Source organism: Sivoneniella epilithica UHCC 1019, assembly GCF_040830845.1.
In the GTDB taxonomy this organism is placed as follows: Bacteria; Cyanobacteriota; Cyanobacteriia; order Leptolyngbyales; family Leptolyngbyaceae; genus ULC077BIN1.
In genome coordinates this window covers 1-44,302 of record NZ_JBFPDP010000045.1, presented here as the reverse complement: position 1 = coordinate 44,302, position 44,302 = coordinate 1, and the positions used below count along the sequence as shown (strand labels likewise).

The following is a 44,302-nucleotide window of genomic DNA, read 5'->3' as shown; positions in this document are numbered from 1 at the left end:
AATTTACGACTCAAGATGCCCGCATCAAACTCAAGCGTCTCTATCCATCAATTCTTTCTTGACAGACTACTAGGTTTTTAAGATGAATGATAATTGAGGTAGAACTCCTCACGGTGGCTCAAAGTAGGTTCTCAACAAAAGCTGTTTTTTGTATGTCGATTGTATATACAAAAGATTTTAATTGAAAGTATATGTAGATACAAAAAACAGTTATTTTGTGGTGCAAGCGAAAACTTTTGTAGCCACAGCTTGTTTTGAATGATTGCGTGATTAGGTCGATGGGTTGTGCCATAAAACTATTTGGCATCTGCGATCGCGTAATCCTAAAACACTATTGAACCTCTTGCAAATCCTTTCTAACTGTAAAAAGACTATATGAAATTGTATATCTTGAACTATTTAGTTTGCCTAGATTGATATACGATTGATAGGCGTGTGAGAGGAATCTCAACTAAATGCAGTGCAGTAAGAAAAATAAAGCCGACATGGATAGAAAATTAGTAAGTTTTCGGCTGCCTGAAGACTTAATGCAAGAGCTAAGGGAACGGGCAGGAGTAGATGGAATTGCAGTCACCGAACTAGTTTGTAGGCTGCTGCGTCAAGGATTGCGAACTAGCACCGATGATCGAGTTGCAGCCCTTGAAGACGAGATTCGAGAACTAAGACAGTTACAGCAAATTAATCTGAGCAGTGTCGCCTCAGTCCCCCCTCCTGCTCTGGCTTATATGTTTTCTCAACCTGTCGCCACCCGTGAGAGCGACAGTGAGATTAAACAGAGAATGGCTGATTTAGAAGTTTTGATGAAAGAAGTGATCACCAGTTGTGCCAACATTCCCAAACTAGAAAGTTTAGTAGAAGAAATCCAAGCGACTCAAGTGGCAGTCTGTGCAGAAAAGGAGCGTGAACGGCAAAAGTAGAGAACTAGACGAGTGTGGTGCAGAAAAGCCCCCTTCTGCTCCCGCTGAGTAACTGTCCTGTGCCCCTGGTGTGTGGTGAGTATATGCCTCAACTCGATCGCATCTATAGGTAAGAAATATGCTTCCAAGCAAGCTCCCGACGATATGCACTGCTCTATTGACTGCCAATGTTTTCCAAAATGTTTTAGCAAGACATGACCCCCGCTGCGAATACTATACAAATCTATTGCAGCGTCTCGCATCGCGCCCGGTTCAGTGGTACATAACTGCCCTTGATTGGAATCTTGCCCAGACTTCTTGGGAAGTATTTGGCAGAGAGGTAGGAGTGGATGAAACTTGCTGGGATGCTTATTGGGGATTATTCAATCAAGTGAAAGTTGCTCCGTTTGGAAAATCGATTTGGGAACTGTCAGGAGAATTACAAATTGGCAATTTCTATGATGCTTTGCGGTTAGCAACGGCGAGTGATCAAAATGTGAGCGTGATTGTAACTCAAGAGCCGCAACAATTTGCGCGATCGATAGTAGATGCTTACCGAGCGCAGGTAGATGGCTATTTTTATATTGCCCTGCCGACGATCTGTCCCGATACGGGCAATGAAATAGAGCAGTATATTGGCGTATTTTCGGTGGGTGCTTTTTTATTGAATTTGGATAATCTTGGAAATGATCCGCTAACAATGCAGTTGCCGCGATCTCAAATTTTCCAGTTAGAAAGCCTACAAATGACCGTTGGCGATGAGAGTGAAGTGACGATTCTGTTGCGAGGCTGTGCTGATCAACGAGCCGTGACCGTCGGAGGGACAACCCCGTTTGAGGCGATTCAACGAGCGATCGACCAAGTAGTAGATGAATGGTACGACATGCCCATTCGCCAGCTAGTCCGGTTTTGGAGCAGACCCTCCACGCTAACGGGTGCCGATTCTCCAGTAGAAATTGTGGTGGGTGTAGAGTGTGGCGATTTGAACTTTGAAAGTAGTGCTTGTAGCGGCAACTTCATTCGGGCAGCGGCAGATGCTTATGTGAAAGTGATTAACTTGATTTGTGAGCATTTAAAGCTGCAAGTTAGAGACAAGGAAATAGAAATCTAAATGATTTTTCTTAACTAAAACTTAGAATTTGCTCAATCATTCGATTTGCTCGAGCAGCATAGCTACCGCCGAACAGGTTGAAGTGATTGAGGATGTGATACAGGTTGTAGAGGGTTTTGCGCTGGGAGTAGCCAGAATCTAGCGGAAATGCTGCGGTGTAGCCGCGATAGAAGTCAGCCGGGAAGCCGCCAAACAATTCAGTCATGGCAAGATCCACTTCGCGATCGCCGTAGTAAGTTGCTGGATCAAAAATCACGGGTTCACCCGTTTGAGTCACTGCGGCATTGCCCGACCACAAGTCGCCATGCACCAAAGCAGGCTGTGGATTATGTCCCGCCAACAATTGACGAACTGCATTGAGTAAACGGGTTTGATCTGGAAAAACGCCGCCCCGCTGAGCCGCCAACCGAAACTGATAGCCTAGTCGGTGTTCCGTCCAAAATTCCGTCCAGTTCATTGTCCAATCATTGATTTGAACGGTTGAGCCAATCGTATTGTTGATTTGCCAACCAAACCCTTTGCGGCTAGTCGTTTGATGCAGTGCCGCCAACTGATGACCCATGGCTTCCCAACCCGATTTGCTGGAATGCCCCAATTCCAGCCATTCCAAAACTAGATAGGCAGAACCCGCTGCCGTTCCCCAGCAAATGGGCTTAGGGACTCGAATGGTTTGGCTGGTCAGGATTTCATCGAGTCCTACTGCCTCAGCCTCAAACATGGCAAGTTGCGCTGCCTGATTTACCTTGACAAAGTAGGTTTGCTGACTGCCAGAAATTGCATAGCCAGAATTGATGCACCCTCCACTCACCGATCGCCGATTTTCTAGGTGAAAGGGTTGATCAAGTCTCTGGCTAATGTGTGTGGCGATCTCATCCCACATAAAACGGCTCAAAAAATAATTACCACAGGCCTCGAATCAGTCCAGCAACCGCAACACAGTTTGTAAATTGTGGCGTACCGCCCACCTCTACCGTTGCTTCATCTCCCTTCGTCAAAATAGTCACGCTGCCATTACTGTATTGTGCGCCAGAAGCAGATTCCACTTGAGGTATCACGATGACTTTGCTGCCAAAGGTTGCCTGAACTGTTTGATTATCAAAAAACTTTGCCGAGAAGCCTTTTGCGTCATCACACTGATAGGCAGCAGTCGTAATGATCTTGGGCGTAGGGTTTGCCTGTTGAGCGATCGCGGGCATTGTCAACAGAGGAGTCATCGCCCATACCGCTAAGATGATTCTAGAAGGAATCATAAACTGGATTGTCATCCGAAAAAGTCCTTAAACTGATTTTGTTGCTAGGGTAACAGCAATTCAAGTGATTGCATCTTAGTGAATAAAAAATATCAATTGAGTTCAGCGGCAGTGAACAACGTCGGCATCCTAAGCAACTTCATCTTTATTCCATCGCCGCAACGATTTGTTAAGTTTCGATCAACGTGCGTAAGGCTGAGCGGTCAAAAGGTTGGGGACGACTCGGTAATGTTTAACATTAAATGTACATAGTGTTAGACCGCGCCCCACAGCACATGCAGCAATTAAAGCATCCAGTAGTCCGAGACTGTTTGACAAATGATAGGTTGTAAAATCTGACAGGGCGCGGGCACAATCGGCTTCAATTGCCCATATCAGAGGTAATGGTGCAACTAGTTGCAGCGTTTTACGAACTTGCTGCACATTCTGAGAGCCTTGAACCAACTCCATGACAACGAAGCCAGGAACACTGGGTATCTCTGCAAGACTGGAAAACCAGTCTATTGCAGGTGTATATCCTCGTTGAATATCAATTAAAACATCAGTATCTAACAAATACATCAAGATTTCCTATGCCCGCGTTCGTGCTTCAGCCTCTTGGCGCAGATGTCTAGCATGAACTTGGCTATCGATAATATCCGGTCGTGAGTTAATGACCCCTTCAGCTTGCCAATAAGCAACAAGATCTGCACCAGTTTGAGGTGAATTGCTCAGAACTGTTCTGACTGATAAAATCCGGAGGATATACTCAGATAGAGGCAGGTTTAGCCGTAAAGCTTCAGTGGACAATTCATTCTCCAGATCCAATGGCAAGTCTAAGCGGATACTCATTTCCACGTTCCTCGTTGACGGATACTTTACATCGATAATAACTGTTGTCCTTAAAATTAGGTGCATCGCCGAATCGGCAAGCGTACATCTAAGTTGATGCCATTAGCAATGCAGATAGTTCTAACATCATTCGTTGCATCGATCGCCCAATGCACACGCTCAGTAGCATACTCCGTGCCGCAAGAAGTCGCTCCATGAACCAATCGATGGCGCAGTCGAAAGGCTCTAGCCAGTCCATCCCAGTTCTTCACCACTTCAGGAAGACGTAACTGAACCTTTGTGAAAACTTCGTCTCTCCAAACATCCTTATACCTATTGAGTCCATGACAGCTTTTCAGCTTCGTTCGTACTACCACATTTGGAGAAATACCGAGTGCAATAATCGCACGTCGAACAGTCCATTCAAAGTGAATAACTGCAAGAAGGGCTGACAATGAAGGATCTTCAGCCAAAAATTGCTTGATGCGCTCTTCACGAGACAGGCTTGAATCTTGAACTAGAAACACTACATCATCTCCTAAAACTTGAATCCCAACAGATGATCTCAAAAGGCTTCTCCGCCTAAAGCCTCAGTAGGCTAACAAATAATTAAAGGGCAGGATAACCTTTTTGCGCTATCTCTCACTCCGCGCCAGGTCGAATCGTCACAATTCCATAGGCGTTGGGCGAGAGATAGCGCTGAACGGCAACGCGCACAGCTTCAGCGTCGATCGCCTGAATGTAGTCGGGATAGTGAATCGCAGGTTCTAGATCTCGTAGCAGCGTATGGTAATAGCCATACAGCCCAGAGCGATCGCTGGGCGTTTCATTGCCAAACACAAAGTTATTGGTGGTGCGAGTCCGAATTTTGGCAATTTCAAATTCCGTAATCAAGTCTGTTTGGAGCGTTTGGAGATGCTGGGCGATCGCCGCTTCCACCACTGCCAAATTTTCGGTCGGCAACTGCGCTGAGATATAAAACGCGCCTTGGTGCAGATAGCTCATATTGCTGGCTGAGATATTAGAGACTAGACCGCGTTCTTCACGTAACTCCCGCACAAGCCGCGAGGTGCGCCCCCGGCTTAGCACCGATGCCAACACATCTAATGCGTAGGTTTCTGGAAGATCGTTCAATCCAGGAACTCGCCAAATCATTATTAAGCGGGCTTGCTGCAAGCTATCATCGGTAACTTCCCAGCGAACGATTTCGGTAAATGGAGTTTCGGGAACTAAAGATTGAGGAGTCGGAAAATCAAGATTTACTGGCTTCGTTGCGGCTTGCTGAAAGCTATCTTCCACAATTTGGATCAGGTCTTCAACGGGCAGGTTCCCCACGACGCAAGCCGTGATGGATTGGGGCTGATACCAATTTGTGTGAAAGTCGCGCATTTGCTGGGCGGTCAAGTTTTCCACGACTTCGGCAGGTCCTAGCACATGGCGGCGGTAGGGCAGGCGATCGAAGGTCAGTTCTGTGGCATGGTGAAAGGTACGGCGACGAGGATTATCCTGCGATCGCCGAATCTCTTCTAAAACCACTTGTCGCTCTCGCTCAAACCCCGCATCAGGAATCGTCGCATTCATCACCACATCCACTTGCAGGGGTGCCAATGCCGCAAAGTCTTTTGGAGCCGTTGTGATGTAGTAATGCGTGTAATCTTGGCTGGTGGCAGCATTGGTTACGGCTCCCCGCTGCTCGATCAGCCGCTCAAACTCGCCACTTTCTAACTTTGCCGTGCCCTTAAATATCATGTGTTCTAAAAAGTGTGCCATGCCATTGATATCATCAGATTCCATGGTAGAGCCAACATTCAGCCAAATATTTAGGCTAACGGCTTCCGTAGGCATCTGTTCGGCAATAATAGTCAGCCCGTTGGCTAAGCGATGAATCCTGGGTGCGTTGAGTGGTGAGGTCGAAGACTTGAGCAGAGTAGCCGTCATGCAGTGCCCTTGATGTGGGTGATATCTGACTATTTTAGACGGTTCAGATTCGAGATATAGCAATGGATGAATAAGTTAGGACACAAATATCCTTGAGAGATAAGGAATAACGGACGGTCGTTGTCTTTACCTTTCTCGTGTTGCTATCAGCGAAAATCAGGCGATCGCTGTCAAATTGACGCTTACATTGAATAACCCGCAACCGCGATCGCTTCGAGTGCATCAACAAGATAAAAGTACTTCTCTATTTATCTTGGCTGGGCTAGGGATATTAGATGCCATATCTCTATGAGTAAAACAGAGCTTGAAGAATTTTGCTCCTGAAACCTGAATCAGGGCACAATCAGCACAGGGCAAGGAGACAGGTTGATGACTCGATTGGTAACGCTGTCTGCTGCACCTTCTTCCGTGAGTCCAATACCACGACAGCCCATGACAATTAGATCCGCTTCAATTTCATCCGCTACATCGCAAATGGTAAAAGCAGGTTTTCCTTGCCGTTCCAGCAGTTCCGATTGAATGCCTTGCTGAGAGAACATGGTTTTTGCGCTTTCTAGCAGTTCCGCGATCGCTTCTGGCGAAGACATTACTTCTGAAGCCCCTTCCTCTATTTCCTCCACAACCGACAAAATAATCAAGCGGCTTTTGTGAAAATTCACAACGTTTGCCACAGTTTCGGCTGCTTGCCGAGATTCACGACTCTGATCAATCGGAAAAAGTACGGTCTTAAACATTTCTGTGATCTCCAAAAAAGTAGAAAGGTAAAAGTTATAAAGATCGATGCAAGTAGCGAGTAGGATGCCCAATTCCTGACACCCAATCTCTAATTCCTGATCTCCAATCCCTGCCCTGACATCCGCCCTTTAAACTCTAATCCCTTACTTCCTCCGCTGAGTGTCCCAAATCATGAAAAAATATGGGTTGAGCAGAAGACTCATTCAGGAGGTTGGTTCGGTGTCCAAAAAGACTTTAGCAAACTTATCGTCCGCTGATTTATCTGGCAAGCGCGTTTTAGTTCGGGTAGACTTTAACGTGCCGGTTGATGATCACGGCAAAATTACAGATGACACCCGCATTCGTGCGGCTCTGCCGACGATTCAATATCTCACCTCAAACGGTGCAAAGGTCATTCTAGCTAGCCATTTTGGTCGTCCTAAAGGTGATGATTTTACGGCGCGTGTCACTGACAAATTTCGACTGACTCCTGTGGGCGATCGCCTGTCTGAAGTGTTGGGTAAACCCGTCGTCAAAACCGATGATTGCATTGGCGATGATGTGGCGGCAAAAGTGGCAGCAATGAATAATGGCGATGTGTTGCTATTAGAAAACGTTCGCTTCCATCCTGAAGAAGAGAAAAATACACCCGAATTTGCTAAACAGCTTGCGGCGATCGCGGATTTATACGTCAACGATGCGTTTGGGACGGCTCACCGTGCCCATGCTTCGACTGAAGGCGTAACTCATTACTTGAAGCCGTCGGTGGCTGGGTTCTTAATTGAAAAAGAACTGAAGTATTTGCAAGCGGCAGTGGATGCTCCGGTTCGCCCCTTAGCGGCAATTATTGGTGGCTCCAAAGTTTCTAGCAAAATTACAGTGATTGAGGCGCTGCTGGATAAGGTCGATAAGCTATTTATCGGCGGCGGTATGATTTTCACCTTCTATAAAGCTCGCGGCTTAAGCGTGGGTAAATCTTTAGTTGAAGAAGAGTTTTTGGAATTAGCCAGAACGCTAGAAGCCAAAGCAAAGGAAAAGGGAGTAGAACTCTTGCTGCCTACCGATGTAGTGATTGCTGATAAGTTTGCACCCGATGCAGAGTCTCAAACTGTGAGCGTGGAAAGCATTCCCGATGGCTGGATGGGGTTGGATATTGGTCCCGATTCGGTGAAGGTGTTCCAAGCGGCTTTGGGAGATGTGAAAACGGTGATTTGGAATGGTCCGATGGGGGTGTTTGAGTTTGCTAAGTTTGCTGTGGGAACAGACGCGATCGCGCACACATTGGCAGGTTTAACTAAAACCGGAACTACCACCATTATTGGCGGCGGCGATTCAGTTGCAGCCGTTGAAAAAGCCGGATTAGCCGATCAAATGAGTCACATTTCTACAGGCGGTGGAGCCAGTTTAGAACTGCTAGAAGGGAAGGAATTACCTGGAATCGCAGCCTTAGATGATGCTTAGCTGAGCGAATGCTGTCTTTGTTTAATAAGGCAATTATTTAATGGGGGTAATTCTTGTGGATGCCCCCATTTTTGGTTTGCCGGGTCTTTTGAAGCAGCATAACGTTTGGTTCAGCCACGGTTTGTAAGACAAAATTTTGTGGGGAATTTTTGTGGAGCAAAACCATAAAAGGGCGATTTACAGACTATCAAGCGTAGGCATCAAGCGCCGGAGGAGTGCTGCAACCCTTTGTTAGTCATTTAATGAATCAATTCCTTGTTCTTTAAGCTGAGCTAATCCATCTTTCATTGTTTTGACTTGCTCTGATGAATGTCCTTGCCAAACTGTAACCTCACCGACAACCTTAAATGGATGGAATGAACGGTAAGATTTTGTTGGATTACCTTGGAATTTTCTGTCAGTCAAATCAGGATCGTCTTCAATGGCTCCTGTTGGTTCTACTAAATAAATTCTTTCACTCCCTTCGCCAAAGGAAAGCTCAGCACCCCAAATAGCGGCATCCAAAGTTGCTGTCAAGAAAATATATTTAGATCTTTTTCTTTGTCCAAAATTTGAATTAAAACCAACTTCGATTAAGTCTCCAATTTTTAGATCCGCCTTTGTTCCATGAAAGAATGTCTGAGCAAAAGGAGTTGCTTTAGATTCATTTGATTTGTTCATGCTTTCCTCCTCATTGTGAAAGTTATCTGTGATTGTTCTTCAGGATGTCATCTTTTGGTTTTGCCTCGTAGCAGCCCACTCTTCAAGGACAGCGCGGACTTCAAAGTCATGCGTGGCAGAGGGTTTCATCGTTTTATCTCCAAAGGGCGTAGTTGACAGAAGTATACCTAGTTAATCAAAAGGGGGATATTGTCTGAACAACATCCCCCTTTTGATTGAAATGATTGAGTTGTAAAGCCTAGTCGAGATAGCCCATTAGGGTTTCGGGTTCAGGATCGACGTTTTGGTTGGAAGCAATGGGGCGACCACCCGGCAGCAGAGAGCCTTGCATCAAATCGGGACTGCTTGCCATGACGGGGCGGTTCATGAGCATCAGCCCTTCTACCATTTTGATTTCACTATTAAACACTGGGCGATCGCCTGGAAGCATGTCATATACGGTTAGGCTGCTCGTGGCAATGGGGCGACCGTTCATGAAAGAGCCTGCCAAATCTAGATGACTCGCGGCAATGGGGCGAATGCCAGCAGAAGAGATTGTTTCAGTAATCTCAAACTCACTAGACATGAGAGGACCATCCGCAGCAACGTGAGCATGTTGGTGGAGCGCGATCGCCGATTGACTGCTTGCCTTATCTTGAGCGGAAGGAGTTTGCAACTTGACCATATCATCAGCACTCATAACATCTTCACCAGTTACTTTAAGGGGATCCGTCTCAATTGCCTGCTCATTAGTTTCGGTTGAGTCAGTTGTTACAGCTTTTGGAGAACGAGAAGAACGCGCCTTCTGAGTCGTTGCTTTCGTTCCACCATCATTTGCTCCAGCCGTATTGTCAATAGCCATAACCAGTAATTCCTAATGAGCAGTCAACACCAAACAAGTTACTAAAACGTGTTCAACTCTAAAATTCATCTAAAAGTCTTAAGAAAATAGTATCGGAAATTGGGGGATCAGCTGACTCACACATCAACCAGAATTTCTTCTGAGAACGATTGAATTTACTAATGGGTCGCTTGCTTCACCTTCAGAAGTAGATCAGGGATGCAGAAGAAAGCTTTTATTGACTCTTCTCTGCATCCGTCCCTCTTCCTAAACTTGAGCCGCGATCTTCGCTTGACCCGCAGTCAGACGCTCATAGGTTGCCCGCATCTTCAAACCGGTCAACACTTGAAATAAGCCAGTTCCATTAGTAGAACCGGGGTAGTCACGGTGTTTTAACAGTAACTCTGTAAGCTCACCATTGTATTTAGCCGAAGTGTTACTTAAGTGCTGCTCAATGTAGATCACCTCTTCTAGGCGATCGAACTGACCATCGACTTCCAACACCGAAACGCTATGTCCATAGTAAGCATCAGGACCATAGTGCATCCGAATACCGGGATAAGAACAAGTCAGCTTGCGTCCACAGGGTATCCAATCAATCGTAGATCCTTCATCAAACAGATAAGATGGCTCAAATCCATCCACTTCATCTCGCTGAATCATTTGCACCCTAAGGACTTTCCGCTCTTGATCATCTTTAATCAACTGAGTAGGCAAGACCTGAATAACTACATCTGCAAACTCTTTCTGAGGGTCAATGTAAGCAGTGAAATCAGGACGACGCGAGTTGATTGCTGCTAATACATCCTCATAGGTATGCCCTCTCTCAGACATATCGCGCTGAATCTTCCAGGCAATTTTTACCTCATCGCTGATGTCCAAGTAAACACTGAAATCTAACAAACCCCGCACCCGTTCGTCATATAAAGGGTGAAGCCCTTCAATCACCACGATATGGTTAGGTTCGACCACTTCGGGCGCATCAAGGCATCCCGTTTCATGATTATAAATAGGCTTGTTAATAGATTTGCCGTTTTTCAGATCTCTAATTTGCTCATACATCAAATCAAAGTTGTTGGCTTTGGGGTTCAAAGCAGTGATACCAGTCTGCTTGCGCTGCACCCGATCCAGACTGTGGTAATCGTCTAAGCAGATCACCGTGATGAACTCTTCCCCAAACAGATCTGCCAATCGGCGCAGAAAAGTAGACTTTCCGCATCCTGAATCTCCGGCAACGCCAATCATTACCACGCGGTCTGGCTTACTGGTCATAGTTTCCTCTAATCAAAAGGGTTATCTACTAAAGATTCGTCTAATGCAAAATTTGCAAGCTAGAGCGATTCTTGTTATCTAATAAAATGCGATCGCTCATTATGAAGATCTAACAGCCAGCCAGATGCGAATCTTTTAGGCAAGTCTTTTTGACGATTAAGACGATTAAGTATTTAATACTACCGTTAAGTTTATCTTACCAAAATGGGATCACCCCCACAACACTACTTATTAGAAAATTTATTGCTAAGTCTTAATTTTCTTATAAGAGGAGTAGCTCAATGAATTCTGGCGAATTTTGAAACTCATCTAGAATTCAGCAATACTCTTAAAAGACCCATGGTACGGTAAAAGGGAACGTTTTTAAGATTAAAGTTCATTGGTTGATAATCCAGGTTTTGACTGAAATGTTTTTAGGGTGGAGCGCTCAAAGTTCGGGGGCATTTCCCTAAACTTTTCGGAGCGCGATCGCCAGCATTAGTTAAAAACGGCATGTTGCAGCACAATGATAGGTTAGGTGAATCGGAGATCCAGGCAAAATGCAAAATCCAAGCGCAGTAGGCGCAGCGTCAAATACTCAATCTGGAAGTCGCATGTATCGATATGAAATAGCGGGTCTGCGCCAGAATCAAGAATCTGACAAAGCAAACTACGCAATTCGTCAAAGTGGCAATACATTCATCACTGTTCCCTACAGCCGAATGAATGAAGTAATGCAGCGAGTCACCCGTATGGGCGGCAAAATCATCAGCATCCAACCTGTTAATGGGTTGAATGGAGGTAACGGAAACGTTACTCTAGAACAGAAAAAAGGGGAGGCAAGCATCCAAACTGGACAGAGCAATCCTACATCTGTAAGTGAGAGTAAGCCCATGACTCAAGCGAAAGCTGCGAAAAAGGACGTTCCGGTTAACATTTATCGTCCTAATGCTCCTTTTATTGGTAAGTGTATTTCCAATGAGCCGTTGGTTTCAGAAGGCGGCATTGGCATCTGTCAGCACGTTAAGTTTGATATTTCTGGCGGTGATCTCCAGTATCTTGAAGGGCAAAGCATCGGGATTATTCCTCCTGGTACTGATAAAAATGGCAAACCTGAGAAACTGCGGCTCTATTCAATTGGATCAACCCGTCATGGCGACGATCTTGATAGGAAGACAGTTTCTCTGTGTGTTCGTCAGCTTGAATATAAGCATCCTGAAACGAACGAAATGGTGTATGGAGTTTGCTCCACTCACATTTGCAACATGAAGCCGGGGGATGAGGTTAAGATTACTGGGCCGACCGGAAAGGAAATGCTGCTGCCCGATGAGCCTGATACTAATATCATCATGTTGGCAACAGGCACCGGAATTGCGCCTTTCCGCGCTTATTTATGGCGCATGTTTAAAAAGGGTGAGCGTTCTCTCAATCCTGAGTATCAGTTTAAAGGGCTTGCCTGGTTAATTTTTGGGGTGGCTACTACTCCGAATGTGCTTTACAAGCAAGAGCTTGAAGAGATGCAGGAGCAGTATCCTGAGAATTTCCGCCTGACTTATGCCATTAGCCGAGAGCAGAAAAATCCTGAAGGCGGCAGAATGTATATTCAGCATCGTGTGGCAGAACACGCTGAGGAGATTTGGGAAAAGCTAAAAAGCGCCAAAACCCATGTTTATATGTGTGGCTTGAAGGGGATGGAAGATGGTATTGATGAGGCTCTTGGAGCAGTCGCTTCTAAAAATGGAATTGAATGGAAGGAGTATCAGCGTCAACTGAAAAAAGAGGGTCGCTGGCATGTAGAAACCTACTAGGTTTTCTACTTCTTTAGGTTTAGTCATTTGCAATGCCTTGATGGATGAGTCTATCAAGGCATTTGTTTTAAAGTTGTAATTGAGCAGTTAATTGGGCAATCGCTAGCTGTTTTTCTATTTCTCACTGACCAATACTCCGAGTTCCCGTTGAATCGGCACCACGGTTGAAGTATCAGTTTGAGCGCAATAGTTAAGATCGTCGTGGCATTCTAGACGCAGCAGACGTTGCCCGTGACTGGCATGATGCAGCAGATCGAGTAGCGAATCTTGCCACTGACGATAGAGGCTAACGGCTCCAATCACTTCGTCATTGCCAGCCAGTTTGTCTAGGGAGCAATTGAGCGCGGCTTGTAGGCTATGGGCGATCGCGCCGGCACAAACGGTATCTTCCAGTGAAAAACTGCCTTCCCAACCGGATGCTACGATCCACACGGTTTCTGGCTGATGATCTAAAAGATGTTGGACGATCGCTTGGCGATTAATTAGGGCGGCTGCCAACACTATCGGCGCAGATTCCACTTGCTGCAAAGCGCGGGTGCCATTCGTCGTACTGATAAACAACCGACGACCTGCCACTCGTTCGGGAGTGCAAGCAAGCGGAGAGTTGCCAAAATCAAAGCCTTCCACCATCGCGCCGCCTCGTTCTCCTGCCCGAATTCGCTTTTCGGGTGCCCAGCGATCGCTCGTTTCCAAAAGCTTATCCAGATCGCTGAACACTTGAACAGCTTCTGCGCCTGCGCCTAAAGCAGTAACCATGGTGCTAGTGGCGCGTAATACATCAACCGCGATCGCGCAATCCGCATCCGTTTTAGTCGGAACCAGTTCAGGTGTATGAAAAATTGATAGCTTCATAGATAGGAAGGTAGTTGAACGGATCAGCAATAAAAAGCTCTCAGGGCACAAGCTGTAAATACTTAGAATACAGCACCGATGAGAGCCAAAACGAAAGCTTAACCCTAGCGACCTATATAAACTGTAATGGCAAAAACTGCAATGTATTCAATGGTTCAACTCACTGTTATCGCTCAGCGATCGCCCAATCGCTTCTATAGTTCAATCTTCACCGCTTTCTGACGCTGACGTTGCTGCAACGCTTTCAAGCTCACAAAAGCACCTGCAATAAACAAGCCTGCCACGGCTGAGGGTTCTGGTATTGCCTGAGAATTGCTGACGGTTTCAAAGGCAAGCTCGCCAATAAATGCATGAGTCGCTGTGGTGGGGTGAATATCATCCCAAAATACATATTCCCTAGGATTAGAACAGACCGTAGGAACCACACCAGGATTGAGTAATGGTGGCGGGGAAATACAGCTTTCAGTCGTGTTGGTAAACCCATACTTAGCTGGATTGGTTAAAGCATCGTTGAATAAAGCATTAACGTCTAGCGGAATTAAATTCACCCCGCTAGGGCTTAAGGATGGACTCAACAGACTGAGAGTTTGCGCTAAGAAGGAATTGTGCGCTCCGCTAAGGGCAGTTAGACCCGCAGAGGCTTGAGGATTGGCGATCGTTCCCGGCAATTTACCCAAGTCTGGCAGATTCGCCACCACAATATTTTTCGCACCTACGCCTGCCAACGATTGGATTGCCGTGGATAAATTGCTGACTGGAATGGCTGGGTTCTGCTGCTTGCCGCCAAGATAATCGTTTGCGCCTGACCAAACGATGTATAAAGCGGTCGGATCAGCAACCGGATTCAATGTTGTGAATAGGTTCACTTCCTGTTGCAAACCGGGAACGCCGCCGGGTAGGGTCGTGTTTAAAGTTCCGGTAGTGGCTCCGGCAAACGCAAAGTTAGTTTGTGGAGTGTAGGTCAGATTTAGCTTGGGAGCCAAATATTCAACCCACAAAGGACCGTTAGACAATCGTCCATTAAAGTAGGGTGGCGGCGGAATCAGGTTGCCTGTTGCTCGATATAAGTTCCCTGTATCAGAGAGACTATCGCCAAACACATACAAATTGGTAAACCCAATTGCTTCGGCTACCACGGGAGAAAGAGCAACTAAGGCGATGGGCAATGAGGTCGCGATCGCCACCCCGTAAACCTGAGAGACAAAATTTTGTGTCCGCATAATAAACCTAAAAGCTTTGCCAGGAGAATAAAAGCTATTGCTAGAAATTCATCAAATCTGGCAAACTTTTAGCATTTAAATCTTTAGCATTTAAGCCTATTCAACTAAACTTTATATAATCTTTACTGAATGATTGCGATCTTCCCGTATTTTTACAGAGGCGATAGTTCAAACTTCATCGATTTTCTATAGAAAGCGGCAGTTTAGGCGGCAAGATTTTAACGCGATTATCCGATAGCTTCAACGGGGTTAGGGCAGAATGGGTTTTGGCTGCACCACCAAGCGCAGTAGCCCGAAGAGATCCAGTTGGCGTTGTGGATAGCTGTTTGGGGCGCGGTTGCCGCAAAGCTTCTAGATCGACGATTCCTGGCATTGTCGTGGCGATCGTTAAATTTGCCAGCGGTTTTGTAGTGGCTATCTGCATGGCTCCTGTCTCAAATGCCGTCGCTGATGGAATTGGGGTAGTTTTCGGCAAGTTTGCTAAAGCAGCGATCGCTTGAAACCTGACAGACTGAGACGGTGCCGACACCGCAGGAAGTTGCAAGAGTGGATCAAACTGAACCGCGAGAAAGTCATTCACGAAGGGAGATAACCAGCCGAATTCTGGGACAGCAACTTGGGGCAGCAAGGTAAACGGCAGCAATAGCCCCATGGCATTGAAAGAAGTCGGCTGAATCACACTAGAGAGCAAATTTTCGTCAAGTTGTACCAACATTGGCGGTGTCGCTGAAATGTCTACTATGCCAGAAGCAGATAGGTTTATCTGATTGCCTAAGCCGATTGCCATCCGTTGGGTATTCTGGCTCTGAGCCGTGGAGATCGCCTGCATAAATACGGCTGCTGGATCAATCGCGTTCCAGCCTTGAGCCGTTTGCTGCAAAAACTCAAAGTGCAAATGAGGACCGGTGGATGAACCCGTGCTGCCCACCTGACCAATTAATTGCCCCTGTCGCACCCACTCTCCCGGTTTCACAAACAACTGCGACATATGGGCGTAAAGCGTTTGCTGCATTGCGTTGTGTTGCACAATGACCGTTAGCCCATAGCCCCCATACATATCAGCCAGATAAATCTGACCACTTTTTGCAGCAACAACTGGGCTGCCATAGGCTGCGCCCAGATCGATGCCGCGATGAAATCGAGCATCCCCTGTAATGGGATGGGTTCGCCAACCAAAAGCGGAGGTAATCTCGGCAGGAATGGTCAGCGGCAGAATTAAATTTAAGCCTGTTTTGCCGAGCAGTTGACCAATTGGCAACTGGAGTGCAAGTTGGCTAGAAGGCATTAGCGCTTGGGTGGAGTAGCCAGAGGGCGGCGGCGTATATCCTGCGGATGTGCCTGATAAAGAAGCGCGATGCGGCGATGGGGCTAAACCAGAAGGTTGACTAGTTTTTATGGTTTTGGCGATCGCGCTTGTAGGTAACTTTCCAGTTTTTGCCATCTGTTTTGCACCCAGTTTTCGCAGCAAAGTTGCCCGAACCTGAGCAGAAAGTGGCGGATTATTAATCGCTTGACGAGCTTTCTCATAGTCACCCGATTCCCCATACTTTGCTGATTCTTGTGCAGCTTCTTGGGTTTGCTGAGCTTGCTGTTGGGCGCGTGCCCGACTCGTGATCTGTAATAGTGCCTGCTCTATTTCCTGCCGTCGCTGGGCTTTTGCTGCCTCAAGAGACACCGTAGAATTCACAGGATCAGACTTGGTGGCTGGTGCAGTTGGCTCAGGAGTCGGCTTGGATGGAGCCTGAGTAGCGGGTGCAGCGGGGGGTTGCACTTGAGACGGAGATCGCGATGGCAGTGATTCTGGGGGAGCCAAATTTGGCAAAGTTGAAGCCTTAGGAGCGAGGAGAGGAGAGGCAACATCACCTGGCTGGGGCTGAACTTGCACAACGGGCGGGGATGGAGCGGGTTGCTCAGGAAACAAAGGAGAGCCTCCTAATGGCTAAAAGCAGAGTACAAAACAAATAGGTCACCCAGTTTAGAATAAACCTTTATTAGTTTCCTGATCCAAAGTAAAGTATCCGGGAAAATTATTGCAAGAGAATATAGGGACTTCATAAAGTAGAGACTTCATAAAGTTTTGCATGACTTTATCAGGATATAAGCAGCACTATTTTTATCAGGCTCCATCTTAAGAACGTGACTTTAAGGGTTTGTCGTATTCAATTTGCCCATAGTCGAGCTTGATGATGCGATCGGCGAGATGAAAATAATGGTCGTCGTGGCTGATGCAGAGGATCGTTTTGCCTTGTTCTCGCAGTTGGGGCAGAATTTCGGTATAGAACACCTCTTTGAACACAGGATCTTGATCGGCAGCCCATTCGTCAAACAGGAAGATGGGGCGCTGCTCCAGGTATGCAGTCAGGAGGGTTAAACGCTTGCGCTGTCCTTGGGAAAGGGCGGTAGTGGAAAGGTTGCCGTTTTTAACACTGACTTTATGATCCAACTTTAAACGCCGCAGATAATCGTGGGCTGCGGTATCTAGGTCGGAGCGATCGAGTCCTAATAGGCGATCGAACAAAAAGAAATCGGCAAACACCACTGCAAAATGTTGGCGATACCATTCACGATTCTGATCGTTAATTTGCTGTCCATCAAAGCGAATTTCGCCTGATTGAGGTACATATAGCCCTAGCAACAGCTTCGCCAGAGTGGATTTGCCGCTACCATTGCCACCCACAATAAACACTAATTCCCCTGGATAGAGGGTTAGATCAATTGGACCTACGCCAAAATTGCTATCTTCTTGCTCAGTTTGATATGCGTGGGTTACGCCTTGCAACTGAAGTTCTTTCCATTCCTGATGGATGCGATCGGGGGTGGAAGTGGCTTCTGCCCAGCCTGCTAGAGAGATGTCGAGTGCTTCAATTTTTTTCAGGGCAATTCCAGCCCGACTAATCACAGGTAGGGAGTTGATCAATCCATCCATGGGCAGCATTAGATAGGTAAAGATCAGCACGTAACCCGCTAAAGTTTGGGGGCTAATGGTCATGAGCTTGGGGAGCGCAAACAGCACAAAGCCGATCGCAAAGAAAAAGATCAGCTTGCCCCAGCTAGAGGTCATCGCAAATAGGGTCAACCCTTTAACACTATTGCGCCGAAAGGCAGCGGCAGATTGCTGCAAATCGTCCTGAAGAAATGCCTGTCGCCTGCGGTAGTGAAGTTTGAGTTCTTTAGTGCCATCGGTGATGGTGCGAAAGTGTTTAAACAAAAAATCTTGTTCGTCTCGCGCTCGTTCTAGCCAGGTTCGTCCACGCTTGAGCAACCACTGACAACTTCCCATGGCAACGATGGTTAATAGGCAGACTAACAGAAACACTTGCCAAGAGAGCCAGATGATATAAGCGAGTCCGCCAGCCACGATCGCCAGATCGATACATAAAAAGGGGATCAGCCGCACCGCATCGGAAACGGATTGGACATCATCAGTTAGGGTTGCCAGCAATCGAGCATTTCCCAATTTTTCCAACTGGGCTAGTTCAGTGGCTAAAATCTGGCGGCAGAGGCTCAGCCGCAGTTGAAACACGGCTTGTTGCGCTAGCCGAATCAGCATGACCTGGGAAATAATGCTGGAGGTTAGGGCAATGAAGGCTAATCCAGCGAAGGCGATCGCCAGAGTATCCAACGAGCCAGTGACTTCTTGGCTCATGGCTTGGCTGATCAGGGCAATCAGCGCTGCACTACTGCCCCCACTCAAGAACCCAGTCACAATTGCGATCGCCACCATCTTCCAAGACGATCTCATCAAAAAAAACATCAAATTCATTGCATTCGAGCCAATCTTTTCATCGAGATGTCCCTAGTCCAACTGAAACTCTTCAAATATTGGCGTTCCGTAAATAGCGTTGCGGTCAACTGCCGATAAAATCTTGTTAGTCGCCCGATCGGACAGAAGGCATTGACAGACTAGAGCCGCCACATCTGCCCGATGAATTACACCCGCCACTAAAGGATTTTCGGTCAAAATACCTTGCCCCGTCGCAGGAGGATCAGATTTCAACCCACCCGGTCGAATAATAGTGTAGGGTAACCCACTGGCAATCAGATGATTTTCGGCTTGCTCTTTTTCCGCCAGCACTGCACTTAAGGTTTCTAAGGCTTGCAGCGGTAATGCTGGAGAACTATTGCCGCTGCCAATGGAGGTGATCAGTAAAAACTTTTTGGCTCCCACTTTTACAGCAGCATCAATCAAATTCCTGTTGCCTTTAAAGTCTGCCCGTTCTCCATCGGTTGGTTTGCCGCCAATGGTGCTAATGACAGCAGAGATCGCATCGCCATCCATCGCCTGTTCTATCTCTGCCACGTTGAGGGCATCGCCAATGCCCCCTTCAATTCCCAACGCTTCTAGCTGATCGCGGGCACTTTCAGACCTGACCATTGCCTTCACTTTAAGTTGCTGCTTTCTTAAGCACTTGGCAATTTCTCGTCCAACGCCGCGACTTGCGCCTGCCAAAAAAATAGTATCTGTCATAAAAGAGGTGCCTCTTAATCAGTCTTAATCTAGTATGGCTGGTTCACTACCCTGTTCTTCGGTTTTAGCAGGCGCTAACAAGGTAAAGACAGCTTTGCTAGTCATCTATAAATTCTGACTGGCAAGACAATCGATCCATGCGGTAAGCTTGCAGTAGCGAATTGGCAGCTTTTTGAAATACTGGCTTGTGAAACGAATTGGGATGAATTCAGTCTGCTTAGGGTTAGGGGCGATCGCGCTTATGATTGGGCAAAGGGCGATCGCGGTGGATGCACCTCAGTTACTGCGATCGCCCTCAACGTCTATGCCATTGCTACCCGATATAACTCCGCTAGATGTCAAATTGCTCAAACCGGGGCAAGTCCCCGCTGGCGTAGTGACGGCTCAAACAATTTCACTCACGCGACTCACGCTTCCAAGCCTTTGGTGGACTCAGGCACAGGTTGCCGCTAATCCCCAGTTTGGCAATAAGCTTTTGGAAAACTGGATTGCGTATCCTGGCTATGTTAACGATCCAGGTCGGGTAGATTTGGTCGTTAATCGCCAGCTATGGAGTTTGTTGGATTATTTGCAGCGCTATGAATTTATTAACCGGTTTAGCGCGATCGCCCGTAGCTATGGGTACAACATTCGAGTGTTTGACAATCAAGCCCGGTTTGCCGGAGCCTACACCTGTGATTTTAGTCAAGTGGATGTGACCAAACTTCAGGCTGTACCTTACTTCTCCAACACCAATCAGCTTTCATCGCCACTCGATTTTTATTCAAGAAATACCATCGCCGATCGCGTTACCTGCGAAATGCTAATTGAATCTGCCCTTAGATCCAGCCAACGGGAGCTTTTTGAACAACTTAAAAAATAGGGGCTAGGCATTGCTGAATCTAGGGATGAAATTTGTAGGGGCAATCCCTTGTGGTTGCCCTTCATCTCCGTCAGGGTAGGCACAAGATCTACCCCTACAGTCAAGAATCATACTTGCAATCAGCAACGCCAATGCTAGCCCCCAAGCCTAGTTTTTGACTTATACGCAGGCAGTCTCTAGCTTCAAATCATTGCAATAAGCGTCATACACTCCATCTAAAAACTGCCATAGAGCATTAGCCGCTTCAGCCGCAACTTTTAGCACTTCCGCTTGTTTTTCGGGAGTATCTGCATAGTCTTCAATCATTTTTAGTTCGGCAGCAGCATGGGCTTCATCCGCCGCTTGGTGAACTGTGAAGAAGCGATAGTCATTCGCGTCGGTCATGCCATAGAACCGTTTTAACCCGTCGATTTTGGTCGTCGCTACGGCTGGAATTTGCGACTCGTATGCATAAAGTGCTGCCAAACCTACATAAAACGGCGAGGTAAGACACAGATGGCGGAAGGTGTCTACCACATTTTTGGTCGTGGGCAATGGTTCAGTATTTGCCAATTCTGCATCAGTTGCACCGAGTGCCAAAGCAAACCTCCGCCATAATTCGGGGTGATTTTGGCTGCCGCGTTCTTCTTCGATTAGATTTTCTAGAATCTCCTGGCGAAGGGCGATCGAGGTGCCGATGTGAGGAGTATTAAAGTGAACAGCGCTGACGTAGGTAGGAAATGCCAGCACGTTTTGAAAATACTGAATCGCGTAATGCTTCAGATGATTACGGGTGAGTTTACCTTCTGTCCAAGCGAGATAGAAGGGATGGGTGAGCAGATGCTTTTGCTCAACTACGGCTTGCAAATGGTCGCGAAGTACCATGAATCCTCCTGGAAATAAGGTCAATTGGGTGTGGCAACACCATCTAACCCAACAATACGCAAAAATGGAGCGGTTGATCCATCTAAACTCACAAAAATCTCGATCAACAGTCCTTAAGCAGTCGCAGTGGTGCGCTTTGCAGGGGTACGTTTTGCGGCTGTTTTGGCTGTGCCTGCTTGTTTGGTAGCGGCTACCTTTGCGAGTCCATCAGGGGATGGTTCTGGAGTGACTTCTTCAACTTCAGGCTTTGTAGCGGTTGATTGAATCGTGGTCGATTTTGTCTTAGATTTTGCTGTGGTGGATTTTGCCTTAGACTTTGCTGCGGTGGATTTTGCTGTGGTAGTCTTCGTTGTTTTCGCTGTAGTTTTGGCTGCGGATTTTCCTTCTGTTGTTTTACTCGATCGCGTCGTTTTTGCCGTGTTTGTCGTTTTTTTAGCGCCTGTTTTTTTGGTGCCTGCTTTGGCATTCAGCGCTTCTACGGCAATATCCATGGTGATCGCTTCCACGGTTTGTCCTTCAGGCAACGACGCATTCACCTTCCCATGTTTGATATAAGGACCGTAGGGACCATCGTAGATATTGACGGGTTCCCCATCAACCGGATGGGCACCCAACTCCCGAATCGGTTTGGCAGCGGCTCGTTTTCCTCGTCCACCTTTCGGCTCTGCAATTAATGCTAGGGCGCGTTCCAGATCAACGGTTAACACGTCATCCCCGGCTTTCAGCGATCGATAATCCTTGCCGTCTTTGCCCTGGTCATAAACAATGTAAGGACCAAAGCGTCCTAATCCGGCTTGAAGTTTGCCACCGGTTTCAGGATGAGTACCCAATAAGCGGGGCAAGGAAAGCAAGCCCACGGCAGATTCGAGCGTCACGGTTTCGGTAGTAACGCCCTTTGGCAGAGAGGCTCGTTTGGGTTTTGGGTTGTCATCGCTCACGTCGCCCAACTGCACATAGGGACCGTAAGCACCAATCAGAGCGTAAATCGGTTCGCCCGTTTCGGGATGCAAGCCGATTTTTTCGGGACCTTCGGTTTTCTGCCGCAGCAGCGTTTCTACCTGCTCTGGGTCGAGGTCGGAGGGTGTCAGATCTTTGGGAATGGATGCTTTAACGGAACCTTCTTCTCGGTCAACCTCAATGAACGCACCATAGCGACCGATGCGGACTTTCGCGTCTAAATTCTCTAGGACTACAGTCCGGGCTTCGGTAGGGTCAATTTGGCTTTCTCGCTCTTTTACCTGGGTTTCCAGCCCGTCTTTGCCGCCATAAAACTCTTTCAGGTAGGGCAACCATTGCACTTCGCCAGTGGAAATGTCATCTAAGGTGCGCTCCATCCGAGCCGTGAAGCTGGGATCGACCAGATCGGGAAAGTGTTTTTCTAATAAAGTAGTGACTGCAAAAGCTGTGAATGTTGGTACTAAAGCATTACCGACCATTTGGGCATAGCCGCGATCGATGATGGTGCCAATAATGCTGGCGTAGGTGCTGGGGCGACCAATGCCTTCACTTTCCAAGGTTTTCACTAAGGAGGCTTCTGTAAACCGGGCAGGCGGTTGGGTTTCGTGGCTGATTGCTTCTAAATCCGTGCAGGCAGGAGAATCGCCCACTTGCAGGTTAGGCAAAATCACTTCTTGTCCTTCGATCGCCGCATCGGGATCATCCGAACCTTCCACATAGGCGCGGAAGAAGCCAGGAAAATCGATCCGCTTGCCGCTAGATCGAAAACCAGCATCCTCGACTTGAATTTGCATGGTGATGTTAGTTTGCCGCGCTTCTGCCATTTGAGACGCAACCGTGCGCTTCCAGATCAGGTCATAGAGGCGAAATTCTCGGTCTTTTAATCCGGTTTGCTGGGGGGTGCGGAAGCTGCTGCCAGCCGGACGAATCGCTTCGTGGGCTTCTTGGGCACCTTTCGATTTGGTGGAATATTGGCGCGGTTCTGGGCTGAGGTATTCGGTGCCATATTTTTCTTGAACGCAATCACGAGCCGCCGCGATCGCCTGCTTCGACAAGCTCACCGAGTCTGTCCGCATATAGGTGATGTAGCCCTGCTCATACAGGCTTTGGGCAGTTCGCATCGTGTCTCGTGCTGACAAGCCGAGCTTACGGTTTGCTTCCTGCTGCAACGTCGAAGTAGTAAACGGCGGCGAGGGTTTGCGAGTCACCGGGCGCTCTTCCAAATTGGTCACCATCCAAGGGCGATCGCGAATCCGATCCAGCAGAGAAGTTGCTTCAGTCTGATTCAGCAATACAACCGTGCGTCCTTGAATAATTTGCCCGGTGGCTTCATCAAAATCGCTGCCCGTCGCAACCTTGACCCCATTCAAGCTAACCAGCCGCGATTCAAACGTTCCTTTTGCCGCTGGAGTTGCGCCATTGGCTTCTAGGATCGCCTTCAAATCCCAATAGGCTCCTTTGCGAAAAGCCCTACGCTGCCGTTCTCGCCGAACCAGCAGCCGCACCGCCACCGATTGAACTCGCCCTGCCGACAGCCCAAAGGCAATTTTTTTCCACAGCAACGGCGACAACGTGTAGCCCACTAACCGATCCAAGATGCGGCGGGTTTCTTGCGCTCTCACTAGCCGTTCATCTACCTCGCGACAATTTTGAATCGCTTCCTGAATTGCTTCTTGGGTGATCTCATGAAACACCATCCGCTTGATCGGCACTTTTGGCTGGAGCAATTGCAACAAATGCCAGCTAATGCTTTCTCCCTCTCGGTCTTCGTCTGTTGCCAAAATCAACTCGTCCACATTTTTAAGTGCGTCTTTGAGTTCCTTGACAATTTTCTTTTTGTCTTGAGGAACGACGTACAGCGGCTCGAAGTTAGACTCCACATTTACACCCAACTGTGCCCATTTTTCCCCTTTGACGCTAGCGGGAATTTCGCTTGCAGATTGGGGCAAATCGCGCACGTGCCCCATGGATGCCTCTACCCGATAGCCAGCAGGCAGGTAGTTGCGGATGGTGCGAGCTTTAGTTGGAGATTCAACAATAACCAGGGTTGACATGGGCTTTTTAATCAATAGATCAGGAGAGTCATACACTCCAACGAATGAGGCAAGGGCTTATAACCATACAGGTTAGCGCTTCTTTCCTTTCACTTACTAGCTAATAATCAGTGACCGCTCTGAGTATTTGCTATTTTCCAAGATGTTTAACGGGTATTTTGGGTCGGTCGCATTCCCTGATAGTAATGCTTTAAGGGCAGTTGTCAAAAGCGCGATCGCGAATCATCAAGTTTTTCAACTATTTTGTAATGAAAGGAACTATCTATAGAGCGCGGTGAATGGAAGTGACAAGTAAACCGAAACCTGATAAACAGTCCACTAGGAACCTGACAGGGTAAAATCCACTGTAAGCCACAAATGACGGATGCAGTCTGAACTTTATTAGGCTGTTAAAGTAAGTCATATTTGTTTTGTAAAGTATTCGTTTGTAAATTCTTAGCTCGGACACCGCCCCATGGATTTTGCCAGTCTCGCTGCTCAACTGAATACCGGAGTGATTCTCCCTGAGCTAATTGTCATCATCACATTGCTAGTGGTAATCGTTGGCGATTTGATTGTGGGACGAACCGCTTCCGCTCAATGGACTCCTTATGTTGCGATCGCTGGATTGCTGTCTGCGGTTGGCGCTCTTTACTTTCAGTGGGATATTACCAACCCCATTTCGTTCTTGGGCAGCTTTAATGGCGATGCCCTGAGCGTAGTTTTTCGCGGAATTATTGCCCTATCCGCCGCCGTTACCATTTTGATGTCAGTTCGCTATGTGGCGCAATCAGGAACGGCTCTAGCAGAATTCATCACCATTTTGCTAACCGCAACCGTGGGCGGGATGTTTCTTTCTGGGTCAAGCGAATTGGTGATGATTTTCGTTTCACTCGAAACCTTGAGTATCTCGTCTTACCTGCTCACAGGCTATACAAAGCGCGATCCACGCTCCAATGAAGCGGCGCTGAAATATTTGTTGATTGGCGCATCTAGCACCGCAATTTTTCTGTATGGCAGTTCTTTACTCTATGGATTGTCGGGTGGAGAAACTAATCTGGGCGCGATCGCCACGCAAATTGAAGCCGCAGGCTTGGGCGAATCGATCGGCATGGTGATTGCCCTCGTGTTTGTAATTGCCGGGATTGCCTTCAAAATTGCCGCCGTGCCATTTCACCAATGGACTCCCGATGTCTATGAAGGCTCTCCCACTCCAGTAGTCGCGTTCCTCTCGGTTGGCTCAAAAACTGCCGGATTCGCCCTAGCAATTCGCCTCCTAGTGACTGCCTTTCCGCTGTTGACTGACCAATGGCAGTTTGTGCTAACTGCTTTGGCAGTATTGAGCATGATTTTGGGGAACGTAGTCGCCCTCGCGCAAACCAGCATGAAGCGACTGCTTGCCTATTCTTCCATCGGTCAGGCGGGATTCGTCATGATTGGGCTAGTGGTGGGCACGGAAGATGGCTATGCCAGCATGGTGTTTTACCTGATGGCGTATTTGTTTATGAACCTAGGCGCATTCATTGGCGTAATTTTGTTCTCTTTGCGAACGGGCACCGACCAGATCAGCGAATACGGCGGGTTATACCAAAAAGATCCGTTGCTAACGCTTTCCCTGAGTATTTGTCTCTTGTCTTTAGGCGGCATTCCACCGTTAGTGGGCTTTTTTGGAAAAATTTATCTATTCTGGGCTGGCTGGCAATCAGGTGCTTATGGTCTGGTCATTCTCGGCTTAGTCACCAGCGTCGTTTCGATTTACTACTACATTCGTGTAGTCAAGGCGATGGTGGTGAAAGAGCCGCAGGAAATGTCTGAATCAGTGAAAAACTACCCTGAAATTCGCTGGAATATTCCAGGGATGCGCCCATTACAGGTTGGATTAGTGTTGACGTTGGTAGCTACTTCTCTTGCCGGAGTTTTGGCAAATCCATTGTTTACCTTGGCGACTCAATCTGTGACAAAAACGCCGATGCTGCAATCCGTGCTAGCGGGCGTGAAGAAACCCGCGTTTGAAAGAGCCGCCGCATTGGCTCCAGTTCAGCCTGATGTGAAACTGTAGTTTTGGATCGGGTTTTTGATGTAGCGATCGCTCTCTTAAGGCGCGATCGCTTTGTTTTTTTATAGAGTCTAATCTAGTTCCTAAACCCTGATCCTGCGCTTATGTCTGTAAAAAATCTGATTTCTCTCGGCTTACTCATCTTTATCCCGATCGCGATCGCGGCTGAAAAGTTGGAATGGGATGCTCTGCTGGTGTTTGGTTTGTCGGCTGTGGCGATCGTGCCTTTGGCAATTTGGCTCAGCACTGCGACCGAAGAGTTGGCGGTGACGCTAGGTCCAACTATCGGTGGTTTGCTAAACGCTGTGTTTGGCAATGCTACGGAATTAATCATTGCTCTAGTTGCCCTCAGAGCAGGCTTGGTAGATATCGTCAAAGCCAGTATTACCGGAACGATTGTCAGCAACTTGCTGCTGGTGATGGGGTTGTCTATGTTTCTAGGCGGACTGCGCTATAAAGAGCAGGAGTTTAAGCCCGTGGTTGCGCGAATGAATGGCTCCACGATGACGTTGGCAGTGATTGCAATTACTTTGCCCGCAATGGTAATTTCCACCTCAAACGTAGTGGAGCCGAGTTCTATTACCGGACTCTCTCTGTTTGTAGCGGCTGTAATGATTGCGGTTTACGCCTTTACCCTACTGTTTTCTTTAAAAACCCACAGCTACCTCTATGAAGTGGGCGTGGTGGAGTTGGAAGGAGAAGGTTCAGGAGACGAACACGGGCACGAAAAACCTAATTTGTGGCTGTGGATGGGCGTTTTGCTGGTTGCTACGATTGGAGTTGCGTTTATTTCAGAAATTTTTGTGGGTGCCGTAGAAGAAGCAACAGCCGGATTGGGGCTGACTCCTCTGTTTACGGGGGTGATTTTGCTGCCATTGGTGGGCGGTGCTGCCGAATATGTGACTGCCGTACGCTGTGCCTTGAAAAATAATATGGATTTGTCGGTTTCTGTGGCGATGGGGTCGAGTTTGCTGGTGGCGCTGCTGGTGGCACCGTTGCTGGTGATTGTGGGGCAGGTGATTGGACAGCCCATGGATCTGAATTTCAACCTGTTTGAGGTGGTGGCGATCGCGATCGCGGTGATTACTGCCAACTTGATCAGTTTGGATGGGCGATCGAACTGGCTGGAAGGAATGTTGCTGTTGGCAACCTACGCCATCTTGGGTGCAGCGTTTTATTATCATCCTGTATAAAATCAGCCCTTCTGCCAAAACTGAGCCAAAATCTCTTGGGGCGATCGATCCCAGGTGTCAATATGGTGATCAATTAACGCGCCCGCATTCAAGGTGTAGATAGAGTAGCCGTTGAATAGGAGCTTGGGTTTCCAGGGCAGGCGCAAGGTTCCCCGAACCGTCCATTCTGCCCGAATTGTGTTTTCACTAGCCGGGAAAACGTGATGAACATCAAAATATAATTCTGTGAAAAACAGCCGTCCGTGAAAGCGGAGTGTCCAGAAAATAATGCGGTAATTGAACTTGCCTTGAAACGTATTGACTGGATCGCGAAAGAAAATATCCTGACTGTAAATGTCATAGGAAATATCTTGAGCAAACAGCGTTGGCAAATCCTGCTTTAGCACCGCGATCGCCTGCTCAAGTTTAGCGGCATACTCCAATTCGCTGACTTGCTGACTCATACCAGTTTAAAATTGAAACGCGATAAATGATTTTTTGAAAACGGCAGTGCTTTTTTGGCTTAGAACTCAAAACTCAAAATTCAAAACCGTATCACATCACCACTTCCTCAAAGTTGATCGTGTCGTGATGAGGATCAGCATGGCTAACGCGCAGTTGCAGATGATCGCCGGGTTCAATCGATCGCGTAAACCGCATCGCCATTTCCAATCCCAAATCTTCCAGCAATACTAATCCCAAGTTTTCGTGTTCCCGCAGCCAGCGCAGCATCAAAGCTTGCCACACTTCGTCGGGCGATCGCCGCAAAAATTCTAAGCCCCAATAGCGATTCGTTTGCCGCTCGACCGTAACCGCTTCATACAACGTGCTGCTTAGAGTCATAGTTATGTCTTGCACCTGTTCTGCGGAAAAGGGCAGCGGCTCCCCGCGCAAGTGAGCTTTTAGCTGAAAGTGGGTCAGCAGATCCGTGTAGCGCCGAATGGGCGAAGTCACCTGGGTATAGGTTTCCAGCCCTAAACTGGCATGACGCGCCGGGGTAATGCTCATTTCACTCCGGGGCATACAGCGGCGAATCGCACAAAATCGTACAGGTCCAGCAGGTAGCTGCATTAACTCCTGCTCAGGGGGCAGTTCGGGCTGGGGTTGATGCCGAAAGGGAATCGGCAGGCTATGGGTTTGACTATAACGGGCGGCAGTTTCTCCTGCCAGGATCATCATTTCGGCGACTAATTGGCGGGCGATCGAGTCTTGCAGAACGTTGATGCTGATTTCACCTTCTCTCACTTTGATCGAAGATTCTGGCATATGAATGCTGATTGCGCCTTGAGACTGCCGCCAGGTTTGTCGCTGTTTTGCCCAAGTGGCGATCGCCTCTAGCTCCGATTCCTCCTGTACGCCGCCCAACTCCAGCATTTCATCCACATCTTCATAGGTGAGACGATAGGTTGTTTTAATCTGGCTAGGATGAATGCTGTAATTTTGAATTGCCCCATGCTCATCTAAAACTACGCCAAAGCTGAGGGCGTTACACACCTGCCCTTGCACCAAACTCATCGGTCCCGTTGCCAACTCTGATGGAAACATGGGAATCATGCCCGTGGGTAGATAGACCGTGGTGCTGCGGCGACGGGCTTCTAGATCCAGTTCATCGCCGGGCGTAAGCCAGCGGGTCGGATCGGCAATATGAATCCAAATGCGCTGGTGTCCTTCGGGCAAATATTCCAAACTCAAGCCGTCGTCAATTTCCTGGGTGCTTTCGTCATCAATGGTATAGACCTTGAGGTGAGTCAGATCGAGGCGATCGCAATGGGCATCATCTAGAGGAGAATTTAAGCGATCGTGCGCCACTTCCAAAACCTTTTGCGGAAAATGAATGGGAACTTGACTCCGGCGCAGAAACAGATTTTCGTGGGAATTCCACAGTTCCAAATCCACTAAGAGTTGAAAGGCTGCCTGTGGATTTTCGGATCGATTTAAGTGTATCAAGGTTTCTAGAGCAGACGTGCGCTGGGTGGCTTCATCGCCTAAAGTGGCATAGCGTTCCAATGCTTCCAACCGCAGGCGATCGCTGCTTTGCCACTCTACTGATTGATGGTCAAGCGCTTGCTGCAATCGGGTAAAATAACCCTGCAATTCTTGCTGGCGCTGTGACTCCATTTCAATCTGGTGCTTTAATTCTGCCACCTGTGGTTTAGGTCGCGGTTCGTAGCGATCGCCTTTCGATTTGAAATACAGCTTATCTTCCGACAATAGCCAATGGGCAGCATAGCAAAGCATTGGACTCTGCTCGGAAAACAGCAGCAGCGACATTTCTGCCGGATTAATCGTTTCCCGATCCTCAACTAGCAGTTCCCAAGCAACTTCTAAATTAGACAAATCTAAGTAAGGCTCAACCTGCTTTAGAAAAGCTGGAATGCTGGATGGCTTATAGGTTTCTCCACTCACTTCATACTCAATTTGGCGAGGATGGAGCGTATGAGACTGGGCACGTTCATCGATCGCAATCCAGTGTTTTTTCCCTTCCGGACGCTCGATCACAGCAAGACGGCGATCGCTGTTAACCCGAAATTCTATAAGGGTTCCCTTCTCCATCAGTTAAAAAGCAAGTTGCAGAAAGTAATAATGCTCAGCCGTATCATGAGTCAAACGGAGAAAATAATAGCCAGAAAAAATGACTGTCAGGATTTGAGCCTTCAAAAGACAAAAACCCACACAGTCTACCGTAAACGAAATATACAGCGATCGCGCTCCTTTAGAAAGCAGCAATTCACCTTAAGCAACTTTAACCTTCGGCATTAATGAAGGGAAGCAGCGCTACAATCCGCGCTCGTTTAATGGCTTCAGTCAGATTACGCTGTTGTTTAGCGGTTAATCCCGTAATCCGACGAGGTAAAATCTTTCCCCGTTCGGTGATGAACTTCCGCAAAAGATCGACATCTTTATAATCAATTGGGTCTTCAGGCTTGATTGGAGAAACGCGGCGGCGAAGGTAGGTCATGGGTGCAAATAGTTAATTAGAAAGGATCAGGGTCAATTGGGGCAGAAATATAAGGGTATTAAATGAGCGATCGCCCATTCAATAGCCAATTCTGCTACTTAATTTCTTTGTGTACCGTATGCCGATTGCAGTTCGGGCAAAATTTCTTGAGTTCTAACCGAGCGGTGGTGTTGCGGCGGTTTTTCTTGGTGGTGTAGCGAGATACGCCCGGAGAACGCTTATCCGGATTAGTGCGACACTCGGTACATTCCAGCGTAATAATAATTCGTACGTCCTTACCTTTAGCCATAATCCTAACAACTCAGCGATTGAAACAAAATTTTGACACGAGCATCTATTATTTCACACGACGCTTAGCTTCGGCAAATATCTGTTTAATTTTAATATCCAAAGAATAGCCACGACCGCTTTGAACAATAATCGTATGGGCAACGCGATCGTGAAACGCCTGTCGATTATTCGTATCCGTAAACGCAAAACTACAATCGACCAATAAAGGAATTGGAGCGACCAACAAAAAACCATTCGTTGGGCTAAGAGTAGCAAGTCCAATCACGATCAGTAAACTGCCAAACCCCGTGAGTGCTTCCCGCTTGCTTAAGTCCACTAAACCTGGAATCACCCGAAATCGGGGATTCACCACCTTCATGTCCATTGCCCATCGCCCCAAGCTCTGTCCTCGGTTTTGCACGACTAAAAACACCCGCAACACTGCCCACAAAAGAATGAACACTGGAATATAAAGGCTGCTTCCCAACAGAAAACTGGGCAGTGCCGCCGCACCAAAGTCGATCGCAAACGCTCCTACACGCCGTTCCATGGGCACTCTTACATACCGCCCCGTTGGATTTAACTCTCCGCTCATGGGATTTATATAAAGATTACTTTTCTATGCTACTTATGAAGCGATGATAATTTTTGCCAATGACGATGCAGCACTTTAGTCATGATACCGCTGCACCTAGCTAGGAAACGAGGACATTTTTAAACCTTGAGCATTAAAAAAGTCCTGAGCATAGCGTTTATGATTCATTGAAAGCCATTTGAGGAGGTAAAGTAATGACCCAGAATCATGAAAACGGCAGCCGACTCGATCGCATTGAGTCCATCATACTTGAACTCGCAACAGCTAGTGTGCGACATGACAACGAGTTCAGCCGTATTAATAAAACCCTGGAGAGAATCAATGAGCAACAGGCAGCCAATGCTCGACAGATCGAGGCAAACACCCGACAGATTGAGGCAAACACCCGGCAAGGAGAACTCAATCAAGAGAGCATTCATACCCTGACTGCCAGCATCCAAGACCTTCGTAACTTGGTGGCAGACTACATTCAAGGACGTTCATAAAACCTTTCGATATAAACAACGTAAAAGCGTTATGGAGCTTTGAGAAGGGTTGCCCTTCCGCTTTGTCCATAACGCTTGGTCTCTGGAGCGTTTTTTAGATACTGATCATTTAAGAATCACAACAACAGCCGATTATTTGTTGTAATAACCCGAATCCACGCGATCGCGGAAAATTTTCTCGCGTATTACTTCCACTTCAGGATTGAGGATTGGTTTGACGGTTTCAATTCCAGAACCCAAATTTGCGGTTTCCATTACCTTGCCTGCATTTTTGCCGTCGCCTACCAACACCGTAGAAGTGCGATCGTTCGGCACAATCACGCCACAATTACTCCAAACTCGGTTGCCACTCTTGCTATGAGGTTTACAAGCCGCCAATACATTATTCTTCTTGGTCATGTAGATCGGACCAAAAACCTTAATTTCGCCCCCCGGATTATAGGCAATAGGTGTATCGCCGCCCATGCTTAACCTGCCACACAGAACTTCAGCCTTGCTCCAATCTTCTTTGCCCAAAGAATTCAAAAATCCCCGCACTCGGACTGGCATTTCCTTATCTTTACTCTTGCAGTCGCCAGCAAAAGCAAATGCTTGCCCTGCTTTTTCACTTGTAAAGGAATACCTTTTGCCGTTGTAAAGAAAACTGTCATTGGCAACAGCGCTACTCCAATGGAATTGGTCGGCAGGCATCGGCTTCGCAGTTACGGCACTGGCAGTAACGGTCGCTAGCATGGCTCCAATAGTCAAAACAGACAACGTTTTCAGATTCATAACGGTGTATCCTTTTCCTAGTAAACAGATTGAATGAACTGAATTGATCATCATTTGCCTCATCAACCCAAAACTGTGAATTACCTACTTGACAATTTCAGTGTTTTTGAGAAGCAAAACCTAAAACAAAGCTAGTCCTTCTGTTTCAAAGAAAGGGGTAGAGAAAATACCTAAACTTTGTTAGTCAAGTTGCAATTATTCCGTGTTTAACGAAATAAATTCTGGATAACTGCTGATGACATTTACAAAACTGTCTTCCAGCAAGTATTTGAGGCAATTAAATTTCCTCGAGTTTTCCCAGTAATTTTGTCAAGATTTATAAAGCCATGGGATAAAATCCCATCTAAAATATCTACAAAAAATCTATTTATCGGATCAATTATTTATCGGATCAATTCAGTTATCTCGACCAAAATCAAGGAAAATTTTAAAGGCTATCTAAGTAGAACGAAGCGACTAAGACTTCTTCCGGAGAATTTATTTGACGGCTTACTATATTTCTCCGCCCCACAGGAACCACCCGATGAAAAATTTGATCCAAGGTCTACACGAGTTTAAATCAGAATTCTTTTCCGCTTATCAAGAGCGATTTGAAGAACTTACCCATGGACAAAACCCCAAAGTTCTCTTTATTACTTGCTCTGATTCGCGGATTGTTCCTAGTCTCATTATGCAAACAGAACCCGGCGATCTGTTTGTGATTCGCAATGCTGGCAACATTATTCCACCGTTTGGGGCGGCGAATGGTGGAGAAGGCGCAGCGGTAGAATATGCCATTCACGCTTTGGGGATCACCGATATTGTGGTTTGCGGTCATTCTCACTGTGGCGCGATGAAAGGGTTGCTGCAACTCGGTTCACTTCAAGAAGAAATGCCGTTGGTTTACGATTGGCTAAAACACGCAGAAGCAACTCGCCGCCTTGTCAAGGAGAACTATCAGGGCTATTCCAAAGATGAAATGTTGGAAATTGCGATCGCCGAAAATGTTCTAACCCAAATCGAGAATCTAAAAACCTATCCAGTGGTGCGATCGCGAATGTATCAGAACAAGCTTCAGATTTACGGCTGGGTTTATCTGATCGAAACGGGCGAAGTGTTGGCATATGACCCAACCACTCATACTTATATTCCGCCTCAAAGCCAAATTGAGCCTTCTCAACCAGGGCACTATCTTTCTACCCAAGCTCCTCCGATTGCTTGCGATTTGCCTTATCAATCGAATGCTGCCCCAGAAGTTAGTTCCTCACCCGCGATCGCCGCTCATAGCAACCCCTTGCATCACAGCACAACTCCCAGTAATGGGCACACAAACGGTAGCCCCAAAAAGGCACCCGGTGATATTACTTGGCTACCCCCTGAACAAGCCGATCGCATCTATCGAGGTTCTAACCCAAAATCTTAAGCAAAGGAATCGGGTTTTCTCTACTTCTCCCCATAGCAGTCAAGCGGCTCTTAGCTCAGCCCGATCAAATCCATGTAGTTTCGGAGGTGGCGCACTTTTAGACGTGACCCATTGCAATCGAGGAATCTCAGCGCTGTTATAAACTCGAAACTCCTTCTCAACTTTTGCTTCAGCTTTACGAAGTGCTTGGTTCAGCACCAACGAGCCATCCTGATCAGAAACGGAGCGATGGAAAGTGCCAGGAGGAATGCGAAGAATATCGCCGCCCGACTCCAATCGGACGATGTGAAATGGATATTCCCAGTCAAAATTCACGAGGTAAAAGGTGCGTCCGCCGGACAGTGCCAACAAATTATCTTCTTGTTTTGGGTGCAGGTAGAACTGCCAGCTACCCTCTGAAGCACTATGTGGACTTACTGCTGGACCGTCATGAAATACCAAATCACGGGCGTTGGAGTTGGAAATGGTAATGTCAAAAAAACGAACCTTGGGCGTATCGCGGAATTTTTGGTAGGGTATCAATTCAAACATATCGCTAGGTCTCAAGTCTAATCAGTGCAAGTCTAATCAGTGCAAGTTGTGAATCGGTTGGGTTAAACAGACAAAGCCATCCAGATAGTGGAACTTATCTCACTCATGTTGGTTCTCCTCTGCTTCTTAGTAGATTCAAATAACTTAACAGTTGTGAATTTAGCCTAGCCTGAGTAATTAGACATAAACAAAGCCTTTCGCGAGTTACATCTATGCAGAAAACGAATAGATGCAGTCGATAACTATTTTGCACCTGCAAATTTTGGCAACCGTGGCGGAGAATCACAGTTTTTCTGAAGCTGCCCTTCAGCTAGAGATTTCTCAATCGGCAGTGAGTCGAGCGATCGCGTCACTCGAAGACGAACTAGGCGTATCGTTGCTGGTGCGGGGTCGGTTTGGGGCACGGCTTACACCTGTGGGCGAGCGCATTCTGGTTCATGCTCACCAAATTTTGCAGTTGCGCGATCGCATTGACCACGAAATTGATTTAGAGAAAAACCTCAGCGGTGGACGAATTCGCATCGCTTCGTTTCGCAGTGCCGCTACTCATCTACTGCCGCCGCTGATTGCTCAGTTTTGTCAGCGTTTTCCCCATGTCAAAGTCTCGTTAACGGAAGATGATCCCACGGGAGTAGAACTGGCGCTACGGGAAGGACGGGTGGATATTGGCTTAGTGCCGCTACCGAGATCGTCCGATGACCTGGAAACCTGGGAAATTGCCCGTGATGAATTTGTCGTGCTATTGCCGCCATCTGCCAAACCGTTTCCGCAGCAGTTAACCTGGCAAGATCTCGCCCACTATTCTTTTATTCTCTATAACTATGCAGAATGCACGTCTGTGGTGCGAGATCACTGGATTCAATGGCAGCAATCCTTCAAAGTTGCCCACGAAATCAAGGAAGATTCCACAATTGTCAGCATGGTTTCCCAAGGTCTAGGAGCCGCTGTTTTGCCCCGCTTCGCAGCGCTGCCGATTCCCAGTGGAATTCAGGTGCGATCGCTACCTATTCCCCTAGAACGAATTATTGGGGCAGCCATCCTGCCTAACGGGTTGCATTCACCAGCGGTGTTCACTTTTCTAGACTTACTGCGCGGCAAAGGTAGCTTTGCTTCAAAAGCTTGATGGAATTAACAGAATGAATTTCTTTAGGCTAATCCCTCGATCGCGCTGCGAATTGCTTCGATCCGCTGACGATTTACGCCCAAATCTGATTCGCCTAATCGCGATGCCGATCGCACCTCAATCACTGACTCAGCAGGATTGACATAAAACTCCACATCATCCACAAAGCCCATGAGGGCGCTAGTAAACTCAGCATAGAGATAAGTATCTGTAGTCTGAATAATTTTAGTGCGGGGCAAAGATTCAATCGTTGTTTTTAGTTGGGCGATCGCTTGTGTGGGAGTTCCTTCATAGCGCAGCGGCTCGATCCGATGATCATCATCTTGGCTTTGGCTGCTCACACAATTTGGAGAACTGGGACAAGCTGCCAACTTGCCATCCGTTAACCCCAAATTAGTAGGACGACTACCAGAAAACGAGAATAAACTACCAGCCATAGCAATCACCTTAGTCGGAGAAGACGGATAAGCAGTGGCTAGATTGACGAATCCAAACCAGCCGATTACCGTAATTAGCATAGAGGCAAACAAAACAGAAATCAGCGTACTGCGCCAAAAAGAACGCAGTTTTCCCAAGAATTGGCTAACCATAAATGTGTGGTGTGCGATCGCGTTTCTTTACAGTATGCAATACAAAGTAACGCCATCAGTAGGGGATTAAAACTAAGCTTAAGCTAGAAAAGATCCTTTATCAAAGCTCTTGATGCAAGCTAAGATGCTTACTCTCAAACCGTTATCGGGATTAGGTCGCAGTAGAGTAGTTCAAATTCTCGCTGTCAGCTTTCGGAATTTGGCATGATTTTGTTAAGCAAATTGTGGAAGCTAGAACCACAGAACATATTAGCTCGACAGTTGCCGACAATTCTGCTAACGTTTGCCATGAACTGGTGATGGAGGATGAAAATGCCAGAGTTGGGAGCGTCATCAAAAAAGCGACGTAGGACTGGGTTTAGACTGTTCAATCGGCAGCAGTCATCTACTCCTGCCCAAAAACCTGCACGCGACTCCGCTCAGCCTCCCTGGATGGACGAGCTACTGCCATCCAGTTCATTTGATCGCGCTGGATCTATATCCTCCAACCAAAAAGATAGTAATCAACGGGGCGATGTGAGTTCCGTTAAGCCTAAAAAGGCTAGCTTTAAGCCGTTTGGGTGGTTATTGGGTCGGCGGTCTAGACGGAGATCCGAAAGCGTTAGAGAGAAACGGCAACAAACAGATGGGAAAGCCCTGAAGCGATCGCCCTCCTCGTTTGAAATATCTGCCTTCAATCCGTCAACATCCTATGGAAACAGCAAATTATCGGCATCTCAACGACGCACGATTGCCAGCGATCGCAAAAACCAGCGATCTCTGGCACCCGATTCAACCGAGTTGCACCGTAACCGCAGCCTCTATACAAGCAATGACACAACAAGCAGCACAAACCCAATTCGAGCCTTTGATTCTAGCAGGCAGCCCTCTCAAAATAGCGGATTGACCCAAGGATTTGATACCCAACTTCAGGGAAATAATCCAACACTCTTACAGGAAAAAAAACAGCAACAAACCGTGTTGCAACAATCAACCCTGTTGCAAGGGCGGAAAGACAGTCAGGGCGGCGCGCGCGCCCGAAAACAGCGACGAAAATCAGAACCCGTCGATTTCACACCCCGATCGCGTAGTATGGCGATCGCCCTCTATGCAGCACGAATGCTCATTTTAAGCGTGGGTGTTGGCGTGCTGGCTGGAACCGTCTTATCTGCCTGGAACCCCACAAATGCGCCCTTTACGGCGGGTCTACAAACAATCAAACAGTCTACGGCACCCAGTATTCAAGAAAGCCCATCTGCTCCCTTGTCTGAAGTAAAACTTGCCCAGGAAATGATGCCGCTGAAAGCGGGGCTACAAACCTTGCTCCAACAAAATCCTAAGTTCAAACCTGGCGTTTTTCTGGTTGATTTGGATAGTAATGATTACCTGGATCTAAGCGGAGCAGCTAGTTTTTCAGCCGCCAGTATGATCAAAGTGCCAGTTCTAATTGCATTTTTTCAAGATTTAGATAAGGGGAAAATCCGGTTAGATGAAAAGCTGGTCATGCGGCAGGAGATGGTGGGTGGAGGATCGGGCGATCTCCAGTATTTGCCCGTGGGCAGTCAATTTACGGCTCTAGACACTGCCACCCGAATGATTACCATCAGCGACAATACCGCTACCAATATGTTGATTACGCGCCTAGGTGGAATGTCATCGCTCAATCAACGGTTCAAATCGTGGGGACTTTCTACTACCGCCTTAAATAAACCACTGCCCGATTTACAAGGAACGAATACCTCAAGCCCTAAAGAGTTAGCCAGTTTGATGGTGAGAGTCAGCCAAGGTGATTTAGTATCGTTGCGATCGCGCGATCGAATGCTCGATATCATGCGCCGTACCATCAACAATAGCCAACTCCCTCAAGGATTGGGAGAAGGGGCAACCATCGCCCATAAAACAGGTGACATTGGGACGTTAGTGGGGGATGTGGGGCTGATTGATATGCCCAACGGCAAACGGTATGCAACAGCCGTTTTCGTCAAGCGAGGTTTCAACGATGATGCCGCCTACGACTTAGTTCAGAAAATCTCCCGCCTGAGCTATCAACACCTGAGTCAACCTAAAGCAGCGCCTTCTATCTCGCCTACACCAACCCCATCAACCCCGCCAAACCCTTAGAAAGTTACCATCAATTAGCAAAAACTTGTGCGGCGGTCAGGGGTAACACGCCAAACTGGGAATATACAATCTGAGCATCTTCTGAAAAATTGCCAAACTCGCTAAATATATCTGCATCTGCTGCGATCGCGGTTGGGTGCTTTCATTTCAGCGTTCTGTTTTCTCACTCCAATTCAAAGGTGCATCCTTTATTTTTAGCGGCATTTATTTGGTGGGCGGTGGGAACGATTGAAAATTAGAATAGGTAATGGGGATGTGGTTGGGTTGGGCTTTTATACGCTCTATCCAGGCTTGGATGGCGCGAAACTGAGAAAGTTTAAAGCCGCCCTCATCCGCAACATGGGTGTAGGCAAAGAGGGCGATATCGGCAATCGTATAGCAATCGCCGACTAAAAATCGCTGTGTTGACAAGTGCTTTTCCATTAAAGCAAGCGCCTCATTTCCAAGTCGGTGCCGCCGTTGTAGCTCGTCCTTGCGGTCTGCTGCGACGTTAAGATGCTGAATCCAGAAACGAGAAGAGGCGATCGCGGGTTCATGAATGTTCTGCTCCCAGAACAGCCATTCATAAAGGCGGGTGCGCTGCAAATGGTCAGTCGGCAAAAAAGGGGTGCCCTCACTGAGATACAGCAACACCGCATTGGATTCGGATAAAAACACGCTCGATTCAATTTCCAACACTGGAATGCGACCGCTGGGATTTTTCGCAAGGAATTCTAGCGATCGGCTTTCACCTTGGAGAATATTGACCTCAATTCGCTCAAAGGGGATGCCAAGCTGGGTTAGCAACAGGCGGATTTTGTAGCCATTGCCAGAGGGTAAGAAATCATATAAACGATACATCCTTATAAATATTATTCCCTGCAAGAATGTCTTCTACGATTGGTTGAACGATTGGTCACCATTGAAATAGTAGATAAAGATGTTGGTATCGAGTAGATAACGCCTATCTGTTCCATTCATCTCTTAACTGTCGTTGAAGAAGTGGATCAATGCGTTGGGGCAAAAAGCCAAACAGGTTGCTGGATGGAGGTGCTGCTTCAATTTGAGTTCGTGACATTGGTTGTACTGTAACGACCATCTCAACCAATCCCGGCTTAATAGTATCAGGCAAGGTGATTTCTACTTTGCGATCGCTCTTAACCTCAATGCCCTGACAAATAGTTTCCATCTTTAGCTATAAAAGTGGACTCAGAACATTTCTGTATTAGACCGAACGCAGCAATCCATTTTTCTTGAATTAGGATTCATGGGTTCAGTTCTACTTTTTCTTTTTCCCTTTTTCCTTCTTCACCTTGCCGTCTAAATGACCATCCACTTTATTGTTCAAACCATAGACTTCGCGAGTGCCTGCTAGGGCAACTAGGGTTACTTCTTTTTCATCGCCCGGTTCAAAGCGAACGGCGGTTCCAGCGGGAATATCAAGGCGCATCCCAAATGCCTGATCGCGATCGCACTGTAAGGCTTCGTTCACTTCATAAAAATGGAAGTGGGAGCCAATTTGAATGGGGCGATCGCCCGTATTTGCCACCATCAGCGTAACGGTGGCTCGTCCCGCATTCAATTCAATCTCGCCATCTTCAATCAACAGTTCACCTGGAATCATGGGTCACTCCTTATTAATCATCGTTTCGGTTTAATTGCCAGCGCCACACATCCCCATCATCAGGGTCATGAAAAGCTTCTACTTGTTTCATGCCAACTTTTTCTAGCACTCGTGTGGAAGCATTGGGCGCTGCCAAAGTGTGGGCTTGAATGACTTTAACAAAGGGATGGGTCAAGGCATGATCAATTAGCGTGAGAGCCGTTTCGGTTGCCAGCCCTTGGTTTTGGTAGGAAGGGATAATTTCATAGCCAATCTCCACCATGCCTGCATCGTTTGGCTTGCCCTTAAATCCACCAAACCCAATCAAAACTTTGTCGGCGGCGTGAATGAACAAATAAGTCCACCAACCTGCTAGCGACGGATCTAATTTCAATGCGTTGTAGGAGTAGGGAATCACTTCAGGAAACTCTGTCCAATTAGCAGGAATTGAGATGCCCAAATGTTGCTCTAGTTGACTGGGATTGGTTTCTAGCCAGTCCAAATGTTCTAGATCACAGGATAGCAATAGCAAGCGATCGCTTTTCAACATAGGAGCGCTTACCGAATAGGATTATGCACGGTGACGAGCTTGGTGCCATCAGGAAAAGTCGCTTCCACTTGGACATCGTGAATCATACTGGCAATGCCGTCCATGACATCGGCTTGAGTTAGTAAGGTAGTGCCATAGTTCATCAAATCCGATACGGTGCGCCCATCCCGTGCCCCTTCAAGAATCGCGGCGGTAATGTAAGCGATCGCTTCAGGATAGTTGAGCTTTACGCCTCGCGCTTTGCGCCGTTCTGCCAGCAGTGCAGCCGTAAAAATCAGCAGTTTATCTTTTTCTTGCGGAGTCAATTGCATAGTGCGTTCTATTCCTCACGTCCAATAATAATCTCAAGCTGATCAAGCAAGGGAGGAAGCGCTTGAGTAACGGTATCCCAAACAATATCTAGTTCTATATCAAAGTAGGCATGAATCAGGCGATTTCTCATCCCAATAATTTTTGACCAGAAAATTTTTGGCAATTCAGCTTGACGCTCTTTTGTAATTCGAGATGCGGCTTCTCCAATAATTTCAATACACTTTACCAGGGATAACGTTAGCATCCGATCAGTATCAAGGGCGTTCCGAGTTTTATTTTGAATAAATGAGAGTGCATCTTTTGCCGCATCTCGCATGTGCCGTCCGTGTGTCATCATCTATGAACATAAATAGTCTGCGCTGAGTCAATCACGCTTTGTCGAAAGTAGCGGCTGAGTTCTCCTGAAGTTCGCAAGTCTACTTTTTGACCTACAATTTCTGTCAACTCGATTTCCATGCCTGCTAGATCAAAATAGGTGATTTTGTTGCCTGGAATGTTGCCTGGAATAAATTCAACCAGCATATCTACATCACTCTCAGCATTGAAGTCATCCCGCAAAATGGAGCCAAATAAGGATAGCTTGGCGATCGCGTTTTGTTGGCAAAACTTAGTAATTTTTTCGTAGGGAAGAGCGATCACAAAAGTACGGTTCATGTCAACACCTAAGCTAGAGTTGCCAAACGCGGGGAGTGCAAGCAGAGCGCTGGAGATGGGTTAATCGCACCAGTTGCCAGACTGCCATTAACCATTGGCGTGCTTCCATTGTAGAACTGCCGCGATAACGACACAGTAGCCCACACAGCAAACGGGTTACGCCAACTTCGCCGGAGGTGCCTTGCCAGAGCGATCGCGCTTTTTCGACCAGTTCAGGATCTACGGGCTGCCCCACAAAAGCAAAACTGCCGACAATGGGGCATCCCGCTAATCCATGAGGACTATGGAAAGCTTCCTCACTCCCCGGAAGCCATTGGCGATCGATCCACAACGGGCGATCGGCTTGCCAAACTTCGGTGTGCGATCGCCAGTTTCCTTTAACAAACTTTTCGTTTCGCGCCGTGCGTCCAAAACGGGTCATATCCCACCCCAGCCAACAGGCACCGGGCGCTAAATCAATTCGCATATCCTGACGGTAAATTGCCTGGTCAAACACAATGGTTTCTTGGGGTAGCCATTCCAAGCAAGCGCCTTCTGCAATCTGAATCTGGACGCTTTGTTGGGCTTCTAATTCAGTGGAGCGATAAAGTTTAGCAGCGGCAGCAGTGGTAATCAGGGCTTGTGCTTGAGGTTGCAGGTGGATGTCGAGGGACAGGCGATCGCCGCCCACAATGCCACCGGCTGTATGCAAAATCACGCCATGACACACGGTTTCGCCTTCTGGATAAAACGGTCGCTGTACCTTGAGAGGCGCTTTTACCTGCTCGGATATGAGGCGGGTGGCATTTCCCTGTCGGGCAAAGTTGAGGTGCAGCGTTCCGTGCCAAGGCTGAGTAGAAGGGTGGGTCATTCTGGATGATGCGATCGTTCGAGTTGCTTGGTTATTCGCCCAAGCTTGACTTTCGTTGAACATGAATACTCATGAAAGTTATGGGTTAATATATACTCTCGTTCATTCAAAGCCTTCTTTTCTGCGGGTATAGTTTAGTGGCAAAATGAAAGCTTCCCAAGCTTTAGTTGCGAGTTCGATTCTCGCTACCCGCTTTGAAAGATAAACTCCTGGAACCCATTAAGATTCGGATGTTTAAGGGATCGCATACTCACCAAGTTGGATCAGAAAATAGGGTGATGGTGACGTGCGATCGCCCTAGAGGAACGCTGCTAATGCAACTGCAAATGCTGCGCCCATCGTCTAGCTCCACTTCACAGGCATGACAGGAACCCATTAAGCATCCAGTGGGAATCGTTACTCCAGCGCGGCTGGCAACTTCTAGCAAGGGTTCGCCCACTGTCGCTTCAATCGTCACATCATCGGGCAAAAAATGCACATTAACACTCATAGAATACTCATTAAGGTTGTTATTTAGCGATCGCTACTCGCACACTTTAAACTCTGATCGATATTGCACAGTTCCACTACACTCTTGCAAGGCTGCACCGCTCAACTCCAACACCATAAACGCTTCATCGGGTACATCATACTCACATCTCAAGCCTTGAGTGCTGGCAGACACAAACCCAAACCGCGAATAATACTTTGGATCGCCCAGCACTACCACTGCATCACAACCGAACTGGTGACAGGTCTTTAAACCCTGTTGGATTAATAAAGATCCGATTCCTTGCTTTTGATAATGAGGCAGAACGGCAACGGGTGCCAATCCAAGGATCAATAAATCGCTAGAACAGTGTCCGGCGATCGTTACGGGACTAAAAAATAGATGTCCGACAATTTGCTCAGAGTAGACCGCAACCAATGAAACCGTAGACGCAATACCCCGCAATTGATCCACCAAAACCGCTTCATTCTCTCGCCCAAATGCCTCCCGATTGACTTGATGAATCGCGTTCACATCTTCTGGTTTTTCTGCACGAATATCCATATCGCTCATCAGCTATATATTCTTTAGATCTTAGCCAGGTTTTTTAAAGAAACGTTGAGAAATTAGGTGAAAAGGGCATCAAAATCTGGCGATCGTCAACTTTGGCGGTTTCGTGCAGCATAATTTAAGCTCAGGATCTTTTCAAATCTTGCTGAGTTCTTTTATTGACTGCATTTCAACGCCATGACTCCCAGTTCTGATCATCCAGATTCTCATCTTTACGGGATGGCTCTCCGTCCGTCTCAAGTTCCCAGTTCCACGGCTCGTGTGGCGGTGATTGGGGCTGGCAACGTGGGTGCAACCTTGGCGCAACGGCTGGCTGAAAAAAATATTGCCGATGTGGTGCTGCTGGATGTGGTGGAAGGTCGTCCGCAGGGGGTGGCGCTGGATTTGATGGAAGCGCGGGGCGTGGAACATCACGATCGCCAGATTATGGGCACCAATAACTTTAAAGATACAGCCCATGCGGATGTAGTGGTGATTACTGCCGGATTGCCGCGTCGTCCTGGGATGAGCCGGGATGACCTGCTGCTGACCAACGGCAAAATCGTGTTGGATGTCACTCGTCAAGTCATCGAACACTCGCCGAATGCGATCGTGCTGGTCGTCACTAATCCGCTGGATGTGATGACTTACGTTGCCTGGAAAGCAAGCGGCTTGCCGACTCACAAAGTTATGGGCATGGCGGGAGTGCTGGATTCTTCCCGATTTCAGACGTTTATCGCGATGGAATTGGGCGTATCGATTAATGATATTAATGCGATGGTGTTGGGTAGTCATGGGGATTTGATGGTGCCATTGCCGCGCTATTCCACGGTGAATGGTATCCCGATTGATCGGTTTTTAGATGAAACCGCGATCGCTCGGATTGTTAACCGTACCCGCAATGGCGGTGCAGAAGTAGTCGAACTGCTGAAAACAGGCGGTGCCTACTATGCTCCTGCCTCAGCGGTTGCGGTGATGGTCGAGTCAATTATTTTCAACCAGCCGCGCATATTGCCCGTTGCCGCTTACCTGCAAGGACAATACGGACTAGAGGATATTTTCCTTGGGGTGCCCTGTCGCCTTGGCTTTCAGGGAATTGAGAGTGTGTTGGAACTAGAGTTGACCTCGCAGGAGCAGGCGGAGTTACAAACGTCAGCCGATGCCGTCCGGCAAAATTTGGATCGCCTTGTGGTGCTGTTGGCTGAATTAGGGTTGAGCTTGTAGGGATGGCGTTTTGAGTTTTGAGTTTTGAGTTTTGAGTTTTGAGTTTTGAGTTTTGAGTTTTGAGTTTTGAGTTTTGAGTTTTG

48 protein-coding genes and 1 tRNA gene are annotated in these 44,302 nt (G+C 47.4%); 13 read left to right on the top strand and 36 right to left on the bottom strand.

Annotated elements, in window-relative coordinates:
• The first annotated feature begins 485 nt into the window (after positions 1–485).
• Positions 486–917: a hypothetical protein gene (locus AB3R30_RS21355; protein ID WP_458651228.1), complete on the top strand. Its 432-nt coding sequence runs from the start codon at positions 486–488 to the stop codon at positions 915–917.
• Between the two features lie 118 nt (positions 918–1,035).
• Positions 1,036–2,007 (top strand): type II toxin-antitoxin system VapC family toxin, encoded by a 972-nt coding sequence (locus tag AB3R30_RS21350; protein WP_458651227.1) that lies wholly within the window; start codon positions 1,036–1,038, stop codon positions 2,005–2,007.
• 10 nt (positions 2,008–2,017) lie between these two features.
• Here the strand turns inward: AB3R30_RS21350 and AB3R30_RS21345 are convergent, their stop codons facing one another.
• From AB3R30_RS21345 to AB3R30_RS21315, 7 genes are all read right to left on the bottom strand, one after another.
• Positions 2,018–2,899 carry a fructosamine kinase family protein gene (locus AB3R30_RS21345; protein ID WP_458651226.1) on the bottom strand — a complete coding sequence of 294 codons (882 nt, stop codon included), beginning with the start codon at positions 2,897–2,899 and terminating at the stop codon, positions 2,018–2,020.
• Between the two features lie 7 nt (positions 2,900–2,906).
• Positions 2,907–3,272: an MliC family protein gene (locus AB3R30_RS21340; protein ID WP_458651225.1), complete on the bottom strand. Its 366-nt coding sequence runs from the start codon at positions 3,270–3,272 to the stop codon at positions 2,907–2,909.
• A 165-nt stretch (positions 3,273–3,437) separates the two neighbouring features.
• Complete coding sequence (locus AB3R30_RS21335) at positions 3,438–3,818, bottom strand: PIN domain-containing protein (RefSeq protein WP_458651229.1); 381 nt, start codon at positions 3,816–3,818, stop codon at positions 3,438–3,440.
• Positions 3,819–3,827: 9 nt separating this feature from the next.
• Positions 3,828–4,088: a hypothetical protein gene (locus tag AB3R30_RS21330; RefSeq protein WP_458651224.1), complete on the bottom strand. Its 261-nt coding sequence runs from the start codon at positions 4,086–4,088 to the stop codon at positions 3,828–3,830.
• Between the two features lie 56 nt (positions 4,089–4,144).
• Positions 4,145–4,636, bottom strand: coding sequence for a hypothetical protein (locus AB3R30_RS21325; RefSeq protein ID WP_458651223.1), 492 nt, complete (start codon positions 4,634–4,636; stop codon positions 4,145–4,147).
• A 73-nt stretch (positions 4,637–4,709) separates the two neighbouring features.
• Complete coding sequence (locus AB3R30_RS21320) at positions 4,710–6,005, bottom strand: M16 family metallopeptidase (RefSeq protein ID WP_458651222.1); 1,296 nt, start codon at positions 6,003–6,005, stop codon at positions 4,710–4,712.
• A gap of 332 nt (positions 6,006–6,337) precedes the next feature.
• Entirely contained in the window at positions 6,338–6,739 is a 402-nt protein-coding gene (locus tag AB3R30_RS21315; RefSeq protein ID WP_458651221.1) for a universal stress protein, read from the bottom strand.
• A 220-nt stretch (positions 6,740–6,959) separates the two neighbouring features.
• Between AB3R30_RS21315 and AB3R30_RS21310 the strand changes: the two genes are divergently transcribed.
• Positions 6,960–8,180, top strand: coding sequence for a phosphoglycerate kinase (locus tag AB3R30_RS21310; protein WP_458651220.1), 1,221 nt, complete (start codon positions 6,960–6,962; stop codon positions 8,178–8,180).
• 231 nt (positions 8,181–8,411) lie between these two features.
• Here the strand turns inward: AB3R30_RS21310 and arr are convergent, their stop codons facing one another.
• From arr to AB3R30_RS21295, 3 genes are all read right to left on the bottom strand, one after another.
• Positions 8,412–8,840: an NAD(+)--rifampin ADP-ribosyltransferase gene (gene arr, locus AB3R30_RS21305; RefSeq protein ID WP_458651219.1), complete on the bottom strand. Its 429-nt coding sequence runs from the start codon at positions 8,838–8,840 to the stop codon at positions 8,412–8,414.
• 238 nt (positions 8,841–9,078) lie between these two features.
• On the bottom strand, positions 9,079–9,681 hold the full coding sequence (locus tag AB3R30_RS21300) for a hypothetical protein (protein WP_458651218.1): 603 nt from the start codon (positions 9,679–9,681) through the stop codon (positions 9,079–9,081).
• A 246-nt stretch (positions 9,682–9,927) separates the two neighbouring features.
• Positions 9,928–10,932, bottom strand: a complete 1,005-nt coding sequence (locus tag AB3R30_RS21295) for a phosphoribulokinase (protein ID WP_458651217.1) — start codon at positions 10,930–10,932, stop codon at positions 9,928–9,930.
• 539 nt (positions 10,933–11,471) lie between these two features.
• Between AB3R30_RS21295 and petH the strand changes: the two genes are divergently transcribed.
• Positions 11,472–12,719: a ferredoxin--NADP reductase gene (gene petH, locus AB3R30_RS21290; RefSeq protein WP_458651216.1), complete on the top strand. Its 1,248-nt coding sequence runs from the start codon at positions 11,472–11,474 to the stop codon at positions 12,717–12,719.
• A gap of 114 nt (positions 12,720–12,833) precedes the next feature.
• On the opposite strand, the gene AB3R30_RS21285 is transcribed toward petH, so the two are convergent.
• The 5 genes from AB3R30_RS21285 to AB3R30_RS21265 form a co-directional block, all read right to left on the bottom strand.
• Positions 12,834–13,571 (bottom strand): 2-phosphosulfolactate phosphatase family protein, encoded by a 738-nt coding sequence (locus tag AB3R30_RS21285; RefSeq protein WP_458651215.1) that lies wholly within the window; start codon positions 13,569–13,571, stop codon positions 12,834–12,836.
• 194 nt (positions 13,572–13,765) lie between these two features.
• On the bottom strand, positions 13,766–14,791 hold the full coding sequence (locus AB3R30_RS21280) for an SGNH/GDSL hydrolase family protein (RefSeq protein ID WP_458651214.1): 1,026 nt from the start codon (positions 14,789–14,791) through the stop codon (positions 13,766–13,768).
• A gap of 175 nt (positions 14,792–14,966) precedes the next feature.
• Complete coding sequence (locus AB3R30_RS21275; RefSeq protein ID WP_458651213.1) at positions 14,967–16,712, bottom strand: M23 family metallopeptidase; 1,746 nt, start codon at positions 16,710–16,712, stop codon at positions 14,967–14,969.
• 207 nt (positions 16,713–16,919) lie between these two features.
• Positions 16,920–18,554 carry a cyclic peptide export ABC transporter gene (locus tag AB3R30_RS21270; protein ID WP_458651212.1) on the bottom strand — a complete coding sequence of 545 codons (1,635 nt, stop codon included), beginning with the start codon at positions 18,552–18,554 and terminating at the stop codon, positions 16,920–16,922.
• Positions 18,555–18,587: 33 nt separating this feature from the next.
• Positions 18,588–19,259 carry an SDR family oxidoreductase gene (locus tag AB3R30_RS21265; protein ID WP_458651211.1) on the bottom strand — a complete coding sequence of 224 codons (672 nt, stop codon included), beginning with the start codon at positions 19,257–19,259 and terminating at the stop codon, positions 18,588–18,590.
• Positions 19,260–19,431: 172 nt separating this feature from the next.
• Between AB3R30_RS21265 and AB3R30_RS21260 the strand changes: the two genes are divergently transcribed.
• Positions 19,432–20,121, top strand: a complete 690-nt coding sequence (locus tag AB3R30_RS21260) for a hypothetical protein (protein ID WP_458651210.1) — start codon at positions 19,432–19,434, stop codon at positions 20,119–20,121.
• Positions 20,122–20,280: 159 nt separating this feature from the next.
• Here AB3R30_RS21260 and AB3R30_RS21255 read toward each other — a convergent pair whose 3' ends face one another.
• Entirely contained in the window at positions 20,281–20,985 is a 705-nt protein-coding gene (locus AB3R30_RS21255; protein ID WP_458651209.1) for a CADD family putative folate metabolism protein, read from the bottom strand.
• Between the two features lie 113 nt (positions 20,986–21,098).
• Entirely contained in the window at positions 21,099–23,996 is a 2,898-nt protein-coding gene (topA, locus tag AB3R30_RS21250; protein ID WP_458651208.1) for a type I DNA topoisomerase, read from the bottom strand.
• A 454-nt stretch (positions 23,997–24,450) separates the two neighbouring features.
• Here topA and AB3R30_RS21245 point away from each other — a divergent pair, with 454 nt between their 5' ends.
• Together AB3R30_RS21245 and cax are read left to right on the top strand one after the other, a co-directional pair.
• Complete coding sequence (locus tag AB3R30_RS21245; RefSeq protein ID WP_458651207.1) at positions 24,451–26,034, top strand: NAD(P)H-quinone oxidoreductase subunit N; 1,584 nt, start codon at positions 24,451–24,453, stop codon at positions 26,032–26,034.
• A gap of 101 nt (positions 26,035–26,135) precedes the next feature.
• Entirely contained in the window at positions 26,136–27,224 is a 1,089-nt protein-coding gene (cax, locus tag AB3R30_RS21240; RefSeq protein ID WP_458651206.1) for a calcium/proton exchanger, read from the top strand.
• Positions 27,225–27,226: 2 nt separating this feature from the next.
• Here the strand turns inward: cax and AB3R30_RS21235 are convergent, their stop codons facing one another.
• From AB3R30_RS21235 to AB3R30_RS21210, 6 genes are all read right to left on the bottom strand, one after another.
• Positions 27,227–27,667, bottom strand: a complete 441-nt coding sequence (locus AB3R30_RS21235) for a DUF2358 domain-containing protein (protein WP_458651205.1) — start codon at positions 27,665–27,667, stop codon at positions 27,227–27,229.
• Positions 27,668–27,758: 91 nt separating this feature from the next.
• Complete coding sequence (locus AB3R30_RS21230; protein ID WP_458651204.1) at positions 27,759–29,756, bottom strand: ribonuclease catalytic domain-containing protein; 1,998 nt, start codon at positions 29,754–29,756, stop codon at positions 27,759–27,761.
• A gap of 3 nt (positions 29,757–29,759) precedes the next feature.
• Positions 29,760–29,930, bottom strand: coding sequence for a hypothetical protein (locus tag AB3R30_RS21225; protein WP_458651203.1), 171 nt, complete (start codon positions 29,928–29,930; stop codon positions 29,760–29,762).
• 16 nt (positions 29,931–29,946) lie between these two features.
• Entirely contained in the window at positions 29,947–30,162 is a 216-nt protein-coding gene (gene rpsR, locus AB3R30_RS21220) for a 30S ribosomal protein S18 (RefSeq protein WP_171573157.1), read from the bottom strand.
• A gap of 94 nt (positions 30,163–30,256) precedes the next feature.
• The gene (rpmG, locus tag AB3R30_RS21215) at positions 30,257–30,451 is read right to left on the bottom strand and encodes a 50S ribosomal protein L33 (RefSeq protein ID WP_458651202.1); all 195 of its coding nucleotides are present in this window, start codon (positions 30,449–30,451) and stop codon (positions 30,257–30,259) included.
• A 48-nt stretch (positions 30,452–30,499) separates the two neighbouring features.
• On the bottom strand, positions 30,500–31,027 hold the full coding sequence (locus AB3R30_RS21210; protein WP_458651201.1) for an RDD family protein: 528 nt from the start codon (positions 31,025–31,027) through the stop codon (positions 30,500–30,502).
• A gap of 194 nt (positions 31,028–31,221) precedes the next feature.
• On the opposite strand from AB3R30_RS21210, the gene AB3R30_RS21205 reads away from it, so the two are divergent.
• Positions 31,222–31,512: a hypothetical protein gene (locus AB3R30_RS21205; RefSeq protein WP_458651200.1), complete on the top strand. Its 291-nt coding sequence runs from the start codon at positions 31,222–31,224 to the stop codon at positions 31,510–31,512.
• A 132-nt stretch (positions 31,513–31,644) separates the two neighbouring features.
• Here the strand turns inward: AB3R30_RS21205 and AB3R30_RS21200 are convergent, their stop codons facing one another.
• A complete protein-coding gene (locus tag AB3R30_RS21200; RefSeq protein ID WP_458651199.1) occupies positions 31,645–32,283 on the bottom strand; it encodes a hypothetical protein in 639 nt (212 codons plus the stop codon).
• A 523-nt stretch (positions 32,284–32,806) separates the two neighbouring features.
• Here AB3R30_RS21200 and AB3R30_RS21195 point away from each other — a divergent pair.
• Positions 32,807–33,685, top strand: a complete 879-nt coding sequence (locus AB3R30_RS21195) for a carbonic anhydrase (protein WP_458651198.1) — start codon at positions 32,807–32,809, stop codon at positions 33,683–33,685.
• 39 nt (positions 33,686–33,724) lie between these two features.
• Here the strand turns inward: AB3R30_RS21195 and AB3R30_RS21190 are convergent, their stop codons facing one another.
• Entirely contained in the window at positions 33,725–34,216 is a 492-nt protein-coding gene (locus tag AB3R30_RS21190; RefSeq protein WP_458651197.1) for a redox protein, read from the bottom strand.
• A 229-nt stretch (positions 34,217–34,445) separates the two neighbouring features.
• On the opposite strand from AB3R30_RS21190, the gene AB3R30_RS21185 reads away from it, so the two are divergent.
• Complete coding sequence (locus tag AB3R30_RS21185; protein ID WP_458651196.1) at positions 34,446–35,339, top strand: LysR family transcriptional regulator; 894 nt, start codon at positions 34,446–34,448, stop codon at positions 35,337–35,339.
• Positions 35,340–35,362: 23 nt separating this feature from the next.
• Here AB3R30_RS21185 and AB3R30_RS21180 read toward each other — a convergent pair whose 3' ends face one another.
• Positions 35,363–35,929 carry a DUF1499 domain-containing protein gene (locus AB3R30_RS21180; protein ID WP_458651195.1) on the bottom strand — a complete coding sequence of 189 codons (567 nt, stop codon included), beginning with the start codon at positions 35,927–35,929 and terminating at the stop codon, positions 35,363–35,365.
• 306 nt (positions 35,930–36,235) lie between these two features.
• Between AB3R30_RS21180 and AB3R30_RS21175 the strand changes: the two genes are divergently transcribed.
• Complete coding sequence (locus AB3R30_RS21175) at positions 36,236–38,029, top strand: serine hydrolase (protein ID WP_458651194.1); 1,794 nt, start codon at positions 36,236–36,238, stop codon at positions 38,027–38,029.
• A 204-nt stretch (positions 38,030–38,233) separates the two neighbouring features.
• Here AB3R30_RS21175 and AB3R30_RS21170 read toward each other — a convergent pair whose 3' ends face one another.
• The 8 genes from AB3R30_RS21170 to AB3R30_RS21135 all read right to left on the bottom strand — a co-directional run bounded on the left by AB3R30_RS21170 (position 38,234) and on the right by AB3R30_RS21135 (position 42,040).
• Complete coding sequence (locus AB3R30_RS21170; RefSeq protein ID WP_458651193.1) at positions 38,234–38,869, bottom strand: glutathione S-transferase family protein; 636 nt, start codon at positions 38,867–38,869, stop codon at positions 38,234–38,236.
• Between the two features lie 103 nt (positions 38,870–38,972).
• A complete protein-coding gene (locus AB3R30_RS21165) occupies positions 38,973–39,197 on the bottom strand; it encodes a hypothetical protein (protein ID WP_458651192.1) in 225 nt (74 codons plus the stop codon).
• A gap of 90 nt (positions 39,198–39,287) precedes the next feature.
• Complete coding sequence (locus tag AB3R30_RS21160) at positions 39,288–39,632, bottom strand: urease subunit beta (RefSeq protein ID WP_458651191.1); 345 nt, start codon at positions 39,630–39,632, stop codon at positions 39,288–39,290.
• A 13-nt stretch (positions 39,633–39,645) separates the two neighbouring features.
• Positions 39,646–40,161 (bottom strand): GNAT family N-acetyltransferase, encoded by a 516-nt coding sequence (locus AB3R30_RS21155; protein ID WP_458651190.1) that lies wholly within the window; start codon positions 40,159–40,161, stop codon positions 39,646–39,648.
• An 8-nt stretch (positions 40,162–40,169) separates the two neighbouring features.
• On the bottom strand, positions 40,170–40,472 hold the full coding sequence (gene ureA / locus AB3R30_RS21150) for an urease subunit gamma (protein WP_458651189.1): 303 nt from the start codon (positions 40,470–40,472) through the stop codon (positions 40,170–40,172).
• A gap of 8 nt (positions 40,473–40,480) precedes the next feature.
• On the bottom strand, positions 40,481–40,810 hold the full coding sequence (locus tag AB3R30_RS21145) for a HepT-like ribonuclease domain-containing protein (protein ID WP_458651188.1): 330 nt from the start codon (positions 40,808–40,810) through the stop codon (positions 40,481–40,483).
• The gene (locus AB3R30_RS21140) at positions 40,807–41,127 is read right to left on the bottom strand and encodes a nucleotidyltransferase family protein (RefSeq protein ID WP_458651187.1); all 321 of its coding nucleotides are present in this window, start codon (positions 41,125–41,127) and stop codon (positions 40,807–40,809) included. Before AB3R30_RS21140 ends, AB3R30_RS21145 begins: the two co-directional genes overlap by 4 nt.
• Before the next feature lie 13 nt (positions 41,128–41,140).
• Positions 41,141–42,040 carry an urease accessory protein UreD gene (locus AB3R30_RS21135; protein WP_458651186.1) on the bottom strand — a complete coding sequence of 300 codons (900 nt, stop codon included), beginning with the start codon at positions 42,038–42,040 and terminating at the stop codon, positions 41,141–41,143.
• Between the two features lie 60 nt (positions 42,041–42,100).
• On the opposite strand from AB3R30_RS21135, the gene AB3R30_RS21130 reads away from it, so the two are divergent.
• Positions 42,101–42,171: transfer RNA gene (locus tag AB3R30_RS21130), tRNA-Gly, on the top strand.
• Positions 42,172–42,227: 56 nt separating this feature from the next.
• Here AB3R30_RS21130 and AB3R30_RS21125 read toward each other — a convergent pair.
• Both AB3R30_RS21125 and AB3R30_RS21120 read right to left on the bottom strand, forming a co-directional pair.
• On the bottom strand, positions 42,228–42,467 hold the full coding sequence (locus AB3R30_RS21125) for a 2Fe-2S iron-sulfur cluster-binding protein (RefSeq protein ID WP_458651185.1): 240 nt from the start codon (positions 42,465–42,467) through the stop codon (positions 42,228–42,230).
• A gap of 33 nt (positions 42,468–42,500) precedes the next feature.
• Positions 42,501–43,010, bottom strand: coding sequence for a GNAT family N-acetyltransferase (locus tag AB3R30_RS21120; RefSeq protein WP_458651184.1), 510 nt, complete (start codon positions 43,008–43,010; stop codon positions 42,501–42,503).
• A 183-nt stretch (positions 43,011–43,193) separates the two neighbouring features.
• Here AB3R30_RS21120 and mdh point away from each other — a divergent pair, with 183 nt between their 5' ends.
• Entirely contained in the window at positions 43,194–44,219 is a 1,026-nt protein-coding gene (mdh, locus tag AB3R30_RS21115) for a malate dehydrogenase (RefSeq protein WP_458651183.1), read from the top strand.
• The last annotated feature ends 83 nt before the right edge of the window (positions 44,220–44,302 follow it).

What these genes read in the sequence shown, in the direction of transcription:
- AB3R30_RS21235 (WP_458651205.1), bottom strand. Translation starts at nt 27,667, where the DNA reads ATGAGTCAGCAAGTCAGCGAATTGGAGTATGCCGCTAAACTTGAGCAG.
- AB3R30_RS21160 (WP_458651191.1), bottom strand. Translation starts at nt 39,632, where the DNA reads ATGATTCCAGGTGAACTGTTGATTGAAGATGGCGAGATTGAATTGAAT.
- AB3R30_RS21320 (WP_458651222.1), bottom strand. Translation starts at nt 6,005, where the DNA reads ATGACGGCTACTCTGCTCAAGTCTTCGACCTCACCACTCAACGCACCC.
- AB3R30_RS21165 (WP_458651192.1), bottom strand. Translation starts at nt 39,197, where the DNA reads ATGGAAACTATTTGTCAGGGCATTGAGGTTAAGAGCGATCGCAAAGTA.
- AB3R30_RS21185 (WP_458651196.1), top strand. Translation starts at nt 34,446, where the DNA reads ATGCAGTCGATAACTATTTTGCACCTGCAAATTTTGGCAACCGTGGCG.
- AB3R30_RS21205 (WP_458651200.1), top strand. Translation starts at nt 31,222, where the DNA reads ATGACCCAGAATCATGAAAACGGCAGCCGACTCGATCGCATTGAGTCC.
- AB3R30_RS21155 (WP_458651190.1), bottom strand. Translation starts at nt 40,161, where the DNA reads ATGTTGAAAAGCGATCGCTTGCTATTGCTATCCTGTGATCTAGAACAT.
- topA (WP_458651208.1), bottom strand. Translation starts at nt 23,996, where the DNA reads ATGTCAACCCTGGTTATTGTTGAATCTCCAACTAAAGCTCGCACCATC.
- ureA (WP_458651189.1), bottom strand. Translation starts at nt 40,472, where the DNA reads ATGCAATTGACTCCGCAAGAAAAAGATAAACTGCTGATTTTTACGGCT.
- cax (WP_458651206.1), top strand. Translation starts at nt 26,136, where the DNA reads ATGTCTGTAAAAAATCTGATTTCTCTCGGCTTACTCATCTTTATCCCG.
- AB3R30_RS21135 (WP_458651186.1), bottom strand. Translation starts at nt 42,040, where the DNA reads ATGTTCAACGAAAGTCAAGCTTGGGCGAATAACCAAGCAACTCGAACG.
- AB3R30_RS21195 (WP_458651198.1), top strand. Translation starts at nt 32,807, where the DNA reads ATGAAAAATTTGATCCAAGGTCTACACGAGTTTAAATCAGAATTCTTT.
- AB3R30_RS21350 (WP_458651227.1), top strand. Translation starts at nt 1,036, where the DNA reads ATGCTTCCAAGCAAGCTCCCGACGATATGCACTGCTCTATTGACTGCC.
- AB3R30_RS21340 (WP_458651225.1), bottom strand. Translation starts at nt 3,272, where the DNA reads ATGACAATCCAGTTTATGATTCCTTCTAGAATCATCTTAGCGGTATGG.
- AB3R30_RS21140 (WP_458651187.1), bottom strand. Translation starts at nt 41,127, where the DNA reads ATGAACCGTACTTTTGTGATCGCTCTTCCCTACGAAAAAATTACTAAG.
- AB3R30_RS21170 (WP_458651193.1), bottom strand. Translation starts at nt 38,869, where the DNA reads ATGTATCGTTTATATGATTTCTTACCCTCTGGCAATGGCTACAAAATC.
- rpmG (WP_458651202.1), bottom strand. Translation starts at nt 30,451, where the DNA reads ATGGCTAAAGGTAAGGACGTACGAATTATTATTACGCTGGAATGTACC.
- AB3R30_RS21255 (WP_458651209.1), bottom strand. Translation starts at nt 20,985, where the DNA reads ATGGTACTTCGCGACCATTTGCAAGCCGTAGTTGAGCAAAAGCATCTG.
- AB3R30_RS21180 (WP_458651195.1), bottom strand. Translation starts at nt 35,929, where the DNA reads ATGGTTAGCCAATTCTTGGGAAAACTGCGTTCTTTTTGGCGCAGTACG.
- AB3R30_RS21315 (WP_458651221.1), bottom strand. Translation starts at nt 6,739, where the DNA reads ATGTTTAAGACCGTACTTTTTCCGATTGATCAGAGTCGTGAATCTCGG.
- AB3R30_RS21355 (WP_458651228.1), top strand. Translation starts at nt 486, where the DNA reads ATGGATAGAAAATTAGTAAGTTTTCGGCTGCCTGAAGACTTAATGCAA.
- AB3R30_RS21270 (WP_458651212.1), bottom strand. Translation starts at nt 18,554, where the DNA reads ATGAATTTGATGTTTTTTTTGATGAGATCGTCTTGGAAGATGGTGGCG.
- mdh (WP_458651183.1), top strand. Translation starts at nt 43,194, where the DNA reads ATGACTCCCAGTTCTGATCATCCAGATTCTCATCTTTACGGGATGGCT.
- AB3R30_RS21300 (WP_458651218.1), bottom strand. Translation starts at nt 9,681, where the DNA reads ATGGCTATTGACAATACGGCTGGAGCAAATGATGGTGGAACGAAAGCA.
- rpsR (WP_171573157.1), bottom strand. Translation starts at nt 30,162, where the DNA reads ATGACCTACCTTCGCCGCCGCGTTTCTCCAATCAAGCCTGAAGACCCA.
- AB3R30_RS21190 (WP_458651197.1), bottom strand. Translation starts at nt 34,216, where the DNA reads ATGTTTGAATTGATACCCTACCAAAAATTCCGCGATACGCCCAAGGTT.
- AB3R30_RS21285 (WP_458651215.1), bottom strand. Translation starts at nt 13,571, where the DNA reads ATGAAGCTATCAATTTTTCATACACCTGAACTGGTTCCGACTAAAACG.
- AB3R30_RS21280 (WP_458651214.1), bottom strand. Translation starts at nt 14,791, where the DNA reads ATGCGGACACAAAATTTTGTCTCTCAGGTTTACGGGGTGGCGATCGCG.
- AB3R30_RS21175 (WP_458651194.1), top strand. Translation starts at nt 36,236, where the DNA reads ATGAAAATGCCAGAGTTGGGAGCGTCATCAAAAAAGCGACGTAGGACT.
- AB3R30_RS21210 (WP_458651201.1), bottom strand. Translation starts at nt 31,027, where the DNA reads ATGAGCGGAGAGTTAAATCCAACGGGGCGGTATGTAAGAGTGCCCATG.
- AB3R30_RS21200 (WP_458651199.1), bottom strand. Translation starts at nt 32,283, where the DNA reads ATGAATCTGAAAACGTTGTCTGTTTTGACTATTGGAGCCATGCTAGCG.
- AB3R30_RS21230 (WP_458651204.1), bottom strand. Translation starts at nt 29,756, where the DNA reads ATGGAGAAGGGAACCCTTATAGAATTTCGGGTTAACAGCGATCGCCGT.
- AB3R30_RS21125 (WP_458651185.1), bottom strand. Translation starts at nt 42,467, where the DNA reads ATGAGTGTTAATGTGCATTTTTTGCCCGATGATGTGACGATTGAAGCG.
- AB3R30_RS21295 (WP_458651217.1), bottom strand. Translation starts at nt 10,932, where the DNA reads ATGACCAGTAAGCCAGACCGCGTGGTAATGATTGGCGTTGCCGGAGAT.
- AB3R30_RS21335 (WP_458651229.1), bottom strand. Translation starts at nt 3,818, where the DNA reads ATGTATTTGTTAGATACTGATGTTTTAATTGATATTCAACGAGGATAT.
- AB3R30_RS21245 (WP_458651207.1), top strand. Translation starts at nt 24,451, where the DNA reads ATGGATTTTGCCAGTCTCGCTGCTCAACTGAATACCGGAGTGATTCTC.
- AB3R30_RS21330 (WP_458651224.1), bottom strand. Translation starts at nt 4,088, where the DNA reads ATGAGTATCCGCTTAGACTTGCCATTGGATCTGGAGAATGAATTGTCC.
- arr (WP_458651219.1), bottom strand. Translation starts at nt 8,840, where the DNA reads ATGAACAAATCAAATGAATCTAAAGCAACTCCTTTTGCTCAGACATTC.
- AB3R30_RS21265 (WP_458651211.1), bottom strand. Translation starts at nt 19,259, where the DNA reads ATGACAGATACTATTTTTTTGGCAGGCGCAAGTCGCGGCGTTGGACGA.
- AB3R30_RS21145 (WP_458651188.1), bottom strand. Translation starts at nt 40,810, where the DNA reads ATGATGACACACGGACGGCACATGCGAGATGCGGCAAAAGATGCACTC.
- AB3R30_RS21120 (WP_458651184.1), bottom strand. Translation starts at nt 43,010, where the DNA reads ATGGATATTCGTGCAGAAAAACCAGAAGATGTGAACGCGATTCATCAA.
- petH (WP_458651216.1), top strand. Translation starts at nt 11,472, where the DNA reads ATGCAAAATCCAAGCGCAGTAGGCGCAGCGTCAAATACTCAATCTGGA.